Annotated in this window: 64 protein-coding genes and 1 pseudogene (1 of these 65 running past the window's edge); 29 read left to right on the top strand and 36 right to left on the bottom strand. The window is 32.6% G+C overall.

From position 1 onward, the window contains the following. The 3 genes in view from C6990_RS02185 to C6990_RS02175 are tightly spaced (at most 36 nt apart) and all read right to left on the bottom strand, a layout consistent with a single transcriptional unit that may run on beyond the window. Positions 1-455 carry the beginning of a PINc/VapC family ATPase gene (locus C6990_RS02185; protein WP_182128123.1) on the bottom strand. 1,366 nt of this gene lie to the left of the window's left edge, so the window shows 455 of its 1,821 coding nt (coding positions 1-455); it begins with the start codon at positions 453-455; its stop codon lies beyond the left edge, outside the window. Positions 456-465: 10 nt separating this feature from the next. Then, the gene (locus C6990_RS02180; protein ID WP_182128122.1) at positions 466-852 is read right to left on the bottom strand and encodes a response regulator; all 387 of its coding nucleotides are present in this window, start codon (positions 850-852) and stop codon (positions 466-468) included. Between the two features lie 36 nt (positions 853-888). Beyond that, positions 889-1,248, bottom strand: a complete 360-nt coding sequence (locus tag C6990_RS02175; protein ID WP_182128121.1) for an Hpt domain-containing protein — start codon at positions 1,246-1,248, stop codon at positions 889-891. 55 nt (positions 1,249-1,303) lie between these two features. On the opposite strand from C6990_RS02175, the gene C6990_RS02170 reads away from it, so the two are divergent. From C6990_RS02170 to C6990_RS02155, 4 genes are all read left to right on the top strand, one after another. After that, positions 1,304-3,187, top strand: a complete 1,884-nt coding sequence (locus C6990_RS02170; protein ID WP_255465119.1) for a sensor histidine kinase — start codon at positions 1,304-1,306, stop codon at positions 3,185-3,187. A 243-nt stretch (positions 3,188-3,430) separates the two neighbouring features. Continuing rightward, the gene (locus C6990_RS02165) at positions 3,431-4,849 is read left to right on the top strand and encodes a TldD/PmbA family protein (RefSeq protein WP_182128120.1); all 1,419 of its coding nucleotides are present in this window, start codon (positions 3,431-3,433) and stop codon (positions 4,847-4,849) included. A 1-nt stretch (position 4,850) separates the two neighbouring features. Beyond that, the gene (locus tag C6990_RS02160) at positions 4,851-5,444 is read left to right on the top strand and encodes a uracil-DNA glycosylase (protein WP_182128119.1); all 594 of its coding nucleotides are present in this window, start codon (positions 4,851-4,853) and stop codon (positions 5,442-5,444) included. Then, complete coding sequence (locus C6990_RS02155) at positions 5,434-5,985, top strand: DNA-3-methyladenine glycosylase (RefSeq protein ID WP_182128118.1); 552 nt, start codon at positions 5,434-5,436, stop codon at positions 5,983-5,985. The genes C6990_RS02160 and C6990_RS02155 overlap by 11 nt, the downstream gene beginning before the upstream one ends. Before the next feature lie 5 nt (positions 5,986-5,990). Here C6990_RS02155 and C6990_RS02150 read toward each other — a convergent pair whose 3' ends face one another. Next, a complete protein-coding gene (locus tag C6990_RS02150) occupies positions 5,991-6,623 on the bottom strand; it encodes a VTT domain-containing protein (protein ID WP_182128117.1) in 633 nt (210 codons plus the stop codon). A 91-nt stretch (positions 6,624-6,714) separates the two neighbouring features. Between C6990_RS02150 and C6990_RS02145 the strand changes: the two genes are divergently transcribed. Both C6990_RS02145 and C6990_RS02140 read left to right on the top strand, forming a co-directional pair. Beyond that, complete coding sequence (locus tag C6990_RS02145) at positions 6,715-7,095, top strand: hypothetical protein (protein WP_182128116.1); 381 nt, start codon at positions 6,715-6,717, stop codon at positions 7,093-7,095. Positions 7,096-7,237: 142 nt separating this feature from the next. Further along, positions 7,238-7,522, top strand: a complete 285-nt coding sequence (locus C6990_RS02140) for a hypothetical protein (RefSeq protein ID WP_182128115.1) — start codon at positions 7,238-7,240, stop codon at positions 7,520-7,522. 4 nt (positions 7,523-7,526) lie between these two features. Here the strand turns inward: C6990_RS02140 and C6990_RS02135 are convergent, their stop codons facing one another. Further along, positions 7,527-8,462, bottom strand: coding sequence for an ABC transporter ATP-binding protein (locus C6990_RS02135; RefSeq protein ID WP_182128114.1), 936 nt, complete (start codon positions 8,460-8,462; stop codon positions 7,527-7,529). Between the two features lie 83 nt (positions 8,463-8,545). Here C6990_RS02135 and C6990_RS02130 point away from each other — a divergent pair, with 83 nt between their 5' ends. Genes C6990_RS02130 through C6990_RS02120 form a run of 3 tightly spaced genes read left to right on the top strand, consistent with a single transcriptional unit; the run spans position 8,546 to position 10,632 of the window. Beyond that, complete coding sequence (locus C6990_RS02130) at positions 8,546-9,058, top strand: transcription elongation factor NusA (protein WP_182128113.1); 513 nt, start codon at positions 8,546-8,548, stop codon at positions 9,056-9,058. Between the two features lie 2 nt (positions 9,059-9,060). Further along, entirely contained in the window at positions 9,061-10,347 is a 1,287-nt protein-coding gene (gene aspS, locus C6990_RS02125; RefSeq protein WP_182128112.1) for an aspartate--tRNA(Asn) ligase, read from the top strand. Positions 10,348-10,386: 39 nt separating this feature from the next. Then, positions 10,387-10,632, top strand: coding sequence for a hypothetical protein (locus C6990_RS02120; protein ID WP_182128111.1), 246 nt, complete (start codon positions 10,387-10,389; stop codon positions 10,630-10,632). Between the two features lies 1 nt (position 10,633). Here C6990_RS02120 and C6990_RS10935 read toward each other — a convergent pair whose 3' ends face one another. Further along, positions 10,634-10,765, bottom strand: a complete 132-nt coding sequence (locus C6990_RS10935) for a hypothetical protein (protein WP_255465116.1) — start codon at positions 10,763-10,765, stop codon at positions 10,634-10,636. A 163-nt stretch (positions 10,766-10,928) separates the two neighbouring features. Here C6990_RS10935 and C6990_RS02115 point away from each other — a divergent pair, with 163 nt between their 5' ends. Then, a complete protein-coding gene (locus C6990_RS02115) occupies positions 10,929-11,204 on the top strand; it encodes a hypothetical protein (RefSeq protein WP_182128110.1) in 276 nt (91 codons plus the stop codon). 10 nt (positions 11,205-11,214) lie between these two features. Here the strand turns inward: C6990_RS02115 and C6990_RS02110 are convergent, their stop codons facing one another. From C6990_RS02110 to ilvB, 4 genes are read right to left on the bottom strand one after another with little or no spacing between them, the layout of a single operon-like run. Continuing rightward, entirely contained in the window at positions 11,215-12,228 is a 1,014-nt protein-coding gene (locus tag C6990_RS02110; protein ID WP_182128109.1) for an isocitrate/isopropylmalate dehydrogenase family protein, read from the bottom strand. A 32-nt stretch (positions 12,229-12,260) separates the two neighbouring features. Next, entirely contained in the window at positions 12,261-13,775 is a 1,515-nt protein-coding gene (locus tag C6990_RS02105) for a 2-isopropylmalate synthase (RefSeq protein ID WP_182128108.1), read from the bottom strand. Next, positions 13,772-14,254, bottom strand: a complete 483-nt coding sequence (gene ilvN / locus C6990_RS02100; RefSeq protein ID WP_182128107.1) for an acetolactate synthase small subunit — start codon at positions 14,252-14,254, stop codon at positions 13,772-13,774. Before ilvN ends, C6990_RS02105 begins: the two co-directional genes overlap by 4 nt. Positions 14,255-14,263: 9 nt before the next feature. After that, complete coding sequence (gene ilvB / locus C6990_RS02095) at positions 14,264-15,961, bottom strand: biosynthetic-type acetolactate synthase large subunit (protein WP_255465114.1); 1,698 nt, start codon at positions 15,959-15,961, stop codon at positions 14,264-14,266. A 225-nt stretch (positions 15,962-16,186) separates the two neighbouring features. Between ilvB and C6990_RS02090 the strand changes: the two genes are divergently transcribed. Continuing rightward, on the top strand, positions 16,187-16,588 hold the full coding sequence (locus C6990_RS02090; RefSeq protein ID WP_182128105.1) for a YybH family protein: 402 nt from the start codon (positions 16,187-16,189) through the stop codon (positions 16,586-16,588). Between the two features lie 4 nt (positions 16,589-16,592). Here the strand turns inward: C6990_RS02090 and lsrF are convergent, their stop codons facing one another. From lsrF to C6990_RS02075, 3 genes are read right to left on the bottom strand one after another with little or no spacing between them, the layout of a single operon-like run. Continuing rightward, complete coding sequence (gene lsrF, locus C6990_RS02085) at positions 16,593-17,573, bottom strand: 3-hydroxy-5-phosphonooxypentane-2,4-dione thiolase (protein ID WP_255465227.1); 981 nt, start codon at positions 17,571-17,573, stop codon at positions 16,593-16,595. Between the two features lie 34 nt (positions 17,574-17,607). Continuing rightward, positions 17,608-18,636 (bottom strand): zinc-dependent dehydrogenase, encoded by a 1,029-nt coding sequence (locus C6990_RS02080; protein WP_182128103.1) that lies wholly within the window; start codon positions 18,634-18,636, stop codon positions 17,608-17,610. Positions 18,637-18,676: 40 nt separating this feature from the next. After that, positions 18,677-18,970: a V-type ATP synthase subunit F gene (locus C6990_RS02075; RefSeq protein ID WP_182128102.1), complete on the bottom strand. Its 294-nt coding sequence runs from the start codon at positions 18,968-18,970 to the stop codon at positions 18,677-18,679. An 89-nt stretch (positions 18,971-19,059) separates the two neighbouring features. Here C6990_RS02075 and C6990_RS02070 point away from each other — a divergent pair, with 89 nt between their 5' ends. Continuing rightward, positions 19,060-19,356, top strand: a complete 297-nt coding sequence (locus C6990_RS02070; protein ID WP_182128101.1) for a hypothetical protein — start codon at positions 19,060-19,062, stop codon at positions 19,354-19,356. A 3-nt stretch (positions 19,357-19,359) separates the two neighbouring features. Here the strand turns inward: C6990_RS02070 and C6990_RS02065 are convergent, their stop codons facing one another. Together C6990_RS02065 and C6990_RS02060 are read right to left on the bottom strand one after the other, a co-directional pair. Further along, positions 19,360-19,611: a hypothetical protein gene (locus C6990_RS02065; protein ID WP_182128100.1), complete on the bottom strand. Its 252-nt coding sequence runs from the start codon at positions 19,609-19,611 to the stop codon at positions 19,360-19,362. A 48-nt stretch (positions 19,612-19,659) separates the two neighbouring features. Continuing rightward, the gene (locus C6990_RS02060) at positions 19,660-19,962 is read right to left on the bottom strand and encodes a hypothetical protein (protein ID WP_182128099.1); all 303 of its coding nucleotides are present in this window, start codon (positions 19,960-19,962) and stop codon (positions 19,660-19,662) included. A gap of 34 nt (positions 19,963-19,996) precedes the next feature. Here C6990_RS02060 and C6990_RS02055 point away from each other — a divergent pair, with 34 nt between their 5' ends. Further along, positions 19,997-20,743, top strand: coding sequence for a metallophosphoesterase (locus C6990_RS02055; protein ID WP_182128098.1), 747 nt, complete (start codon positions 19,997-19,999; stop codon positions 20,741-20,743). Position 20,744: 1 nt separating this feature from the next. On the opposite strand, the pseudogene carB reads toward C6990_RS02055, so the two are convergent. The 5 genes and pseudogenes from carB to C6990_RS02030 all read right to left on the bottom strand — a co-directional run. Next, positions 20,745-23,903: pseudogene (gene carB, locus C6990_RS02050) on the bottom strand (carbamoyl-phosphate synthase (glutamine-hydrolyzing) large subunit); the annotation flags it as partial. Positions 23,904-23,994: 91 nt separating this feature from the next. Further along, a complete protein-coding gene (carA, locus tag C6990_RS02045) occupies positions 23,995-25,107 on the bottom strand; it encodes a glutamine-hydrolyzing carbamoyl-phosphate synthase small subunit (RefSeq protein WP_255465226.1) in 1,113 nt (370 codons plus the stop codon). 164 nt (positions 25,108-25,271) lie between these two features. Then, the gene (locus tag C6990_RS02040; RefSeq protein WP_182128097.1) at positions 25,272-26,465 is read right to left on the bottom strand and encodes an AAA family ATPase; all 1,194 of its coding nucleotides are present in this window, start codon (positions 26,463-26,465) and stop codon (positions 25,272-25,274) included. Positions 26,466-26,474: 9 nt separating this feature from the next. Further along, complete coding sequence (locus C6990_RS02035; protein ID WP_182128096.1) at positions 26,475-26,966, bottom strand: hypothetical protein; 492 nt, start codon at positions 26,964-26,966, stop codon at positions 26,475-26,477. Next, positions 26,963-27,520: a hypothetical protein gene (locus tag C6990_RS02030; RefSeq protein WP_182128095.1), complete on the bottom strand. Its 558-nt coding sequence runs from the start codon at positions 27,518-27,520 to the stop codon at positions 26,963-26,965. Before C6990_RS02030 ends, C6990_RS02035 begins: the two co-directional genes overlap by 4 nt. 159 nt (positions 27,521-27,679) lie before the next feature. On the opposite strand from C6990_RS02030, the gene C6990_RS02025 reads away from it, so the two are divergent. From C6990_RS02025 to C6990_RS02010, 4 genes are all read left to right on the top strand, one after another. After that, positions 27,680-28,840, top strand: coding sequence for a TrmB family transcriptional regulator (locus C6990_RS02025; RefSeq protein ID WP_182128094.1), 1,161 nt, complete (start codon positions 27,680-27,682; stop codon positions 28,838-28,840). Positions 28,841-28,956: 116 nt separating this feature from the next. Further along, positions 28,957-29,313: a response regulator transcription factor gene (locus tag C6990_RS02020; RefSeq protein ID WP_182128093.1), complete on the top strand. Its 357-nt coding sequence runs from the start codon at positions 28,957-28,959 to the stop codon at positions 29,311-29,313. 61 nt (positions 29,314-29,374) lie between these two features. Then, the gene (locus tag C6990_RS02015; RefSeq protein WP_182128092.1) at positions 29,375-29,830 is read left to right on the top strand and encodes a RidA family protein; all 456 of its coding nucleotides are present in this window, start codon (positions 29,375-29,377) and stop codon (positions 29,828-29,830) included. A gap of 246 nt (positions 29,831-30,076) precedes the next feature. Then, positions 30,077-30,895 (top strand): PEFG-CTERM sorting domain-containing protein, encoded by an 819-nt coding sequence (locus tag C6990_RS02010; protein WP_182128091.1) that lies wholly within the window; start codon positions 30,077-30,079, stop codon positions 30,893-30,895. A gap of 119 nt (positions 30,896-31,014) precedes the next feature. On the opposite strand, the gene C6990_RS02005 is transcribed toward C6990_RS02010, so the two are convergent. Together C6990_RS02005 and C6990_RS02000 are read right to left on the bottom strand one after the other, a co-directional pair. Then, a complete protein-coding gene (locus C6990_RS02005) occupies positions 31,015-32,133 on the bottom strand; it encodes a DHHA1 domain-containing protein (protein WP_182128090.1) in 1,119 nt (372 codons plus the stop codon). Positions 32,134-32,179: 46 nt separating this feature from the next. Continuing rightward, positions 32,180-32,371 (bottom strand): hypothetical protein, encoded by a 192-nt coding sequence (locus C6990_RS02000; RefSeq protein ID WP_182128089.1) that lies wholly within the window; start codon positions 32,369-32,371, stop codon positions 32,180-32,182. Between the two features lie 117 nt (positions 32,372-32,488). Here C6990_RS02000 and C6990_RS01995 point away from each other — a divergent pair, with 117 nt between their 5' ends. Beyond that, positions 32,489-33,652, top strand: coding sequence for a citrate synthase (locus C6990_RS01995; protein WP_182128088.1), 1,164 nt, complete (start codon positions 32,489-32,491; stop codon positions 33,650-33,652). 3 nt (positions 33,653-33,655) lie between these two features. On the opposite strand, the gene C6990_RS01990 is transcribed toward C6990_RS01995, so the two are convergent. Both C6990_RS01990 and C6990_RS01985 read right to left on the bottom strand, forming a co-directional pair. After that, positions 33,656-33,925, bottom strand: coding sequence for a hypothetical protein (locus C6990_RS01990; protein ID WP_255465111.1), 270 nt, complete (start codon positions 33,923-33,925; stop codon positions 33,656-33,658). 97 nt (positions 33,926-34,022) lie between these two features. Continuing rightward, positions 34,023-35,108: a sensor histidine kinase gene (locus C6990_RS01985; RefSeq protein WP_182128087.1), complete on the bottom strand. Its 1,086-nt coding sequence runs from the start codon at positions 35,106-35,108 to the stop codon at positions 34,023-34,025. A 642-nt stretch (positions 35,109-35,750) separates the two neighbouring features. On the opposite strand from C6990_RS01985, the gene C6990_RS01980 reads away from it, so the two are divergent. From C6990_RS01980 to C6990_RS01970, 3 genes are all read left to right on the top strand, one after another. Further along, the gene (locus C6990_RS01980) at positions 35,751-36,209 is read left to right on the top strand and encodes a hypothetical protein (RefSeq protein ID WP_182128086.1); all 459 of its coding nucleotides are present in this window, start codon (positions 35,751-35,753) and stop codon (positions 36,207-36,209) included. A 39-nt stretch (positions 36,210-36,248) separates the two neighbouring features. Next, positions 36,249-37,073 carry a signal peptidase I gene (locus C6990_RS01975; RefSeq protein ID WP_182128085.1) on the top strand — a complete coding sequence of 275 codons (825 nt, stop codon included), beginning with the start codon at positions 36,249-36,251 and terminating at the stop codon, positions 37,071-37,073. Between the two features lie 121 nt (positions 37,074-37,194). Further along, on the top strand, positions 37,195-37,704 hold the full coding sequence (locus tag C6990_RS01970) for a hypothetical protein (protein WP_182128084.1): 510 nt from the start codon (positions 37,195-37,197) through the stop codon (positions 37,702-37,704). Between the two features lie 67 nt (positions 37,705-37,771). Here C6990_RS01970 and C6990_RS01965 read toward each other — a convergent pair whose 3' ends face one another. From C6990_RS01965 to C6990_RS01940, 6 genes are all read right to left on the bottom strand, one after another. Beyond that, a complete protein-coding gene (locus C6990_RS01965; protein WP_182128083.1) occupies positions 37,772-38,185 on the bottom strand; it encodes a hypothetical protein in 414 nt (137 codons plus the stop codon). A 10-nt stretch (positions 38,186-38,195) separates the two neighbouring features. Further along, positions 38,196-38,582: a hypothetical protein gene (locus tag C6990_RS01960; RefSeq protein ID WP_182128082.1), complete on the bottom strand. Its 387-nt coding sequence runs from the start codon at positions 38,580-38,582 to the stop codon at positions 38,196-38,198. After that, on the bottom strand, positions 38,582-42,781 hold the full coding sequence (locus C6990_RS01955; RefSeq protein ID WP_182128081.1) for a coiled-coil domain-containing protein: 4,200 nt from the start codon (positions 42,779-42,781) through the stop codon (positions 38,582-38,584). The genes C6990_RS01960 and C6990_RS01955 overlap by 1 nt, the downstream gene beginning before the upstream one ends. Positions 42,782-43,035: 254 nt before the next feature. Beyond that, complete coding sequence (locus C6990_RS01950) at positions 43,036-43,461, bottom strand: response regulator transcription factor (protein WP_182128080.1); 426 nt, start codon at positions 43,459-43,461, stop codon at positions 43,036-43,038. Between the two features lie 60 nt (positions 43,462-43,521). Continuing rightward, positions 43,522-43,689, bottom strand: a complete 168-nt coding sequence (locus C6990_RS01945) for a hypothetical protein (protein ID WP_182128079.1) — start codon at positions 43,687-43,689, stop codon at positions 43,522-43,524. A 2-nt stretch (positions 43,690-43,691) separates the two neighbouring features. Further along, the gene (locus tag C6990_RS01940; RefSeq protein WP_255465109.1) at positions 43,692-44,750 is read right to left on the bottom strand and encodes an ATP-binding protein; all 1,059 of its coding nucleotides are present in this window, start codon (positions 44,748-44,750) and stop codon (positions 43,692-43,694) included. Between the two features lie 193 nt (positions 44,751-44,943). Between C6990_RS01940 and C6990_RS10930 the strand changes: the two genes are divergently transcribed. Further along, positions 44,944-45,066: a hypothetical protein gene (locus tag C6990_RS10930; protein WP_255465108.1), complete on the top strand. Its 123-nt coding sequence runs from the start codon at positions 44,944-44,946 to the stop codon at positions 45,064-45,066. A gap of 81 nt (positions 45,067-45,147) precedes the next feature. Here the strand turns inward: C6990_RS10930 and C6990_RS01935 are convergent, their stop codons facing one another. Both C6990_RS01935 and C6990_RS01930 read right to left on the bottom strand, forming a co-directional pair. Next, a complete protein-coding gene (locus C6990_RS01935) occupies positions 45,148-45,312 on the bottom strand; it encodes a DUF1059 domain-containing protein (RefSeq protein ID WP_182128077.1) in 165 nt (54 codons plus the stop codon). A gap of 247 nt (positions 45,313-45,559) precedes the next feature. After that, on the bottom strand, positions 45,560-45,802 hold the full coding sequence (locus tag C6990_RS01930) for a hypothetical protein (RefSeq protein WP_048118971.1): 243 nt from the start codon (positions 45,800-45,802) through the stop codon (positions 45,560-45,562). Between the two features lie 142 nt (positions 45,803-45,944). Between C6990_RS01930 and C6990_RS01925 the strand changes: the two genes are divergently transcribed. Continuing rightward, positions 45,945-46,328: a hypothetical protein gene (locus C6990_RS01925; protein ID WP_182128076.1), complete on the top strand. Its 384-nt coding sequence runs from the start codon at positions 45,945-45,947 to the stop codon at positions 46,326-46,328. Between the two features lie 91 nt (positions 46,329-46,419). Further along, positions 46,420-47,559 carry a two-component system sensor histidine kinase NtrB gene (locus C6990_RS01920; protein WP_182128075.1) on the top strand — a complete coding sequence of 380 codons (1,140 nt, stop codon included), beginning with the start codon at positions 46,420-46,422 and terminating at the stop codon, positions 47,557-47,559. Positions 47,560-47,592: 33 nt separating this feature from the next. Here the strand turns inward: C6990_RS01920 and C6990_RS01915 are convergent, their stop codons facing one another. Together C6990_RS01915 and C6990_RS01910 are read right to left on the bottom strand one after the other, a co-directional pair. Further along, positions 47,593-48,063: a response regulator gene (locus C6990_RS01915; protein WP_182128074.1), complete on the bottom strand. Its 471-nt coding sequence runs from the start codon at positions 48,061-48,063 to the stop codon at positions 47,593-47,595. Between the two features lie 51 nt (positions 48,064-48,114). Then, positions 48,115-48,954 carry a matrixin family metalloprotease gene (locus tag C6990_RS01910; protein ID WP_255465105.1) on the bottom strand — a complete coding sequence of 280 codons (840 nt, stop codon included), beginning with the start codon at positions 48,952-48,954 and terminating at the stop codon, positions 48,115-48,117. A gap of 257 nt (positions 48,955-49,211) precedes the next feature. On the opposite strand from C6990_RS01910, the gene C6990_RS01905 reads away from it, so the two are divergent. Continuing rightward, positions 49,212-49,841, top strand: coding sequence for a hypothetical protein (locus C6990_RS01905; RefSeq protein ID WP_255465104.1), 630 nt, complete (start codon positions 49,212-49,214; stop codon positions 49,839-49,841). A 21-nt stretch (positions 49,842-49,862) separates the two neighbouring features. On the opposite strand, the gene C6990_RS01900 is transcribed toward C6990_RS01905, so the two are convergent. After that, entirely contained in the window at positions 49,863-52,184 is a 2,322-nt protein-coding gene (locus tag C6990_RS01900; RefSeq protein WP_182128071.1) for an Ig-like domain-containing protein, read from the bottom strand. A gap of 135 nt (positions 52,185-52,319) precedes the next feature. On the opposite strand from C6990_RS01900, the gene C6990_RS01895 reads away from it, so the two are divergent. After that, positions 52,320-54,122 carry a tetratricopeptide repeat protein gene (locus tag C6990_RS01895; RefSeq protein ID WP_182128070.1) on the top strand — a complete coding sequence of 601 codons (1,803 nt, stop codon included), beginning with the start codon at positions 52,320-52,322 and terminating at the stop codon, positions 54,120-54,122. An 11-nt stretch (positions 54,123-54,133) separates the two neighbouring features. Here C6990_RS01895 and C6990_RS01890 read toward each other — a convergent pair whose 3' ends face one another. Next, positions 54,134-54,943: a TrmB family transcriptional regulator gene (locus C6990_RS01890; protein WP_182128069.1), complete on the bottom strand. Its 810-nt coding sequence runs from the start codon at positions 54,941-54,943 to the stop codon at positions 54,134-54,136. 214 nt (positions 54,944-55,157) lie between these two features. On the opposite strand from C6990_RS01890, the gene C6990_RS01885 reads away from it, so the two are divergent. The 3 genes from C6990_RS01885 to C6990_RS01875 all read left to right on the top strand — a co-directional run bounded on the left by C6990_RS01885 (position 55,158) and on the right by C6990_RS01875 (position 57,563). Then, positions 55,158-55,838, top strand: coding sequence for an archaellin/type IV pilin N-terminal domain-containing protein (locus C6990_RS01885; RefSeq protein ID WP_182128068.1), 681 nt, complete (start codon positions 55,158-55,160; stop codon positions 55,836-55,838). A gap of 89 nt (positions 55,839-55,927) precedes the next feature. Then, positions 55,928-56,794 carry a cupredoxin domain-containing protein gene (locus C6990_RS01880; protein WP_255465103.1) on the top strand — a complete coding sequence of 289 codons (867 nt, stop codon included), beginning with the start codon at positions 55,928-55,930 and terminating at the stop codon, positions 56,792-56,794. Between the two features lie 67 nt (positions 56,795-56,861). Next, a complete protein-coding gene (locus C6990_RS01875) occupies positions 56,862-57,563 on the top strand; it encodes an archaellin/type IV pilin N-terminal domain-containing protein (protein ID WP_182128067.1) in 702 nt (233 codons plus the stop codon). Positions 57,564-57,671 lie beyond the last annotated feature (108 nt).

Genomic DNA, 57,671 nt, shown 5'->3' with positions numbered 1-57,671 from the left:
AGATGAATGCTCATAGTTTCAGAATCAAAAAATTTTAAGAATTCTAATTTTTCATTTTTAATTTTTGTTTTCAAAAATACAGTTTCAATACCTTCAGCTTGTGCAACTAAATGTTGAACCTTATCAGAGGTGTATAGTACTGCATCATTTTGCTTTGCCATGTCAGCAATGAGTGCATCAATTCTACCACTAGCAGCAAACTTGATGTCATCTGTGGATGGATGAGGACCTTTCATAATTATCTCCAAGCCAAAACTTCCAGAAAGTTCATTGAGTTTTCTAATTTTTTCTAATCCGACAAATCCCTGTTCTTTTTTATTTGATGCCTGAGATTGTAATTCATCAAATACTGCCTGAGGAATTATAATTTGGGAATTTCTAAGAGAGCCAGTTTCTATTTGAGTAATTAGTTCGCCATTAATTATTACGCTAGTATCAGCTACTATTTTTGACAAGTTTTCTAAATTATGTTTCCGGTTTATTCCCTAAATTACTTTCTAAAATTCCTTTAATGTTTTCTAAAACAGAATTAAAATCAAATGGTTTTGAAACATAAGATGATGCGCCCTCATCCAAACAATTCTGAATCACTTTTTGATCATCACTAGCAGTAATCAATACAATTTTTGCATTTGGATCATATGCAATTATTTCTTTGGTTACTGTAAGACCATCTTTCTGAGGCATTGCCAAATCAAGTAAAATTAAATCAGGGTTGAGTTTTTTGTAAAATTCAACAGCTTCTGCACCGTCTGTAGATTCCCCAATCACATCATGTTCTCCAATTGACAAAATATCTTGCAAAACCAAACGGATTGCGTCAGAGTCATCAGCAATTAGGATTTTTGCCATACAATGCTGTGATGGATTGAGTATAAAAAATATCCATCATTTCAAGGAGGAGGAGAAATTTGTAATTTTTTCAGAAATCCCGCGCATGTCATAATCGGGGGAACTCATAGTGTTTTCCATATGAGGAAGTGTTTCATTAAGAATATCAAAAATTTCTGCTATTTTTTTACCATCATTGATTTGCTTTAGTATTGCATCAAGAGTAGAGCATATTGAACCCAATTCTTCCTGACCCATCATGGGTGCTAAGCCCTTAATTTTATGAGTATGACTCTGCAGATCTTTAGAGTTTCCATAAACATCATCATCACCCTTACAAGATTTTAAGACAGAAGAAATTGCAGATATCTCCTCATTAATTTCTGAAGTGGCAATTTTGATGAATTCATCAGACATGATGTAAAATTATGTATCTGGATGTTTTTATACTCTTTGTAAGAAAAACAGGATTGTGAAAATAGTTAGCAAAGCGTATCTTTTGATAATTATTTTGATCGTCGCAGCTGTTTTTAATCTATTTCTATTGTATCAGGACGAGAAATCTGGAATAACACAATCATATTCTATTATTAGCATAGGAGATATCAAAGTAAAAGCTGAATCAATTTCATCACTTGCAACATCAGTAGCAAATGGAAATTTAGAAGATAGAGATGAATTAGAAAAAGAGGTCGAAGAAGTGCAATCAATGTTAATGAAGATCAAAGATGGTGGAACTGTAAAAGGGAAAGACATTGCAAAGATTCCTGAAGGATTGTACTTAGAGTATAACAAAATTTTATCATCTTGGGAAAATTTCAAATCAAATTCCTTTGATGTAGAAAATACTTCGGTTTTTGATCCAGAAGCAACAAATGCAATGAATTATGTATTACAAAAAAATCAAGATCTAGTATTACTTACAGCAGAACTAGAAAGGGATTTAGAAAGTTTGGATAGAAACTTCAACATACATAAAGAAATTGCAAAAGACTTGGCAGAATGTGCCAAAGTGATAGGGCAACAAAGTTTGTTAATTTCAATAGGAGAGGGAGAGAATTCCCAGGAGGAACTCAAAGAGAAAAACCTAAGATTTGAAATTGGAATTAGAAAATTATTACAAATTTCAACAGAGGATTTGGATGTAGAAAGTGTAGAACAAACTCATGAAGAAATTGAACCAATTCCAAGAGAAAACTCGGAATCATTAAGAAAAATAGATCCTCTTTGGGAAGCAATCCAGCTACGAATAAACATACTTGAAGAAAGGGCACTTTTATCTCCTGAATTTAATCTAGCGAAAAACAAAATGAATGAACAGAAGTTTATTTTGTTTGATGATATTGATCAATTAATTAATTCTTGGAACAATGAAATAACAAAAGAAGGTTCAGAAGGGCAAATCATCATTCAGATTTTATTAATTGTAGATATTGCAGTATTCATTTTAGTTCTAGCAGTTATTAGGAAATCACTTTTACCACTTGAAGTAATCAGCAAGGCATTATCCAAAGTCAAAGAAGGAGTGTATGGTGAAAAAATTGCGTATTCAGGTACAGATGAAGTAGGACAGTTAGTGAATAATTTCAACATAATGTCCAATACGATTAAAGAAAAAGAAGAGCAAGCAAAAAAAACAGACATTGCAAAAGACGAATTTTTAGCAATGATTACACATGAACTCAAAACACCATTAGTTCCAATTCAAGGGTACTCTGACATTTTACTTGGAGAACATTTGGGAAAATTAACAGACAAACAAAAAGAACGAATAGAGATTATCAAATCAAGTTCAGAAACGCTGTTAGGAATTATTTCAGATTTACTTGATGCACAAAAATTAGATTTAGGTCAGTTAAGAATGAAAAAAGAGATCAAGAACATTAAAGACACAGTCAACAAAGCTATCACATCATTATTGCCTGAATCACAAAAAAGCAATGTTGAGTTAACTTCGAATTTATTTGATTTAGAAATTGAGCATGACTCAGAAAGAATTGCTCAGGTTGTTACAAATTTAATCAAAAATAGTTTGACTGCAGTAGAACCGAAAATAGGAAAAATACATGTAAGCATGGAAGACCTTCCAAGGGAAATAAAAATAACTGTTAAAGACAACGGAGTTGGAATTCCAAAAAATCATCAAAAAGAACTTTTTAAAAAGTTCTACCAAGTGGATGCAACACTCACAAGAGAAAGGGGAGGCAGTGGATTAGGATTGGCTATATGTAAGGGAATTATTGATAACCACTTTGGTAAGATCTCAGTCCAAAGTGAGATAAACAAGGGTGCTGAATTTTCATTTACACTTCCAAAATCCAATAATCAAAAAAAATCAGCAATCAATAACACTTAAAGAAAATAAACGGTATGAGTTAAAATTTCTCACTCTCTTTAAAAAAAGTACATTTAGAAAAACTAATCATGCATCACAACCAAAATGATGAATTTTATAAAAATTGTACCGAATATTTTGAATTTTTACGCAAAAAAGGTGAAGTAGACTATGAATTTGAAGACGAGTATTATTTTACCATGCCTGCAATTTCAAATCACTGATTAGCACAAGATTTACGAGGCATTCAAAATCCAAGTAATTATGGATACAGCACTCCAAGAGTTAGCAGATAGAGGAATAAAGCATGCGATGGATTCGGGGGCACAATATTGCGATATCAGGGCTGAAGAGCAAGAAAAGAAATCAGCCCATATTGAAAATAAAGAGATTGAAAATGTTAGAACTTTGTCTGACTCAGGTTTAGGGATAAGATTAATCAAAGAAGGAGTATGGGGTTTTTGCTCAATAACAAATCCAAAGTCATTTGATCAAATTAAGGAAAAAATCAACGGTGCTATAAAAAACTCATCACATACCACACAAAATAAAAAGACAGTTGATCAATATTCTTGTGAAACAAAAAATATCAAAATCAATTATCCAGTAATAAAAAAACCATCAATTGATGAATTGATTTCAGTTGGATTAGAATGCAGTAAAATTATTTTAGAAACACCACGAATCATCAAGTCAGTAATCAGTCCATGGTATACAACTAACTCAAAATATTTTGCAAATAGCGAAGGAAGTAAAATTGAACAGAATTTTACAGATGTTGTTACAGATATGATTGCAATAGCACACGAAGCAGGAATTACACAAGCAATAAACGTCACAGAAGGAGGAAGAGGTGGTTTAGAACAAATTACAAATGAAGATAAAATTCAGCTAAAATCAAAAGAGATTGCTCAAAAAGCATCAGAATTAATTTTTGCCAAATCTGCAAAAGAAGAAATGGGAACAGTGGTTATGAATCCAGATTTTGTATCTCTGCTCACACATGAAATACTAGGTCATCCCTCAGAAGCAGATAGAGTACTAGGAAAAGAGATGGCATGGGCTGGGGGTTCGTGGTGGAAAGGAGAAATTGGAAAGAAGATAGGCTCTGATAATCTAAATGTTTTTGATGATCCAACCATCAAAGAGAGTCTAGGATGGTATTATTTTGATGATGAAGGAGTTGAAACAAAGAAAACCAAATTGGTAGAAAATGGAATTCTAATTAATCATATGCAAAATAGAGAGACTGCAAAAATTTTCAACACAGTACCCACTGGAAATATGAGAGCTACCAATTATAGATTCATGCCGTTGATACGCATGGCTTGCACATGTATAGGGAACGGGGACAGAAAACCAGATGAGATTATTAAAGAAGTCAAAAACGGATATCTAATTTCAAATATGAAGATCCCATCAATAGATATGAAACGATATAATTGGAGTATTTCATGTCAGTACGCACAAAAAATTGAAGATGGTGAAATTACAGATTTGCTAAGAGATGTCATTGTAATGGGTACAGCACCAGAATTTTTTGAGTCAATTGATGCATGTGGAAATGACTTTACAGTTAGACCAATAACTAATTGCGGTAAGGGAGATCCAATGCAATCGATGATTATGGGAAATGGCGGACCAACAATTCGTGGAAATGCCACGGTAAAGAGTGTAAACTAGAATGAAGCAAAAATTAGAAGAAATAAAACAAAATGTCATAAATTGCACAAAGTGTGATCTATGTAAAACTAGAACCAATTCAGTTCCAGGTAAAGGGAATTTTCAATCAGATGTAATTTTTGTAGGAGAAGCACCAGGAAGAAATGAAGATAAAAACGGAGAGCCATTTGTAGGAGTAGCAGGAAAAAAATTATCAATTGCACTTGACGAAGCAGGGATTTCAAGAGAATCAATATACATTACAAACGTTGTAAAGTGCAGACCCCCTAAAAACAGAGTTCCAAATACAGATGAAAGGAGTACTTGCCAAGAATATTTGAAACAAGAAATTTCAATTATCAAACCAAAAATAATTTGTATCTTAGGAAATACAGCTTTTAATTCCATTTTAGGAGGATCTGAAATAACAAAATTCAGAGGAAAGATTGTAAGAAAAGACAACCAACTATATTTTCTTACCATTCATCCTGCAGCAACAATCTACAATCAACAACTAATTGATGTTTTAAAAAAAGACATTTCAAAATTGTTTGATAACATAAGAGAGTTAAAAAATGGAAAAAATATTACAGTAGATATAGAATATGCTCCCTAGAGATTTTTATAACAAAGACACGGTAACTGTTGCAAGAAATATTTTAGGAAAAAGAATAGTTAGAAAAACTAAAGGCTCAATCATATCAGGAATCATTACTGAAACAGAGGCATACAGACATTCAGACGATCCTGCCAGTCATGCATTTAACAAGAAGACAGAGAGAAACAAAGTAATGTTTGAAGAAGTAGGACATGCATATGTGTATTTTACATATGGAATGCATTATTGCTTTAATGTAGTTGCAAAACAGGCAAAGATAAAGGCTGGTGCGGTTTTAATTCGTGCAATTGAGCCTGAAAAAGGAATAAAAAAAATGCAAAAAAACAGAGGCATTGCAGACTTGAAGAACCTAACAAATGGACCAGCAAAATTAACGCAAGCTTTAGGGATAACAAAAGAACATTATGGTATAGACTTGACTAACGATTCAAAACTTTACATTGAAGATGGGATTAAAATAGAAAAAATTTTTGAATCACCAAGAATAGGAATTAAAAAAGCAACAGACAAGTTATGGAATTTTAAAATAGTTTTTTAAAAATTTTAATCTTTATTATTTTCATCTAATGTCCACGGAGCAAATTTTCCTAGAATTCTTGCCCAATCTAATCTTAAAAGCAAAACAATTACGGCAGTCATCATGGCACCAAAAATGATAATCCCTATGTAAATGGGAGTTGCATCATCTATATTCTCAAGGAATGGCTCCACCAAGGACAAACCAAGATAATGTGAAATAAAAACAATAGAATAGCTAAGAACGATTTTTCCAGTAAGCGTTGCAACAAAGAATCGCTTTGGATTATACTTTGCCAACCCCAATGGCACATACACTAGATCATCAGGAATAGGAGTTGCTGCAGCAAAAAATGCAGCTCCTGCACCATACCGCTTTACTAATCTTTCAAAGGGGCGCATTCTTTTTCTAGTCTTTTCATTGATAATTTTTCGTCCGCCATAACTGACATAGAAGATTATTTGTTTTGCAATAGTTGCTGTAACTGCAGAAAGTATTGCTAGAATGTGTAAATCAAATTGATCACCTACTGCCATAGTAGCCAATAGTAAAAATCCAGGTAGAGGAACAAATGGAACAAGCGAACCGAAGAAATTAACAAGAGATAAACTCAGATAACCTACTTCCGGAGCAAATGGAAATAGATCAACAAAATCCACAAATCAATCTGTTTTTGGGCTTTATTTAATTAAAACTAGAAGAATCACTCACAACAATCATTAAAATAACATCTTTTCAAAGTTCAATAAAATGTTAAAAAAAGACTGTGAGTCAATTAGTGACGTTATTGCCACAATAAGCCCATACATCAGATTTGTAGGCGTAATTGGCGAGAGTGGTGAATTATTGGCTTACAAAAGAAGACAGGATTTGATTCCGTTGTTGGATGAAAAAAATACAAAATATCAGTTCTCACATATTGCCATGAAAACAGATCTTGAAGGATTTTTTGATAAAAACTTGGGAGAGATTGAATTTTCATGGGAAGAAAGAAAAAAGGTTCAGACAATTTCATTTGCAATTAAAAAAATCAGAGTTTGGATATCAATTGATAAAAAAGTAATCAGATCCGAAGTTTTACGAATTATTGACTCTTGTCTACCTATTGTTAAAAAATATTCAGACGCTTGAAATATTTTGAAATGTCCATATTGCGATATTGATTTGGATTCTCTTAGTATGACTGATGGTTTAAAACATGTCTTAGAGCACAAAAAAGAAAATCAGAAATAAAATTTAAAAACAATCTCAAAATATTAAAAAATGTCTCAGCATGGATGAAATTGAAAAAATAATTGACGAAATCAGTTTTAGAAAATCAAAATCCAAAAATTATGACAACATGAAAGCGTTAGAAATAAGCAAAGAGATTCAAAATATTTTAAAATTTGAACAAGAGTCATTAAAAAAAATTGAAGAGTTTGAAAAAATGCAAAAAGACCAAGACTTGATAAGTTATCTTAAAATGATTTCAAAAAATACAACACAGAGAGAAATTTCAGAAATTCAGGAAATTTATTTGAAAAAAATTGACAATGAATATCTAAATTCAAAATAAAATTTCATTCTTCTTGATATAACCAGCATCGAACATATCCAGTTTTTGTTTTAATTTTGGGTGGAAGTTCTTTACATTTTTCAATTGCAAGTGGGCATCTCTCTAAAAATCGGCACTCAGTTGGGGCATCAAGTAAACTTGGAGGGGTTCCCTTGATGTATTTCGGAGTAGTTCCATGTAATCTAGGAATTGATTCTAACAAACCTTTAGTGTAAGGGTGTTTTGGGTTTTTGTAGATTTCTTCAGAAGTACCAAATTCAACAATTTGTCCCCCATACATTATTCCAATCTTGTCTGCAATTTCAGACAATACTGCTAAATCATGAGTAATTAGTAAAAAGGACATTCCACCTTTTTTGAGAGTTTTCAGTAAATTGATGATTTGAGCCTGAATTAATACATCAAGTGCGGTTGTAGGCTCATCTGCAATGACAAATTTTGGTTTTAACAATAATGCCATAGCAATGACAACCCGCTGCTTCATTCCCCCGCTTAATTCATGAGGATATTTTTTCAAAACATTCTCATCCAAACTAACTGAATTCATTGCATCCAAAATCAATTGGTCATAATTTCCCTCAAAATCATGTTGATTTAAGATTTCAAGAAACTGATCCTTTATTGTAAAGACAGGATCTAAAGCATTCATTGCACCTTGAAAGATCATGGAGATTTTTTTCCACCTATAGTTTGAATTAAAATCAGATTCACTCAAATCCAAAAGAGAGTCACCTTCAAAGAGAATTTTACCCTGAACAATTCCTCCAGAAAGCATTCTAATGATTGATAAGCCCAGTGTACTTTTCCCACATGCACTCTCGCCTGCTATTCCTATAGATTGACCATCTTCTAGATCAATATCAACATCATCAACTGCATAAACTGGTCCTGATGATGAGGAATATTTTACAGATAGTCCAGTAATGTCTAAAAAAACCATACCTCTATTTGATCCAAACTAGAATTTCTGTTTTGCACTAAGGGATATAAACAACATTATTGAAATGAAAAAAGTCGATTCAAATGTTACTTCCAATTTGTGGTTTTGATGCAAAAAACGCAGTTCTCTGCCCAAAATGCGAGAGTAAAGTAGAATCAGGCGAGATAACAAAAGCAGATGTAGATGCATCAATCATCCTTGCAAAAACTGCAAAAACAAACAAGATGATTGAGAATTTTACGCTTTATTCATGCAAGGAATTTGATGGAAATTTTGTCTTGTCACTAGCAAAAAATGACATCATGATAATTAGACAAAGTAGGACACTTTACAGATTACTTCAGGAGCAATTCAAAGGAAAAATTTGGCTAGTAGAAGCAGATGAAAACGATAATAGATTCATAGAAGATTTGTTTTTTCCAACCAAAATCCTATCAATTAATGCAGTGTGGGCTCCAGGAGGAGTTCAAAAAACCAAGGCTGTTGTATCAGGCAAATGGACTCCAAAATTTCCAATAGATACTGAAAAAGTTGTACAGATTGTAAGAAATGCCCGAAACCTTGACATTGAGATAGAATTTGAGGATAAAAGATAGGCATGGTTTTTGTTAAAACGCACGATATTGATGAGTTAACTGAGCAGTTAATCGGATCACAAGTGGTTCTTGGGGGATGGGTTGAAGATTTTAGAAAACTAGGCAAAATGTCATTTATTACTTTACGCGATGTTACAGGAATATCTCAAGTAATTGTAAAAGGGGAATTAAATGAAAATCTAGGAGAGATTAATCGTCAGAGTGTTGTTTCTGTAAAAGGTACTGTACAAGAAACTAAAGCTAGGGACTTTGCATTTGAAATTAAAGCTGATGAGATTGAGGTATTAGGCAAGGCAATCCATCCATTACCAGTAGATCCTATTGGGAGAGTAGAAAGTAACATCGATACAAGATTGAACCACAGAGCACTAGATATGAGAAATCAGAAAACAGCTTCAATTTTCAAGCTTCGACATCATGTGTTACAATCACTGCGAAAAACATTAACTGAAAAGAGATTCATAGAGATTACAACTCCAAAAATTATTGGTAGTGCAAGTGAGGGAGGAGCCAATTTATTTTCCTTGGAGTATTTTGGGAAGACTGCCTATTTGGCTCAGAGTCCACAATTATACAAAGAGCAAATGACACTTGGACTAGAGCGAGTCTTTGAAATATCAAATTTTTATCGTGCAGAAAACTCCCATACTGGAAGACATCTCTCAGAATTCACCAGTATCGACATTGAAGCAGCATTTATGGACTATAATGATGTAATGGATGTATTAGAATCCCTGGTAATGGAAGTCTACAAGTACACATCAGAGAATTGTAAAAAAGAGCAAGAAACAATTGGGCATACAATTGAGATTCCAAAATCACCATTTGAAAGAATTACATATTCTCAATGTGTTGAGGAATTACAAAAAGCAGGTGAAAAAATAGAATTTGGTGATGACTTGCTTGATTCACACCTTAGAATAATTGGAGATAATCATCCAGGTTTTTTCTTCTTGACTGACTGGCCAATGAAACTAAAACCATTTTACATTAGAGAAAAAGACGAAGATGCAACATTATCACGCTCATTTGACTTGCAATTCGGATATCTAGAATTGTCTTCTGGAGGAACTAGATTACATAATCCAGAGATGTTAAAGGCAAGACTCAAAGAACAAGATTTGGATCCTTCACAATTCCAAGATCATCTAAAAACATTTGATTGGGGAATGCCACCACATTCTGGTTGGGGTATGGGGCTAGATAGATTGATGACCACATTGATTGGAATTGATAATGTGCGTGAAGTTGTTTTGTATCCCAGGGATCCAGACAGACTAAGCCCATAATTTATTCAGATTTTTATTGTATTGAAACCATGAGAATCCATGATTGAGTCTCAAGATGCGAAAAAAGTAGTCGAAGTGATTGGAAATAATTTGATAGGAGTCTCACATGATTCAAACAATTTTGCCAAGCTTCCTGATTCTTTTTGGGGATATTTTGCAAGAGGGCATGACACAAAAGGAACATTTGGAGTAATTGTGACATATTCTGAAGAAGGTAAAGATGTTGATGAGTTGATATCAATGTATGAGAAATGGGCTGAGAAAAATAAACCTAAATCAGAATAGACTATTTGGTTTCTTTTAGAAGTTTTCTGTAACCTTGGCATTCCTTGCAGATTGGTTTTCCCTTGTATTTTGGATTACCATCAGTAATTTTTAGAGTTCCGTCAACTAATTTACAGATACAGCACTTTGCCATTTATGATATAGAAAAAAATCGGACTAATAAAAATTGGTAATTTTTGAAAAAGAGATAAATTCAAAGGAATGGATCCTAATTAGTGCACAAGTGTGATTATTGTGGATCAGTGTTTGGGGATAGAATATGTTATTTTTGTGAGAAAACTTGTTGCACATCATGTATGGTAGATGATAGAACACGTTGCAAGGACTGCTACATTCAGAAACGCCGTCTTGGATGGAAAGAAGTAATCAAAAAAAATAAAATTGTTTTAGTATTTATTGGAATTTTGTGGTTGTACGCAGTGTTTCCAGGACCATTAATACCAGGATTGGATCCAACATTTTATACAATTTCACTTGTTGCAGCTTTACTAATTATGATTCCAATAGGATTTGCATTATTTTTCTGGTCTTTAAATCCACCAAAGTCAGATGTGAAGAAGCGAAAAGATTGATTATACATAATCATAATTTATGAATTATTGCACTAGTAAATTCTGAAGTTGACATTTCGCCACCAATATCTTTAGTTTTCACACCAGATTTTACTAAATCAAAAATTGTTGATTCTAATTTTTCTCCAACTTGAATACATTTGGAATCATTGTGTTTGTTACCTAACCAATCAAACATCATCTTAATGGATAACAGAAAAGATGAAGGATTTGCGATATTTTTTCCTGCAATGTCAAATGCAGCTCCGTGAACAGGTTCAAACAAAGCAAAATTATCACCAATGTTTGCAGTTGGGGCCATCCCCAATCCCCCTACTACCTGAGAGGATTCATCAGATAAAATATCTCCAAATAGATTGGTAGTAACTATCACATCAAATTTTTCGGGTTGACGAATCAAATTCATAGCGCATGCATCGACATACATTTCTTCAAATAAAATTTCAGGGTAATCTTTAGATATTTCTGTGCATGCTTTTGCAAATAATCCATCAGTTACTCTCATGACATTGGATTTATGAACACAGGTTACTTTTTTCATAGAGTCGCGTTGTGTTGCAGTTTCAAAAGCATATTTTGCAATTCGTTTTGATGCATCCTCTGAAATTATTCTCAATGCAACTGCAGAATTTCCTACACTGAATTCTTTACCAGTATAAAGATCCTCAGTGTTTTCCCGAACTATCACCATATCAATATCATCACGTAATGCAGGCATGTGTGGATATGATTTTGCAGGGCGTATATTTGCATAAAGATCAAGCATTCGTCTTAATACCACAATAACATCAGCTGCACTTTCACCAACAGGCGCTTTGAGGCATACATCTGATTGTTTAATGGCATTAATTGTTTCATCAGGTAATGCTTTGCCAGTTTCAGAAAGTGCCTTGTCCCCTGCAGATAATTTAGTAATTTCAAATTTTAAATCAAATTTATCATTAATTGTATTTAATACAGATACTGCAGATTCAGATAACTCAGGACCAATACCATCGCCAGTAATTAATGAAATTTTATACATAATTTTTCATGAAAAGAAGGGAATTTTAGGATTTAGTTGACTTGCTTTTCTTGAAGCATCTTTTTGAGCATTATTCTATTAATAGCATCAATAACTGCCTTAACAGAAGTAGTAACAATATCCTCACCTACTGATTTTGCAGATACTTTGTTCCCGAGGGCATCTTCAACTTTTACTGTTACCTCACATAACGCAGAAGAACCGCCAGAAATAGAAGCTAAACCATAATCTTTGATTCTAATCTCCGAAATCTTTCCAGTAATCTTTTGAATAGCATTAAGGGCAGCATCTACTGGGCCCACCCCATAATCAGTTCCAATATGATCCTGACCATCAATGTTTAATTTTACAAATGCATAAGGCATTGTCCCAATACCTGTAGATACTGAAAATCCACTTAATTGAACAATTCGTTTGAGATCTTTTTCACCTAAAACCTCACTTGCCATAGATAGCAATTCAACATCAGTAATTTGTTTTCCTTGATCACCTAAGATTTTGACTTTATCTAAGATTTGTTTGGATTGTTCTTCGGTTGGTTTAACGCCATACTCTGCAAGCATGGCATTCATTCCATGAACTCCTGCATGTTTCCCAACTTGAAGCCATCTTTTTCGTCCAACTAATTCAGGACTAATAGGCTCGTATGTGAGAGGATTACTCAAAACACCATGGGTATGAATTCCTGATTCATGACCAAATGCATTTGCCCCAACAATTGCCTTATTTGGCTGAACTATGATTCCCACAGTCTTTGAGATAAATCTCGATGTTTCATAAATTAATTCAGATTTAATATTAGTTTCATATTTTTGATCATAGGGCAAACATTTCAATGCCATGGAAAGTTCTTCTAAAGATGCATTTCCGGCACGTTCACCAATTCCATTAATTGTAACATGTGCACATGAAGCTCCTGCATGAATTCCAGCCAAGGAGTTTGCAACAGCTAATCCAAAATCATTATGACAATGAACACTTACTGGAAGTTTTGTGGCCTCTACTGCATCCCTAGTAATTTCTGCCATGTATTCAGGTGTAGAGTACCCTACAGTATCAGGTATGTTAACTCTGTCTGCACCTGCCCTTGCTACTTCACCAAATACTTTTTTTAAAAACTCTCTTTCTGTTCTAGATGCATCTTCAGCTGAAAACTCTACTTGAAGACCACGAGACTTTCCATACTCTACAGATTCAATTGCTTTTTCAAGTGCCTGGTCTCGTGTCATTTTGAGTTTATGTTCTAAATGAATGTCAGATGTTGCAATGAATGTGTGAATGTAATTCAATCCAGCATCAACGGCAGCATCAATATCTTTTTTAATTGTTCTTGTCAATCCTGCAATTTCACAAGATAGCCCTTCACTAGTAATCATCTTGACTGCTTTTAATTCACCTTCTGAAATAACTGGAAAGCCAGCTTCGATTGCATCAACACCTAATTCATCAAGTTTTTTTGCTATTGCTAATTTTTGATCTGGCGATAATGATACACCAATGGTTTGTTCTCCATCTCTTAAAGTGGTATCAAAAATTCTTACGTTCAAGCTCCGCTCCTTTGCAAAGCAGCAACTCCAGTTCGAGCTACATCAATAATGCCAAATGGTTTTGCTAATTCCTCAAATGCCTGAATTTGATCAGGAGTGGCAGTTAATTCTACCATAATTGATTCCTTTTTCACATCATGAACTTTACCGCCATATGCATTTGCTAGTTTGTTAATTTCCATACTATCATTAGCATTACTCAGTTTAATCTTAAAAAGACTAAGTTCTCGATATACTGTTTTGTGCTCATCCAAATGTTCAACTTTAACTGTGTCAATCATTTTGTCCAATTGCTTTACAATTTGCTCTACTTGCTTTTCATCACCATAAGTGGTTATAGTCATCTTTGAGTAATCAGGATTCTCAGTAACACCTACAGAGATACTATCAATATTGAAATTCCTAGATCGGAAAAGATGAGTTATCTTAAACAAGATTCCAGGTTTGTTTTCAACTAAAATAGAAAGAATTGCCCACATGATAAATCACTATGAAGGTAAAATCATATCCGAAAGCGAAGTTCCAGGAGCAACAAATGGCAATACGTCTTCTTCAGGATCAATTGGAATGTCAATTACTGTTGCAACATCACTGCTAAGTGCAGTTTTGATTGCTTTGTCAAGTTCATCTATTGATTGTGCACGTATTCCTTGAGCACCATAAGATTCTGCTAATTTAACATAATCTGGACAATGATTCTGCTCAACACCATTCATTCTTCTACCATAGAATGTTCTTTGCCATTGGGCAACCATTCCCAATGAGGAATTGTTTAAGAGAAATACAATCACAGGTATATCTTCTAACACTGCAGTTGCAAGAGAGTTTTCAGTCATACTGAAACTACCATCACCTGCAATGTCAACTACAGGAACATCAGGTTTTGCAACTTTTGCTCCAATTGCTGCAGGGAATCCCCAACCCATAGTACCAAGTCCAGTAGAACTAAAAAAAGTTCCAGGTTGAATTACGTCATAAAATAATGATGCCCACATTTGATGTTGTCCAACTTCAGTGGTTACAACGGATTCTTTAGGCAACAGTTCCCTTAGTTTTCGTAAAAGTTTAGCTGCACCCATTTCACCTGGATGAAGTTTCAAATTTTCTTTCCAGTAATCTTTTGTTTCTTTAACGTGTTTTATCCAAGTATTTTCTTCAGTTTTTTTAATTTGTTTTTGTAAAAGTAATTTCACCATAATTCTAAGAGATGCACGAACATCTCCCACTACTGCAACTTGAGTTGTTTGGTTCTTTCCAATTTCTGCAGGGTCGACATCCATATGAATAATTTTTAATCTCTTTTCAAACGCTTCAAAGGTTCCAACGGATCTATCGGAAAATCTAGTCCCAATTGCCAATACACAATCAGCTTCTGCCATCATTTTATTGGCCTCAGCATGACCATGCATTCCAATTGGTCCTAATGATAACGGATGATTTTCAGGAAATGCCCCTTTACCTTTGAATGTTGTAACTACAGGTAACATAAGAGCTTCTGCAATAGCTTGCAATTCAGCAAACGCAGATGAGATTATTGTTCCACCACCAGCTAAGATGATTGGTTTTTCTGAATGGAGTAACATGTCAATTGCTTTTTCAACATTTACAATATCAGGATCAGCCCAAGGATGGTATCCTTGAATTTTAAATTCATCAGGGAATATCATCTCAGACTCATTAGTTTGAACATCCTTTGGAATATCAATAAGTACAGGTCCAGGTCTTCCAGTTTCTGCAATGAAAAATCCTTTTTTTACAGTCTCAGGAATTTCTGCAGCAGTTCTTGGTTGAAATGCATATTTTACAACAGGATTTGCCATTCCAATAATATCACTTTCTTGAAATGCATCACGTCCAATCATGGCTACTGGTACTTGACCAGTTACGGCAACCATTGGTGCAGAATCTGCCTGAGCTGTTGCAATTCCAGTTAGAATATTAGTTGCTCCAGGTCCAGATGTTGCAAAACAGACCCCAGGCTTTCTACTAACTCGACCAAAACCATCAGCCATGTGAGCTGCTGATTGTTCATGTCTTACCAAAATATGTCTAATATCACATCTTGAAAATTCATCATACATTGGAAGATTAGCACCTCCAGGCAATCCAAAGACTTGTTTGACGCCTTCTTTTTCCATAGCCTTCATCAAGGCTTTTGCACCACTCATGCTTTCCATTTTATTCATTAAATCACTCGCCATAATTTTAACCTAGTAAATTTTGAGTACGATTTACAATAGAAAAACAACAGACAGTTTTTTGTCAAATGTTCCTGTTAATTTTGTACTCATTGAAATCATAAAATCAATCAATTGATAATTAATAAAGATTCTCTGAAAAATAATCAGATTTTCATGTGTAATTGCACAGAAGACTTAAACTGATATTTCATACATTCAAGATTGGTTGTTTTGTCAGATAATGAAGATATAATAAAAATTATTGAGACATTATTTCAAGCAGGGATTTCAAAAGATCTGGCAATTTTAAAAGATATCCATCTAAATGATGCAAAATTTTCTAGTTTCAGCGATTTACCGCCCTATGATCTTAAAGACTATCAAACTACAATTGAGCTTGAGGAATTAAGATTTGTTAGTATTTCAGATTACTCTTATGAGATAAAAAATCCAAAAATCAGCATCTTTGGAGATACGGCTGTTGTAGCAATGGAATTGATTCAAAAAGGAATGCTAGTAGATAACAAAGCATTCACAGGTGAACACATGACAATTAATGGACGTGCAACGTTTGTGCTAGTGAAGCAACCCACATGGAAAATTGCACACATTCATCTCTCAAAAATTGACTAATAGATTATTTTTTAGAAGAGTTAGAATTATTTGATTTTTTTTGATTTGGGTTGAATGGTTTCTTTGGTGAGTTGGATTTCTTTTGATTTGGGTTGAATGGTTTCTTTGGTGAGTTGGATTTCTTTTGATTTGGGTTGAATGGTTTCTTTGGTGAGTTGGATTTCTTTTGATTAGTTTTCTTTTTAGGTTCTTCACTTACTAATTTTTTATAGAGTTTAAAAGCTTGATCAACATTTTGATTTCCATGTACTATTGCTCTAACTGCTTTAATCATTGATACTGGATGTTCTGATTGCCAGATGTTTCTGCCCATATCAACACCAACGGCACCACCTTTAATGGCATTGTATGTTAGTTGCAATGCATCACGTTCAGGGATTTTTTTCCCACCTGCTACAATAATTGGTACAGGACATGATTGAACAACTTTTTCAAAATTATCACAATAGTAAGTTTTTACAATATGTGCTCCTTGTTCAGCTGCAACCCTACATGCCAATGAAAGGTATCTAGCATCTTTACCAAGTTCTTTTCCAACAGCAGTTACTGCTAAAACGGGTAAACCATATTTTTGAGCCTCCCCAACTAATTTTCCAAGATTAGCAATGGTTTGATATTCATATTTTGAACCAACAAAAATAGACATTGCAAGAGCACTTGCATTTAATCGAATTGCATCTTCAATGGATACAGTAATGTCTTCTTGAGAAAGGTCTTCTCCAATTATGCTTGAACCACCAGATACTCTCAGTACCATAGGAGTATCAGTTGTTGCAGATACACATGCCCTTTGAACTCCTCTTGTAACCATTAAAGAGTCACAATGTTTCAAAAGGGGTGCAATTACCTTTGTTGGATTCTCTAATTTTTCAGTAGGACCAAGAAAGTACCCATGATCTACTGCCAACATCAATGCACGATTATTTTGTGGTTTAATAATACTAGAAATTCTGTTTTTTAATCCCCAATCCATCTCTCTTCGAATTTGAAATAATCGAAATGCCTTTCTTAAGCCTTTCTTATTTAGTAATAATTATTTTCATAGCATCATTACCGGAACGTGCATGATCAAATGCCTTTTGAGAATCATCAATAGAATAAGTATGTGTGATGAGTTGCTTAACATCAATTTTTGAGGATTCAATTAAATCAAGTGCTTCTTTGGTATCCTTATCTGAAGCAGCATAACTTGTTACTAGAGTTATTTCTTTGGAGTAAATTTTACTCATATCCAAATTTAACTGTGCACCTTTTGATGGAACTCCAAACATCATAACATATCCCCCTTTTCTAACCATATCTATTGCGTCTTCTAATGCCTTAAGACTACTAGTAGATACAATTGCCACATCTACACCTCTACCCTCAGTATCATCCAAAATTTTTTGCTTTCGATTTTTATCCATAGAATTTATTGAATTAGTAATATTGAATTTTTTGGCAAAGTTTAATCTAAAATCATTCACGTCAAAGCAGAAAATTTTGGAGGATTTTTTTTCATGTGCAAGCATTACATGCATCATACCAGTAGGCCCTATTCCAAAAATTGCTACAGAGTCGCCTTCATGAAAACGAAATTTTGTCCATGCCCTAACACAACATGCTAAGGGTTCAATCATTGCGGCTTCTTCAAAACTTAACGAATCAGAGATTTTCAAAATTCCACCATGAGACACATTCCATGCAGGTACCACATATTCTTCGGATAAACCACAGGGAGATAGATTTGTTTCATAGTATTTTGAACACATGGTTTCATTTCCATGATTGCATAAATGGCAATCATAGCAAGGAACATGATGATGGGTAAAAACACGATCTCCTTTTTTAAATTCAGAAACACCAGAGCCAACATCCAAAATGATTCCTGATGGCTCATGACCTAAACGCATAGAGGGTTGTCCATATTGTCCAAAAACTTTTTCTAAATCAGAACCACATATTCCACAAGCATTCATCTGAACTAAAACATCACCTTCACCAATTGATGGTTTGTCAGTTTCACTTACCGAAATAACAGAGGGTTCTTTAACAGATGCAGTTTTCATGGTAGATCATTAAAAGATTGAATATAAGTAGATTAAACAATCATACGCCAAGGATCTTTTTCAGCATAACTCTATAATCAACTTCTGTTTTTTCACTTCCAGTTGCAGGCAATGCAAAAACCAGAGTAGATTTTTCTGCTCTTAATGCGGTCAGTTCATCATTAATTGGTTCAGTGATATCATCACTTACCAATACCAAGCCAACATCAGAATCATCAGTAAGTCGCTTAATTTCATCCAGAGCTTTTTCAGGAGTTTCAGAAATAATTCCAGGTACTCCTGCTAATTGGAAACTAGTTACAAATGATTTGCTGCCAACAGTGAAGATTTTCACAGTTAAAATTTTTGTGCATTCTAATTTAACCCTTTTTGGTACTAGTTAGATCAAGAAAGATTGATTTAGTCAAAGAAATCACTGAATTCATGGCAGAAATTGATTCTCAAAAGGATGTGTACCTATTCTTACATGGTCGGATGGATCTTAAAGAAAAAGCAATGAATGCACTATCTACCAAGGGATTTTCAAGTGACAAAATCACTATGGCATTACCAAATAAAGTTGGAAATGTTGGTGATTATATGGCAATGTTATGGATGCCTCCAAGCCCAGATCATATCAAAATTCAACAAATTACCAAAATTGAAGAAGTTGAACCAGAAGGAATGATCGGTTTATGGAAAGGTGTTTCAAAAGATGATATTGATACTGTTCAGTTATAATAATTAACTAAATCCAGCACCGAAATCATTACCTTTTTCTAAAATATCTCCAGAATCAGAATTTTTTAATTTTCTGTAAAGTAATGTCTCATAAACTAGTTTCATTGAAGAGTCATCATCAAGATTGCAATCTTCCTTGATTATGTTTTTGTATTTTTCTAATTTTACATCATCCTGTTCATCAGGCGATACTCCATCATGAACCATTAAATTTGCAATTTTTTCAATTTCAGAATTTTGTTCTTCTTCATTCATAATTATTAATATAATTTCTAGTTATTAACACATTCGAATAAATAGTAATTACAAATCCGAAATTATTCCCGAAAGAAAATCTCTGAATTCAACATCAGAAAAAATAATTTCTTCAATTTTATTTTCTTTTTCTGCCAATCTTGCAGAATCTAGATGGTAGCAAGAATTTTTTCCATTTAACTGACCAAAATAAAATCCAGGACAAGAACAATAACTTCCAATAGGGTCTATCCAATGTTCCTCACCCTTTCCAACTACAGACCAAATTTTTCTCCTACTAGGTTCAAAAATATGTAGTTTAACACGTTTTTCAGAAACTAGTACTTCAACTCTATCAGAGTCTTTATTCATAAGGATTTAATCATCTATGTGCAGTATAACTTTGATGTTACAAACTAGACTCATTCAATCAAAACCAGCATTAATTTTAGAAGGTAAAAAAAAGAATCTCATAGTTACAGATCTTCATTTAGGGTTTGAGAATACTCTAAAATCAAACGAGATCTTCATTGGAAAAAATTCATCAGTAAATGAAACAATTAATGAATTATCAGAAATTATAGACTCAGAGAAACCAGATGCAGTAATTCTATTAGGAGACATAAAATCAAGTATCAAAACAATATCAAGAAATGAATGGGATGAAGTCCCATTATTTTTTAAAGAAATTAGAAAAAAATGTAATGTAATATTAATTCCAGGCAATCATGATGCAAATATTCAGAAACTAGTTCCAGAAAATATTACCATGATAAGTACAATAGGGATGGTTGAAGAAAATGTCTTGCTAACACATGGACATACAATGCCATCAGAGAATTTTTCCCATATTGATAAAATCATAATGGGTCACATACACCCTGTATTTTTTCAAGAAGATTCGATTATGAATGGACAAAGAGTGTGGGTTTCACTTAAGACAGAAAAACAAAAAATATTTCCATCAAGGTCAGGAGAATTAGAGATCATCATTGTTCCATCATTTAATAGATATTTTTATGCTACACACAAAAAATTTTATAAAAAATCAATTTCACCCATCATAGAAAGATTGGGAATTTTATCTGCAAAAATTGTCTCATTGGATGGAGTAATTTTAGGGGATGAATCGATAATCAAACAAGTTTTATGAGTCAATCGTATTTATCGTAGGGTTCAATGGGATCTTTAGTAGTTTTATTATTTTTAAGCCACTCTAAAGTTTTTACAAAAGAATCTGCCAACTCGATAGTTGTAAGAACTGGGATTCCAAGCTCTAAAGATTTTCTTCTAATTTGATATTCATCATCAAGCATTCCAACATATTTTTCCAATGTTGATGTACTTGGGATATTTATGATAAAGTCAATCTTTCGTTCGTATAGAAGATCTGCAATGTTTGGTTTTCTGTCAGGTTCAGAAATTTTATGAACAATTTCGACTTGACCAACTTTTTCTTCAAAAAATTCAGCAGTGTGCTCGGTTGCCAAAATTTTGAATCCCAAATGTTTTAGTTTTGCAATTGACGCTACAAGTTTTTCTTTATTTTGAGCACCACCAACCGTAACTAGCGCTGTCCCTTTATCTGGCAAATTATATCCAACAGATGTCAATCCTTTTGAGAGTGCATCATAGAAACTATTTCCAAAACAGGCAGCTTCTCCAGTTGATTGCATCTCAACACCTAATGCAATATCAGCACCATCAAGCTGCATAAATGAGAATTGAGGAACCTTAATTCCATAATTCTGAATCTTTTGCCATTTGTTTTCAGGAATTTTAGGTAAGGGTTTGTTCAGTATTGCCTTTGCTGCAAGAGAAATTAGATTTGTTTTGACTAGTTTGGATACAAAAGGCATGGAACGTGAGGCCCGGATATTTAATTCAATTACATATACATGATCATCATGAACCAAGAATTGGAGATTAAATGGACCTTTGACATTAAATGTCAAAGCAATCTTTTTGGTGTATTCATTTATGGTTTCAATGATTTTATTGCTTAATCTCCAAGGTGGGATACACATCATGGCATCTCCAGAATGAACGCCCGCACTATCAATATGCTCAACAATTGCACCAATAACAACTTCTTTTCCATTACTAATTCCATCTACATCCACTTCAAGGGAATTTAGCATGAATTTTGAAATTACAACTGGATGATCAGGAGAGACATCAGTAGCTTCTTTCACATATGTTTTTAATTCATCTTGAGACCAAACTACTTTCATTGCTGCACCAGAAAGAACATACGAAGGTCTTACAATTACTGGGAATTCTACTTGCTGTGCAAAGTTTTTTGCTTCATTAAGATTTGTAAATGCTTGCCACAATGGTTGTTGGATGTGAAGTTTATCAAGTTCAGCACTAAATTTTGAACGATTTTCTGCTCGGTCAACATCATGTGCACTTGTTCCCAAAATATTCACACCATGTTGCGCAAGACCAGGAGTAAGATTATTTGCAGTTTGTCCTCCAACACATGTGATAATTCCTTTTGGATGCTCAAATTCTGTGATATCCAAAATCCTTTCTTGAGTTAATTCTTCAAAGTATAATCTAGTACAAATATCATAATCAGTTGAGACTGTTTCAGGATTACAATTTACAACAGAAACACTTTTCTCACCATTTTCTTGTAGTCCCCAAACCATGTTTACAGTTCCCCAATCAAATTCAACACTACTCCCAATTCTATAAGGACCAGCTCCAAGAACGACTATCCCCTTTTCATCTGCAGGTATTGTGATATCATGAGAATGACCCCCATATGTTAGATAGAGATAATTGGTTACCGCAGGCCACTCTGCTGCTAGTGTGTCAATCTGTTTTACAGAGGGCAATACTCCCAATTTCTTTCGTAAATTACGTATATCATCAGTAATGAACCCCTTGGCACGAGCAATTTGTTTGTCTGAAAAGCCCGTTTTTTTGGCTTCCCAAAGGAGGGATGCATCAAGTTCAGAAGTTTTAAGTTTTGATTCAACATTTACAATATTTTTAATTTTTTCAATAAACCAAGGATCAATGGTGGAAAGTTTGTATATTCTAGCTACAGAAATCCCCATCTTTAATGCAATTGCAACATTATACATTATGTGATCATCATGATGAGATAGTTTGTCTTCGATTTCTTCTTCAGTGTATGTTTTTCCATTTGTACGGTTTAGAACAACACCGTCATTTCCAATATCTAACATTCGAATAGCTTTCTGGAAAGATTCCTCAAATGTTCTACCAACGGCCATAACTTCACCAACAGATTTCATAGTGGGTCCAAGTTTTCTATTTACTAATTCGAATTTTTCAAAATCCCAACGAGGGTGTTTACATACAATGTAATCAAGTGAGGGTTCAAAACAAGCAGTAGTATTTTTTGTGATTCTGTTGACTAGTTCAGACAATTTGTAGCCCAGTCCAATTTTTGCAGACATGTAAGCAAGTGGATATCCAGTTGCCTTGCTAGCAAGAGCAGAAGAACGTGAAAGCCTAGGATTAATTTCAATAGCAACATATCTATCAGAACTTGGTTCAAGAGCATATTGGATGTTACATTCTCCAACAATCCCAACATGTTTTGTTGCACGTAATGCTGCAGAACGCAACATATGGTATTCATGATTATCAATTGTTTGGGAAGGTGCAACTACAATATTATCACCAGTGTGTGCTTTCATAGATAGAACATTTTCCATATTACAAACAATTACATTATTTCCATCATAATCCTGCATTACCTCATATTCAATTTGTTTCCAGTGTCCAATGTATTCTTCAATTAGAACTTGACCAACTATACTTGCCTTAAAACCTCTTTCAACAATTTCATGAAGTTCAATTTCATTATATGCAACTCCACCACCACGACCACCCAAAGTGTAGGCGACTCGCACTATTACAGGATATACTAATTCTTCTGCTGCCTTTTTTGCATCATCAAAATTGGTGACAGTCTTACTTTTCAAAACAGGAACGCTACATTCTTTCATGGAATCCTTGAAGAGTTGGCGATCCTCAGTTCTTTGAATGCCTTTAATTTGAGTTCCAAGTACTTTGACACCATATTTTTGGAGAATTCCAGATTCCTCTAAGCTAACCCCGCAGTTAAGAGCGGTTTGTCCACCATATGCCAGCATAATTCCATCTGGCCTTTCTTTTTCGATAATAGATTTCACGTACTCTTGGTTTACAGGAAGAAGATACACTTGATCTGCAAATCTTGTATCAGTCTGAATTGTTGCAATGTTTGGATTGATTAAAACACTGTTCAGACCATCTTCATGTATGGCTTTGAGGCATTGGCTTCCGGAGTAGTCAAATTGACGGTCGTTTTAGCGACTCTCGCCGGCTTCTCCGATTTTTATTGCCCCACTTCCAAGTACAAGAATTTTCTTTAACGACTCATTCTTTGGCAGATGTTCCTTCCTCCATAAGGTGCTGTAGTTCTTCAAAGACGAATTTACAATCATAAGGACCTGGTGCAGCTTCGGGATGAAATTGTACTGCAATACACTTTTGTTTTTTGTGTTTTATTCCTTCTACTGTTTTGTCGTCTGCATTTGTAAACCATAAATTAAATTCAGATTTTTCAAGAGATTCTGGAGTAATCCCATAGCCATGGTTCTGACTAGTCACATAAACTTGATTATTTTCTAAATTGACACAGGGTTTGTTTTGTCCACGATGTCCATACTTTAGTTTGTAAGTATCAGTATTTCCTGCAATGCCGATAATTTGAGCACCCAAACAAATTCCTAATGTTGGAATATTATTTTCAATTAATTTTTTAGCAGTATCAATAGTGTTAGGACATTTTTGTGGATCACCGGGACCACTACTCAGTACAACACCTTTTGGATTATAAGACATTATTTTTTCATATGACGTGTCCCATGGAAGACGTATTACTTTGTAACCAATCTCCCGGATATTTCGGATAATTGCATTTTTGGCACCCGTATCTATAACTACAACAGATTGGTTTTCATCGCCATAGATTTTTTCTTGTTTTGTAGAGACATCATCCATAAATTGCTCAGAATCATAACGAGGTGCAGATACAAGTTGTTTTTTAATTTCTTCTACATCAATTTCTGAATCAGATACAACCAAAGCTGCCATCATTACTCCACCTGTTCTAATCTTTTTTGTCAATTCACGAGTATCAATTCCAGATATTCCAGGAATCTTCTCCCGGTATAACCATTCATCAAGAGTCATAGAAAGATTCCAATGACTTGCAGTCAGAGACAATTCATGGACAACTAGACCCCTAACCTGAATTTTGTCAGATTCAAAGAATTTAGGGATTCCATCTTGGTCTTTAATTGAGGAATCAGGAACACCGTAATTTCCAACTAGTGGGTATGTAAGAGTAAGAATTTGACCCCTATACGAGGGATCTGTTAGTGCTTCAGTATAGCCCACCATTCCAGTATTAAAGACAATTTCTCCAAAAACGGTAGTCGAATACCCAAAGCCTTCCCCATCAAGAACAGATCCATCATCAAAAATTAGCTTTCCAAACTTTTTTGCGTGGTTTGATTTCTTTGTAGTAATTGTGACCCTCGATAAGTCCGCTAGAAAGCGAATTTAAGTTTTATGAGGAAATTACAAGAAATGAAATGATCGCTAAATCAAAGCATACGAATGATTTGCAAAATGTTTGAGTAAAAGTTCTAAAGTGCCTGGAACTCTTCGCTCCACTTGTGATATGCACGAATCATTTCAAGTGAAACACTTGGTTTTCTTCTGGACATAATATCTTTGAAATCAGATGTGGTGAGTTCTCTTGGCTTTACTGGCTCTTCTCCTTCAATGGGTTCATGATAGTCAGGAGCATTGAAAATTTCATGGACCGTTTTAATTTGAGCTGCTTGGCAGACGTCTTTAATATCACTTGCACTATAACCGTCAAACAATTTAGCCAATTCAGAATTATTTACTTTATAGTTTTTACTAAGAGGTGCAGTGTATTGTTCAAATAGATTTTCTCTTGCTTTTTGAGTAGGAAGAGAAACATAAATTCTTTTTTGGAATCGTCTAAGGAAAGGCCAATCAAGACTCCAAGGTTTGTTTGTCGCTCCAATTACATATAACATCAGTTGCTTGCCTTTGCCATTTACACCATCCATCTCAGTTAAGAATTGGTTTTTAGTTCTTACCTCTCCTCCTACTTCACTATTTCTAGAGCCAAGTAAAGAGTCAACTTCATCTACAAATAAAATTACAGGTTTCCCTTCTTTTTCAGCATATTGTCTTGCCATAGAAAATAATTTTGAGACATTTTTTTCTGCTTCACCCAACCATTTACTCATCATTGAAGATGCATCTACATTGATAAAGTAACCATCCATTTCGTTTGCAGTTGCTGCTGCAAGCATTGTTTTACCAGTACCTGGTGGACCGTAAAGCAACATTCCTTTTGGCCAACCTAATGGGAATAAATCTGGTCTCTTTGTAGGGTAAACAATTGATTCACGTAAAGCACTTTTTGCATCATCTAAGCCAATTACTTGGTCCCAAGTAACATCAGGCTTTTCTTTCATTAAAAGATCTTCAAAGTCATTTTCATTTTCTTGTCTCTGAACAGATTTCTTTTGTTCATCTTCAGATGCCTTAGGGTCTACTGCAGGCTCTACTCCATGGGCCTGTTGTAATGCATTAATCCTATTATGATAAGAGTTACATCGTTCTTTGTAAATTTGATTCAGTTTGCTTGTTGGGTATAATTGTAGTAGTTTTACCAAAGAGTCAATGGCATGTTGATAATGTGTAATTGCCATTCCTCGTGCACCTTGGGAATCAAATTTGATAGCCTCTGAAGCATATTTGCTTGCAGTGTTTTCTAATTCTTGGGGGGCTAAACTCATCTCATTTACCTACGCAGTTTGTCTTTGAGAATTTTGTTGGTATTCTACTGTGTTAATCTCTGTCACAAAATTGGTTAAATTAATTCCACTTGTTTCGGCCTCATTATAGTCAGGACCATTCTGATAATTCTTCTTAAAATCAGATTTATCTGAGATGGTTGTATGTACGTCTTTTACCTTGTTAATAGAATCCTCTGCTGATAAAATTAATTCAGATATTTCATCATCAAGATCTTCAATTGATGAAGCAGTTTCAGAAACTATAGAGGCAAATTGTCTCAGGGTAGAACATATCTCTTTTTTGTCAGCGTATTTGCACAACATAAAATCCGCAATTTTAACAATTTTATCTAAATCCTGAAGTTCCTCCAAACTTAGTTTATCAATTTTGATATCTTCAGAAGATTTTACTTCAGATAGTTTTTTATCAATTTTTTTGGAAATGTTTTTAATTCGCTGAATATCTTTTGTTAAATCTCGTTTTGAGGGCAGAGTTATCAAGTATTACACAATTTAGAAAAATCAACATTAGGATACTGCTTACTTATTTTAGAGTCCACCATCAATTTTACTTTATCAAGAAATATCGACGATTCACGATTTGATTGGCTAAAATCAAATCTTGCTTTAGTAAGAGATGCTGAATCTAAAACAATACTTCCCAAATGAACAGATAATTCAGATAGTTTTTGACTACATATAGGAATAATATTAAAAAACTTAGCACTTATTGTTCTAATCATTGGGACTAATGAGGGAAGTACCTCAGGAATGTTGTAAACACCAGAAATGGAAGTAATTCTATTCCTGATTGTTACAAGAACTTCCAAAGAAAAAGTCAGATTTCGCTCAAGTTCTATTGCAGTGTGATGATTTTTGTCAGTGTCATCAAAAAATAATTCAAAATCACAGTTAGATTTTTTTAAATCATATAGTTTTTCTGAAAAAATATCCATAATTTCTGATAAAAGATTAGACGAATACTCCAATCTTGGAGCAAGGGTTACTGAATGAGAGATATTTTCAAGAACTGTTTCATTGTATTTTACCAACATACCATTATTTTCCCTTAGATTTTGTATTTGAGGACGATGTCACAATAATTTTAGTAACTACAGTTACACCTGGCTACGGGTACAATTTTGATTTTTTTTGAGTATTTGTATAAAGGAATTTAGCTCTCAATTTTACCTAATAACAATTGGAGGGAAGTTATGGTAAATGAACATGTGTTAACAGTAAGTTTAGAAGAATTTGGATTAAGTAAATACGAAGCACAGGCATATGTGGCCCTTATTTCAAAAGGTACAATTTCAGCTAGTGAATTGGCATATTATTCAGAGATTCCCAGGACAAAAATTTATCCAACATTATTGAAATTAGAAAATAAAAAACTAGCAATAATTTCAAAGAGTAAACCAATAATGTGTACGGCAATTGCTCCTGAAGATGCTTTTGATGGAATAATTCATGAGCAAATCAACAAAGTAAATGCAATGAATTCATTGGTATCAAACTTGAAAAAAGCAAGTGAAGAAAGTAGAAAAACTAGAGGATCAGAAGAAAAAAGATATTTTCATGTCAGTGCCAACAATGTTTTGTCACAACTTCAAACAATGATTGAAGGGTCTAAATCATCAATCAGAATCATGACAGACCAATGGGGTTTTGGATTGCTAGCTGAGTGTAAAGAACAATTAGTTTCAGTTACACGTAGGAATCTAGATATTAAAATTTTGGTGTCACCATCTCAAATTTGTTCAGAAGCATACAGAAAAATTCCCGATGGAGTTGAAATTAGGTCATCAGAAATAACACAAAATTGTTTTATGTTTGATGAAACAGAATTACTTTTAGTAAATAATGACAATGGTAAAGGAGCAATTTTTTCATCTACAGAAATTCTAGCTTCAAATCAGGAAAAAATATTTGCGAGTATTTGGAAAAATTCTATAAAAACAAAAGCAATGGCAGATATGTCAAAAGGGGAAGCCCAAGAAATTTATAAAATAATTAAAACAGTAAATGAAATTGGATTAACCTATATTCTAAATTCCACAATGGTGTCAAAAAAACCAGAATCAGACATATTCAAATTATTAGAAAAAAATGGGATTTCATTCAAATCAAAATCATTAGATGACATAATTGAGATTATGGATGCAATAGTCCAAATAACATGTTCAGGACATGTGAATTTTGAAGCAAATACAAAAAATATTACTGTCGAATCAAAATTGAACAGCGGACATTCATTACCGTGGGTATCAATTTTAGATGGATGCCTTCAAAAGCTAGGATACAAAACTAGAACAATATACCAAAATAATTCAAACAAAGGCGAAAAGGTACATATCAAAATTATCAAAAACTAATTTTTAAATTATTGATTTTTCTTATTAGCAATATCAAATTAGTAGTCAGTCACACTAAAAAAAGTGTAATTTTCAAACAAACAATATTTAATGTATTGTGATGTTCATAACATTTTATGGGATTAAACGTACTGGTTGTAGACGATTCACCATTCATGAGACAAAGTATCAAAGAAGTATTTCGGTACATGAAGATAGATTCGGTAATTGAGGCAAAAAATGGAATGGACGCAGTTAGAGCAGTTAGGAAGCATAAACCTGCACTAGTAACAATTGATTATGAGATGCCAGGATTAAATGGAATAGAAACAGCTTCAAAAATTAGAGAAATTGATAAAAATGTAAAGATGTTAATTGTCACATCTATCAAATCAAATATGATTGCAGTCAAGAGTGGAAAAATTCCACAGTTGGGATACATTACAAAGCCAATTGATCCAATCATGGTAAAAAATGAATTAGCCAAACTGTAAAAGTTTTAAAAGTTCAAAACATAGGTAAAAATAAATTCTGATAAAAGATTGTAATTGCACTATGATTGAAGAAAAATTAGAATTGCTGAGGATTAAACTCCCAACACCTCCAACACCTGCTGGATCATATGTTCCAGTAATCAGAACTGGGAATTTATTATTCATTTCAGGACAAATTCCAATGACAGATGGCAAGGTTGTATTTACAGGAAAAGTTTCAGATGACAACTTAGAGACGGCACAAAAATCAGCTAAAATGTGTGCAATTAACATCATAGCTCAAATAAAAAGAGAGTTAGGAAATTTGGATAAAGTATCAAAAATAGTCAGATTATCAGGCTTTGTAAATTCTATTCCAGAATTTTCACAGCAACCTAAAGTAATCAATCATGCATCAGATTTGTTTTTTGAGATATTTGGTGAAAAAGGAAAACATTCTAGAATCGCAGTAGGAGTATCTAGTTTACCATTAAATTCAATGACTGAAATTGACGCAATAGTTGAATTTACAGATTAGTTAATTTGGAAATTTTCTTAAATAGATTTTTTGAGTAAACTCAATAATGGTTCAGATGTGTAGAGGGGTGTGTGAGATTAAAATCAACTTCATTTTCTAACAATCTACGATATAAAATTGGTCATAAATAGGCAAATTAAAAAAATTTTAAGAAAAAGAAAAAACGTCGAAAAATAAATTCAAGAATAATAACATTGCTACACACTTTAAGAAATAATTCATATGGGTTAAAAATTTAGTAGTAAAATGCTAAAAATTTCATTGTTTGTAGTATTGACAATATCATTGGCATCAACTTTAGCTTTTGCAGAGCCAACGATACAAGTCCAAACATCAATGGATGAAATTAAAGCGCTTGAATCAATTTGGATTACAGGTAAAATTACTGATGTCTCTCAATACAAACCAGTAAAATTAAGAATTATTGGACCAGATGGTGCAATAGTCTTTGCACCACAAATCACATTTAATGACAATTGGGAGTTTAGAAAATTACTAAATCCACCAGTGCCAAGCTTTGATGCTGGAAAATACATTGTAACTGCAAGTCATGAGGATACTAACATGGTTGCTCAAACTGAATTCACAGTAATTGCCCAAGAGATTCCAAAAAACCCAGTTCCAGAATCAAGTGAACCAGTAAAAATAGAAGAGAGAGAATTAAAAATTTCAACAGGAATATCTATGTTTGCTGAGGCAGAAAATGGTTCAGATATTATCAAAATTAATGGAAATACAACCTATAGAGGGGCAGACATCACAATAGTTGTCAAATCACCAGTAGGGAACTTAATTACAATTGACCAAGTTACACCTGGAATTAATGGAGACTTTGAAGTTGAAATCAAAGTAGGAGGTTCTATGTGGAAAGAAGATGGAGATTATTCCATTACAGCAAACCAAGGAGCATCATCAGAATATAAAAAATTAGTAACAGTTGAAATCAAAGACGGAGTAGTAGTTCCAGAATTCGGAGTTTTGGTATCATTGGTTTTAGCAATATCAATAATTTCAATCATTGCTATATCTGCAAAATCAAAACTCATTATTCCATCAAAATATTAATTCTAAAAATCTAAAACAACATCTTTCATGAACATATTAAATAATAAACATAAAATAATCACTAACTTTTTTGAAGATTCAGATAAAAATTCAATATTTATGAATAAACTAAAAATGAACTATTTGATTTTTTTATTCAATTCTGTGAGGAATTTTTTTATTTTGGGTTTTGGAATTACAGCACCGCATGCTTTATCATGGCCTCCACCAGACCCTCCAAGACTAGTTGCAAGATTATTGACAATTTTACCCAAATGTACTTTACAATCTTTAGAACCACGAACAGATACTGCGTAAATTCCATGATCTATACGTTCTTTGTATGCAACACCTACATCTTTTCCAGACAAACCCATAACAAAATTAACAGCGCCGCTAGCACCTGCATCAAGTATTTCCATATGACCTAGATTTTTCATGGTCTTCATTCCTTGTTTTACTTTGGTAATCATTTGGGATAGTTTTTCAACTTGAATTTGTGCAAATTCAAATGTGTTAGGGATAGCATGAGGAAATTTAGAGTCTGCCAATTCTTCTACCAAGTACAAAAGATAATCAGGTTCTTTTTGATGTCCTACTATATTGTATGTCAGAACAGTTGCACTAATCAACGCAAATTGTCTGTCATAGATTTGCAATAATTTGGAACCAATTGGTCTAGATTCCATGTAATCAGTAATCGCAGCACAAGCTGCAACAAATGATGCATGATCATTTAATTTTGATTTGAAAGCAGTGTAAGCTAAAACTGCAGTGCATTCATTAGTATCATGAATTACTTTAACTTTGATTTTATCTAGTGCTTTGACAACATTAGGATCAATGTCATGATGATCTATGTAAGTAACAGAGACTTTATTTTTTCTCAATGTCGTCATAATATCAATAAATTCATCTTGAGTTTTCTTACTTAGACCCAAATCACAGATAAATAATGATTTCAATTTTTCATCTAAGACCACTTGGTTTAATGCTTCCATTTGTCCGGGATAGTCAACCAGTATTGCATCTCCACCAAACGCTTGTCGAATTATTGCAGCAGAACTAATTCCATCACAGTCTTCTTTATGAGAAATACAAATTACTTTATTTCGTTTTGGTTTTGCAGATTTTTTTACTTTAGTTTTGGTAGATTTTTTTGCAGTAGGTTTTTTAGCAATTTTTTTTGCCACTGTTTTTTTAACTATCTTTTTTACTGCTTTTTTGGTTGTAGGTTTTTTAGTTTTAGGTACTGCCAATTCAAATTAAAAAACCACTAGCCCTCATTTAAATTAAGAATGAAATTTAAGATTCGCTAAAAGGTTTTTTGATACTTTGATGGATTAATGAACTAGAGTCTAAATATACATCATAAAATGACAAACCTTCCATCTGAGTTTGGTGGTCAATTTCTTGAATCTTTTCAAGTTCACTAGATGATGCATTTAGTACTAAATCATCTAATTTTTCAAGACGTTTACGCTCTATCGGACTCATTAATTTTTGATTAAAAATAATCATTTATGACCAAAAGTTGGCATTTTAGACTAATTACTAAACATCATAGACATGATTTTGGCGAAAATATAATAGAAGATTTCTGATAGGCTCAATATGGAAACTAAAAACATTGGATTACGAGGAATTGAAGTTGCAGATACCAGAATATCTAATATTGACGGAGAAAAAGGCAAGCTGATTTATCGTGGATTTGATATTTTAGATCTTACAGAAAATTCTACATTTGAGGAAACAGCATATTTACTACTTTATGATAATTTACCAACCAAGACTCAACTCGAAGAATTTAATGCAAAATTAGTAGAGGCAAGATACATCCCAAAGCAAATGCAGAAAAACATGGGAAACTGGAGGAAAGACGCAGATCCTATGGATATGTTGCAAGCATTTGTGGCAGCACTTGCAGGATATTATGATGAGGAGTTTGCAAATAAAGAAGCAAGTTATGAAAAGGCAATAAATCTGATTGCTAAAGTACCTACAATTGTTGCCAGTTGGCACAGAATTAGAAATGGGTTAGATCCGGTAGAACCAGATTCATCGCTTGGTCATGCTGCAAATTTTTTGTACATGATGTTTGGGGAAAAGCCAGACTCTGAAGTTGAAAAAATATTTGACGTGTGTCTAATTCTTCATGCAGACCATACTTTCAATGCATCAACATTTACTGCCAGGCAAGTTGCATCTACTAGAGCACATATGTATTCAGCATCTAGTGCTGCAATTGGAGCTTTAAGTGGGGAGTTACATGGAGGAGCCAATACCGAAGTCATGAAGATGTTGTTAGAAATTGGGGAGATAGGAAAAGTAGAAGAATGGATTAAAGATAAGATGAAAAACAACGAAAGAATAATGGGGATGGGTCATGCAGTATACAAGACATATGACCCAAGAGCACAAGTACTAAAAGAACTATCAAGAAAACTTGCAGCAAAAACTAAAGACCCATGGTTTGACATTACAGAAAAAGTAGAAACTGTAACTATTTCTGAAATGAAGTCTCAAAAAGATAGAGACATCTATCCGAATGTAGACTTGTATAGTGCATCATTATATTATATGTTGAAAATTCCAATGGATCTCAATACTCCAATCTTTGCAATTTCAAGAGTTGTGGGTTGGGCAGCTCATATTATTGAAGAAAAGTTTGCAGAGGCAGCTCCAAAACCTGCATTGTACAGACCAAAGGCCACATACGTTGGGAAATATTGCGGTCCTGAGGGCTGTGAATACAAAACATTAGATTTGAGAAAATAATTTTTAATTTCTTGTGCTAAGCCACTCTTTTGCTTTAGAGTTTACATCATGCTTGTATAATACTTCAAAGACCATATCATAAAATGTAATGCCTTTTTTTTGTGCCTGATCATCTAGCCATTTAATTCCATCAGCTAATTCAGGATCATATTCTGAGAATTCTACTAACTCGTCAACCATTTTTGAGAAGAAGGCGTGAGATTCAAGCATATGTACACCTTTGAATCTTTGATCATAAGTGGGGGATTCAAAATATATAGACAAAAGAGTCACTTTATTTTTAAATACATTCTACAATTTTTATAAAATAATTTTTATTCCCAAGAAGAGTTAATTTTTGACAAAATACAAAAAACAAATTAAATTTAGATCATTTTGGAAAAATAATAGTAAATGTAGTGGGATTATTTTTGAAATTAATCACTCCACCGTGTTGCTCTACAATATTTTTAACACTGGACAGTCCCAATCCAGTTCCATCCATTTTAGAGGAAATTAAAGGATCAAATATTTTATCGCTTAGTTCTTCAGAGATTCCTTTTCCTGAGTCTTGAATAGTGATCTTAATTGAATCAGGTGACTCGGTAATTTCAATTATTATCTGTCCAATTTCTTTTTCAATTGCCTGAACTGCATTTAATAAAATGTTACCTATAACCACCTCCATTTTAATTGGATCACAATTGAATAGGATGTCATTTTTTGGAGTTAGAATTGTAATGTTTGAGTTTTTTCTAAGTAAAGATACAGATTTCTGAATTAATTCTCTTAGGGATACCTCTTTTTTATTCAGAGGATATTTTTGAACAAAATTTAAAACTTTTTCAACTTGATTATTCATTCTATAAACAGACTCCTCCATCAATTCTAATTTTTGAATTATTGCGTCATCTATCACATCTCCTTTTTTATGCTTCATAACTCCTACAGAGCCTTTAATCACAGTTAACGGAGTACGCAATTCATGAGCTAGTTTACCAGACAATTTTCCAATTGCAGCAAATCTTTCAGAATCGATTAATTTTTTTGTTTTTTCATCAAGATCTTTTTCTAATTGGTTTTTTTTCTTTATTAGTTCTAACTCTGCAGATGCTATTTTTGATAAATTTTTGTGTAGTTTTTGATTAAGTTCTTTTGAAATTTTTTTTTCTGTTGACAATTGATTGTAAATGTTATCTAGTCTTTTTTTATCATATTGTTCCATTGCAGATATAGATTCGTCAAATATTTTTCTGGCTTCAGTGTTAAGAAGTTCTTCCTCAAAATTTGTTTTTATTTCATTCTTATCTATAGATGGGTTTAATGAATTAGTTTGTATTTCATTATTTGATTTTATGTCTTCGGCAGAGAATGGTTCATTCTTTTTCTTTTTTTCAAAGAAAACGGTTCTGTTGGGAGCATTTAGTTCATCTAGATTATTTTGATTAAAATTCTTCCTAACAATATATTTACGCATAGGTTATTTTGAAACATTATTCCTTTATGCATATGATTGTTAATTCTAAACAGACAAATTTGATATTCATGAATTCAACTTATCCAGATTATTTGTCTTCTTTTTACACCAACATTCTGCAGAGCATTGGTATAAGTCAATATCTTCAGCCATAGTTCATCTAGAAGAATGTCAAAAACTATCAGATAACAACCGATGTTTAATCAAATAGAACACACATCAAAATACATACGGAATAAATCATTTGTAATATGACTGTCACCAACACACATCTCGTGGTTGGTCTTAAGTTTAGAAAAGAATTGGACTCATGTCAAAGTCATTGAGAGGAATTGATTACGAGTCTAATTCTTTAGATAATTTTATACAAACATTTCATGAAAAAGTCTTTGACAATTTTAATTTTGAAAAATTTCTCAAATGACAAAATCAGATTTTGAATCCTAGGAATTTAGATTTGACAATAATTTGGACTGTAGAATCCCATAATTAAAAAATCATTATCATGCATACTATTTTAAAAAGTCAAACAGAAGATATTACACCATTTCAAAATCTGGTAAATAAACATTATTTGAAAGAAATCAGCTCGTTTATTATGAAAAAACTAGTTGATAATAATCAGATTTTGATTTAACTAGTATGAACAGTTTACCCATAATTGCACTAGTAGGAATCGCAATTCTAATGGTATCAACTGTTGGATTCGGAGCAAGTATTAACAGTTCAGATATTAATTTCAATTTAATCGGAGCAAGTGATAACAATGCGGTTACCGTAGCACCAGCCAATATTACAGCATTGGTATGGACTGAAGAAGTATCAAATGGCGGAACAATTGAAACTGACCTAATTACATTTGCAGTGGGAAATGAAGATGGTACAGAAGCACATGATTTCCAAATTTGTGCAGTAATTGAAGGCCCAGCAGATACATTTACTCCTGCAGCCGGTTCAGCCCCATCATGTACAACTACAGGTATTATTGCAGCACATGGAAATGGTACGAGTAATACAATATCATTTTCACCAGCAGTTAATGTAACTGACATAGTTGACATTAGTTTCACAATTGAACAGCTTGACCAGCAGAACAATTGATAGTTCTTTTTTTATTTTTTAATTTTCAGGAGAAAGACTTTGAATCATAAAAAACTCAAAGTAATTCTTTTGCTTTTATTATTACCTTTAGTGATATATTTTTGGCCAGTTCAACTTTATGGAGACACAACCTATATCTTGCTAGTAGGAAACAGCATGTATCCAGTCATTGAAAGTGGTACATTTGTAGTGTTAAAGCAAGAACAGGAGTATTTTCTAGGAGATATTATTGGGTTTGTTAATGAGGACGACAAAAATGTGGTACACAGAATTGTAGAGCAAACAGATCAAGGATTCATCACAAAAGGCGACAATAATAGAAGAAATGATCCAGGCGTGATTCCAGTCAACGAAGTAATAGGAAGAACAGTTTTTGTAATTCCATATGTGGGTTTTACTACACTATTTTTACAGACTCCAATAGGAATTTCAATTTTTGGGATATGGGCACTGGCAATGTTTTCTAAAAAGAAAAACAAAACAAACAAGAAAAGACAAACTGAGAACTTTGTAATTTATAAAACTGGAATTATTTCAGCATTAATAAATTATGTATTAACTCAAGTAGTGTTAGGATTCGATATCAGATTAGCTAAAACAATGAACATACCATTTTCAAATTATCTTGAGCCATCAATTGCAAATTCTATTTCTTTTGGTTTGCTAGTTATGGCATTTATAATGCTCTATTTATTTTCAAGAAAAATTCAAAATAACAAAAGCGATGATATAAAACCGTTAAAGTTAATTTTTGCTTTAGGAGGAATTATGTTACTAGTACTTCAAGTAATAAGTGCAATAAACACCATTCCAATTTTAATGAATATTATAAATGAAAATCAATTGATTCCACTCAGTTTTTAACCAAAGTCAAGGCCCGTTTTCAAATGTAGGATTACCAATTACTTCCATAATGGAAGTTATTATGCAGATTATTTTCCATGCCCAATAATACTCATTATCTCATAATAAATTGAGAACAAAGATGACCAATTATTTCATAGATAAAAATCTCTTCCAGAGTATAAGACATAAAAAACTAAGAAATTTAGATTTTCAAAAATATATTATGTATGGCGTTCTTGCCATCATTCTAATCATTGCTACAATATCAATGGCTATAGCAGATGAATCAATTCTGACTCAATCATTTTCAAATTCAGAATTGGAGGAAAAATCATTACTAACTCCACGTGGACATATTGAAGATTTTTCATGGATAAAAAGAGTTTCATCAGATGGTGTTATTGAAATTAGCGGTATTGGTTTTTCGGTTGTAAATGATGGCAATATAGCACAATCTTTTGAAATTTGTACTATCGTCCAAGGACCATTAGAAAAATTCACACCATCATTAGATAGTCCTCTTGCATGCGCAAGTACTGAAATAATAGATACCAATAAAAAATCAGTCAATCATTTTATTGATTTTGATACAGGTGTAAAAGTTAGTGAACTTGTAGACATATCCATAGCAATTCAAGAATTAGGATAAATATTTGAATAGAAGAATTTTTCTGACTTATAGAATTTATTTTTTAAGTTTAAAGAAAAATTATATTCTAAGTAATTTCTTGTATGGAGATTTCAGCAAAATCCACACTGGTTTTACTTAGAGGGTTTGTAAAAGTAATAACAGCTGAACCTGTACCACTTGAAGATATAGTAGTTGTAGTGCAATCAGAACTAGTACCCACAGTGTCACTAATTGAAGCTCCAGCTTTTGTAATTACACAGATTTGATAGGAATGGGAAACACTATCAGTATTTCTCACAGTGATTGTTGAAGAGTCAATATCTGAACCGCTTGTAGAATGCACTATATTTGTAATATCTGCAGTAGACAATCCAATTGAGACATTATCATCACTGCCAATTTTGTTAAATGTACTTGAGGTATCCAAGTTTGCACCCAAACCAATTGCCGATATAGCAATAATCAAAACGCCTACAAAGAAAATTATTTTTAGACTCAATCAAATTACCTCAAGATGTTGTAATATTTGCAGTTTGTAAAATACTTCTTTCAGCATCAGTCACACTGTCACTAAGGTTAATCACTACAGTTTTAGTTGGACTCCCGGTTACAGTAGAGCCAGTTCCAATTTCCACTCCATCTTTATCTTTTAATGAAATAGTTACAGTGGTACTACCTGAAATATCTGAATTGAATGTAAGGGTTACAGAAGTAATATTATCTGAGGTTCCCAAATTCAATCCAAGAAGGGTACTCCCAGATGAATCAAAAATTTGCAATGCATTCATTTTATTTACATCAGATGATGTGTCAAGGGGATTAGCAAGGCCAGTAGTACTCAACATTACAACTCCAAATGCTGAGAATATTATCATGCCGAATAATATTGATCCCATTACTTATCACCAGAATATAATGAAGTTTCTTCATCATCAATTGGTTGTTTTAAATACAATTCACCCTCTAAAACACTGGACCATTCTCTGAACTTTTCATATGAATTATGATAGTCAGCCGAATAGGAATAATCTAAAACTTTTTTTGTCAAATCAGTATTCTTATTAGCTTTTCCAATTTCTCGTGTTTGGTGCTCCAATTTTTTCTTTTCAAGTTGAATTTCAGATTCTATTCTTTCTATTTGAACAGAAGAGATTTTTCGCTCAACTTCCAAACCTGAAATTCTTTTTTCAAGCATCTCAGTTTGTTCATCCAGGTTTTTCTTTTCCAACATGATTACAGATTCTTTTCGCTCAAGTTCAACTGCTGAAATCTTTCTTGCAAGCTCAATTTCAGCAACAATATTTTCCAAATCTTTTGATTTTCGAGAATTATTCTTGTTTAGTTTAGAATTATTTTCTATGTGAATTTCAGAAGGTAAGACATCTTTTTCAATTTCAATTGCAGCAATACTCTTTTCAAGTTCTGCCTTTCTATGAGAAAGATGCTCTTTTTCAAGATCAATTAATGCCTCCTTCCTTTCTAATTCATCATTAATTTTCTTCTTTTCAAATTCAATTGAGGATATCTTTCGCTCAAGGGTGAAATTAGCAATTCGTTTTTCTAAATCCCAAATTTTTTGACCAAGGCGCTTCTCTTCAGTCTCAATAATCGATTCCTTTCGCTCAAGTTCAGATGAAAGTTTTTTCTTTTCCAGATCAATTTTTCCTAATTTGCTTTCAAGTTCAATTCTTTGTGAATCAAGATTTTTCTTTTGTAAGCTTACTTCAGCAAGACTGCTTTCAAGATGTTTATTTTTATTCTCTAAATCTTGTTTTGTATACTGCAATTCATTTTCTTTTCTTTGAATTTCTAGTAATTTACTTTTATTTTCTAATTCAAATGAGGCGGTCTTGCTTTCAAGTTTTGAGGCCATCTCTTTCTTTGCATGATCAACTTCTTCGAGACTTTTATTTAGATGGTTAGTTTTTTCATGTAATTGTTTTTTTTGCAAGTTAACTTCTTCGAGATGTGTATTTAATTGATTTATTTTTTCAGACAAACTCTTTTTTTGAAGATTAACTTCAGCTACCTCGTTTTCAAGTTTAATTATAGCTTTTCTTTTTTCTAGTTCAATATCCCCAATACTTTTTTCTAGTTCAACAGCACATTTCTTTTTCTCATACTCAATTTGATTCAAAGAATCTTCCAAATGTCTTTTTTCTAGTAAGACATTTTTCTTTTCATTTTCAACTTCTGAAATAGATTTTTCTAGTTTTTGGGTTTTTTCTGATAGATTTTTCTTTTGGAGAGTGATTGTTGCAAGATCTTGCTCCAGTTGCAAAGTTTTTTGTTTTAAATTATTTTTAATTGATTCAATCTCAGATTCTTTTCTTTCTAAATCAGTTGAAACCTTTTTCTTTTCAAGCTCTACTTCATGAATTCTTTTTTCTAGATCTTTTATTTTTTGTGATGCAGAAACTTTTTGAAATTCAATGGCAGCAAAATTCTTCTTAATTTCATCAGCATGGATTTGTTTTTGATTATTGATGTCTGAAAGACTTTTTTCCAATTCAATAGTTTTTTGGGCCAATGTTTTTCGCCCCATTTCCACTTCAGCAATATTTTTTTCCAATTGCTCCTTTTCAAATAATACTGCCCTCTTTTGAAGTTCTACATCTGATAGATTCTTGTCTAGCTGCTCAGTTTTTTGTGAAATCCTTTGTTTAGTTAGTTCTATTGCAGATAGATTTGTCTGAAGTTCAATTTCAGCCTTCTTTTTCTCTGACTCTGCTTTAGCAAGTTTGCTTTCTAATTCATTAATTCTTTTTAGTCGGGCTTTTCTCTCAAAATCAAAAAATTGCTCTTTATTCTCAAAATCTGTTGAGATTTTCTTCTTTTGTAGCACGATGTCAGTAATGCTGTCTTCCAAATTCTCTTTTTTTTGCGTTAAACTTAGTTTTTGGAGGTTGACCTCAGAAAGTCTTTTTTCAAGTTCCTCTGTTTTTTGCGATAATTTCTTTTTTTGAATGTCAACTTCAGCAGATTTCTTTTTAAGATCAATCTCTAATTCTTTTCTTTCTAGTTCTATCGAATACGTTTTCTGTTCTAGCTTATCTATAATACTGTTTTTTTGTTTTTCAACATCTTGTAGTTTTATCTCCAATTGGATTTTATCTTCTGCAATGTTTTTCTTTTCACGTTCTGCATCTGCAAGTGTTTGTTCAAGTTTTTCAGTTTTTTCCGATAAATTTTTCTTTTGGAGATTTACTTCAGCAATATCATTTTCAAGTTTCATCATGGTTTTGGTTTTTTCAAATTTTGTTTCAGTTAGGGTTTTTTCTAATTGTTCTTTCTCTCTAAGAATATTTTGTTTTTCTTCTTTTACCTCTGATAGATTTTTTTCAAGTACCTTTGTTTTTTCTTCTAATTTCTTTTTTTCAAGTTCTATTTGGGATTCTTTTTGTTCAAGTTCTATTTCAGATAATCTGTGATCTAATTGTTGAGATTTCTTTTGAATGTTTTTCTTTTCTTCTTCTATATTTTCTCGTAATTCTTGAGTTTTTTCAAGCATTATTTTTTTTTCTGATTCTGCATTTTCTAAAACTATCTCATAATCTTTATTTTCAATAGAAAAGACATCTTTTCCAATATTTAATTTACCTCCAAAGATTTTATTTAATACAGATTTTTTTTGTCTTTTTTCTTTTATTGATTCAACTAATTCTTCTGTTGAATGTTTTCTTTTATTCTCTCCTTGTTTAATTTTGTAAAATATGAATAACCCACCAATTGCAACACTAGTAATTATTCCAATGTTCAAATATGCAATGCTATAATCCACTACCCATTGAGCAGTTACAGTTTTAGGACCATTCATCAATATATTTCCGCTTAATGTTTTTCCTTCAACATCCCCACTCCATCCATCAAAACTTGTTTGCTGCCACATGCCTGCAGGGTCTCTTGGGATACTTGTACTAAATTTAGCAATAGCACCCTCATCATACCAATTTGCACCACTTCCTGCTCCATACTCAGAATTTACTGTTAACAGATACTGTTTTTTCCATATACCTTCTATCGATTTAGGTTCAGTCATGATGACTTGAACATTTTTACCATCAGAATTTACATCCCCGCCCCATCCCTCAAATACTAATCGCTCTCCAGGGATTCCAGAATCTTGTGTTGTTGCATCTATAGACACAACTACCACTTCATCTTTATCATAAAACCCACTTCCTTCTACATCTCCATATTTGCTTTTTGCATCAAGGTAGAATTGATCCTTCCAATCTATCGATATGGAGTAGGGATTTTCCATTTTTACACTAGTGATTGGTTTTGTAGGATCTGTAATTTCAGCAAAATTGGATCCACTGCTAACCCATTCATTAATTGTTCGTTTTACTTTTCCATTTGATGCAGAATCCACCACACTCATCACTAACGGAGCTGTAGAATTTACATTATGCCAGCTGGTGTTAATTACTTTATTATTTTGTGTAGAATCTAAAATTTCTAATCTATACTGTGTGTCCCAAGTTGTTGTAATTATTTTATCATCATCAAGTTTGATAAAATTTGTTTTCAAGTTTGGAGTAAATCCATCACTCCATTCTGAAAATGCATAACGTATTCCAGGATCAGATTGATCATAAACATGTTGTTCTTTAATACTAAAATCTACAATTTTATCAGCGGTGTAACTACCACTTCCTATTGTTTGTCCATATGGAGAAATTATTTTCAAATCATATGTTGTTCCATCAGATGAATCTTCTATAAAGTCAACACTATCTTGTTGTTTTGCAGGATGTAGTGCATATGTTGCAATTGCAGTAATATCTTGATCAAGTAAAACACGGATTGGATTTCCATCAACCCATTCACCATTAACAGTCCATCTTACAAATTCATATGCACCCCATTTTTCTTTTGCAGGTTCAATTACAACCCATGTTCCTTCTTTATGTATCGCAGAATCATCAATGTGTAACCCAGGAGGGGAAGATTTGATTGTTAATTGATACAGATCCTTGTGTAATACTTCATCTCCAATTTTATGATCTCCGGATACAAGATCAATTGACGAAACATACATAATTGTAAATATCATCATAGAAATACAGATTAATTTGATATTTGATTTCATTTATTCCACAATAATTTTAGTTCTAAGTGAGTAATGCGTAATGGTATGATCAAGATGATCAAACTAAATTCATGACAGCTTATTTTGAACAAAGTATCAAATGTTTATTTTAATCAAAAAGGGCAAAAAACATAGTAATCACGCATGAATTTCTTTAAACATGGAGTTATTCATGCCTAAATATCAAAAAATTTTATATCTGAGTAAAAAATACATTATTCTATTTTAATTTATGATAAAACTAAATCGTCATTTTAATTAGCAGAAATAGATTTAGTAAAATTTGTTCCAGGCATTTTCCCTTTTGCCAAAACATCAGTAATCACTTTCATCAAATTAATTCTATTCATTGGTTTTGGAACATAGCTGTCCGCACCCATTTTAATTAGATCATTAATTGATTCTTGATTACTGTTGTATGCAGAAGTTACAATAATTTTTGTTATTTTATCAGTTTTTCGAATTAGCTCTAAAACTTTATCACCTTCCAATTTAGGCATTTTTAAATCTAGCAAGATCATGTCTGGTTTTTGTAATTGATATTGTCTTAGCCCTTCTATTCCATCTTTGGCCTCAAGAATTTGAATGAATTTTATAGAAGATTTGATGGCATCTCTACAAAATAACCTAAATGCGTCAGAATCATCTACTAACAACACTACAGGGAATTTCCTTGCCATGTAAATCAGTAAGAATTTTAGAAGATATTGATTAGTGTGATTTTTTCATACAGACAAACCCTAGTCAGAAAATTTCTGTGGAGTCATTAGGGTTTTGGTGTTTTGCATGATATTTGTTGCAACAATTTGGGCATGAATTTTACAAAGGTAACCATCTAATGAGCATGAAGTACATTTGATAACTTGTTTTGCCAAATTATCAATGAATGGTTCAAGAGAAGATTGCAAAATTATTGTGCCACCATTTTAGAGTTATTGATTTTTGGCATATGTACTGAAAATGTAGAGGGCTTGTTTTTGTATGTTAGTTTGCCGCCATGTTGCTCTACGATCATTTTGCATATTGCCAATCCCAGTCCAGTTCCATGTTGTTTTGTTGTAAACATTGGCTCAAAAATTTTGGCCTGTAAACTAGGGATTATACCAGAACCAGAATCTTCAAAACATATTTCAACATCATCTTCATTTTCCATAATTTTTACAGTCACATGTCCTTTACCACGAATCGCTTCAACAGCATTGGTCAAGAGATTAACAAATACTGCTTCTAATTTTCTAGAGTCACATAGTGTAGCCTTGTCATCACCTTTAATTTCTAATTTTACAGATGATGGTACAGTTATGCCTTCAAGACTAGATTGAATAATTGTTTTTAGTGAAGTCTCTTTCATATCAAGTTCAGACATTCTTACAAATTCCAAAACATCTTCAATGATATGAGTCATGTTAGAAATTGCAGATTCTATTCTTTGTTGGTGTTTTACTTTGTCTAATACTGGCATATTTGGTGAATTACATAAAATGTCATGTGACATTTTTAATTTGGATAATGGATTTCTAATGTCATGAGCTAATCTTGATGTAAATGTTCCAATTATGGACATTTTTTCTCCTTTCAATAAATTCTCGGCTTGTTCTTTTACTTTCTTTTCTAGGAAAATTTGTTTTATCGAAAGCTCTTTTTCTTTTTTAATTACTTTTGTGAGATCTTCTTTTAACATTGCATTAAGTTTACCATAGTTAATTTTTTCAGTTTCGGTAATTTTCAATTCCTTTTGCAGATGCTCATTTTTTTCCTGTATGGATTTTGTCATATTTTCCACAAATGAGATTTTATCTTGCAGTTGTTGATTTACCCTAGACATTTCATTAACTCGTTCATTTGCTAATTTATTCATCTCTTGCATTTGAAGATCATTTTCTTTGAGTTCTTTTCTTGCTAGTTCTAAATCCTTTAAGGCATTGACTGAGATTTCTGTCAAATCACGTAAAACTGGATCTCTTTCCATAGGATTATCCACCAACATTACAAATGGTTATCAGATAGGACATATTACGAAGAGTTTGTTTAATTCAAACAGACCCTGACATTGTATGAGTATATGAATAATATAATAGAGATTTTTTAACAAAACATATTCATGTACTAGTCAATCATATTTCGTTCGTCATATTTTCATATATGAAATACCACATAATTGTATGAGTCAGAACACACTAGTCTCAAAAAACATCAAAAAATCACTTCAGCAAAATGCACCAATGGTTTTTGAGTCATACCTATACCATTTGGAATTATTAGAAGATATAGAGATTACAGAATAAAATATTGACTGTAACTCATCCCCATTTTATATTGAATCAGAATCCATTATTTCTTGCAAGAAACCCAAGCAGTTAAGAAGATTAATTCTTCATTCTAAGAAGCAATTGATCAAGTCCTTCCTCGCTGTACTCAATTCCATGTTCATCAAAAGAGTGTTTTTGATATTTTTTTATTACTTCATCAGTATTGCCGTTAATTTCAAAACTACAATCATATCCATAGTTATTGCATGATATTTTTACCATAGAATTGTTTAAAGTAGAATAGATAAATCATCTGGTTTGTTCAGATAAAACAAATCAGATTTCAGATCAATGTTACTGTTCAATTTTTAGATTATAATCCCCCTAAAGGGGGAGTCGCAAAGGACGCGACATCCCATTGAGAGTTATCGATGACAACATTATATCAGTACATTAGTTAATGGGCTGTTGTATGTACAAAGTATTCAACCTGTTCAGATTTCAGAAAATATGAAAAGTGTGAATTTATTTATGAAACATTGTTATTTTTAGCAGTCATTGCGATTTTTTCTTTTAAATTTTTAAGGAATTCACGAATTTCTTCATGTCGTTGAATAGTTTTATAGATCTCATAAAGTTCTTCATAAGACAAATTCAATTTTTGAAGATCAGTGTGAGTAATTCCATAGTGACTTAAAACTGTCCAATATGATGCAGGTTTATTTTGGCGTGTAACAATACAAGTGCCCAAATGCAAGGATATTTTGTACATACTAATATTATCACAAGAAAAGTTATAGATTCGGTGGAAAAATGGAGGAAAAATAGATTCCAAACTGGAATAAAACCAAATAATGGATTCAGCAGACATAATTATTGAAAAATCATATTAATACAATATAATCAGAAATTACATGAAAGATCAAGTTTATGGGGCCGAGAAAGGTAATGGTCAGAGAGTTGCAGAATGGTTAAATGAGCAAGCAATATCTACAGGTTTAAAATTAGAGGTAAAATTTGAGAACAATATTTTGTCCACAGAAAATTTTGGGGATTTTGATTTATTATCATTGTCAGATGATTCAATTAAAAGTAGAAAATTAATTTCTAAAGCTGGAAAGAGATTTGGCATCAAAATGATAGAAGGGGGGTATAAAGAAGTAGCAAGAATCATTCGTAGAAAGAAATCAGACTATGCAAAAGTTCTCAAAGGTGAAAAAGTCATAGGTCATTTGGAATTGGAAACATCCAGATTTGGGTCTAAGAAATGGGAAATCAAATCTGAAGAAAGAAGATAAAACAATCACCAAAAAACATTAAAAATTATAGAAATAAATTTCATAAGTTAATAACTAGATATATCATAGTGAATAAGAATTATTCTAAGATATGAAAAAAGAAATAATAAATGGTGAGGATAGAGAGAGAGATCTTTTAGAAATAAATCTAAGAAAAGCAATAGATGAATCATCAATTGTTACAGTAATGAGCAAAGACGGCATCATCACACATGTAAATGAAAAATTTTGTAGGGTTTCTGGTTATTCTGAAAAAGAAATTATTGGAACAAGTTTGTTAGCATTGCGAAGTGGAATACACACAATAGAATATTATGATGAATTATGGGCAACCATTTCAAAAGGTGAAGTATGGAGAGGAGAAATATGCAATCAAAGAAAAAATGGAGAAATGTTTTGGAATATTGCAACAATAGTACCAATCAAAAATAGTAATGATGAAATTTTTGAATATATTGCAATACGTTTTGATATAACAGATCAAAAAGTAGAGGAAAATAGAATGAAAGAAGCAATGGATAAATTACAAAAATCAAATGAGATTATTGAAGAGCAATCAAAGAAGTTAACCAAACAGGATAAATTAGTTACAATAGGAGAACTTGCAGCAAGACTATCCCACGATATAAGAAATCCACTTTCTATAATCAGAGTTTCACTTGAAAATCTCAAAATGATGTACGGTAAAAACGAATCCGAAACCAAACATTTTGACAGAGTGGAGAGAGCCATAGATAGAATTTCTCATCAGATAGATGATGTGTTAGGATTTATTAGAAAAGAGCCTTTCAGATTTGAAAAAGCACAGATGTCAGAAGTAATTTCTGATGCACTAGATTCAATCAATCTCCCAGATAGAATTTATTTTGAAATTTCAAAAAATGATTTTGAATTTACATGTGATAAAAAACGACTAGCAGTTGCAATTAGTAATTTAATTTTAAATGCGATTCAAGCAATTGAAGGAAAAGGTACCATTGAAATTAATTACGATGAGAGAATAGAAGAGATAATTATCAAGATAAAGGATTCAGGAAAAGGGATTCCAAGTGATTTAATCGAAGATATCTTTGAGCCGTTATTCACAACAAAACAACAAGGAACGGGATTGGGACTAGCAAGTGTTAAATCAATCATAACAGGTCATGATGGAAGATTATTTGTTACATCATCCCCAACAGTCTTTACAATAAAAATACCAAAAAAAGATACATTCAACTCTCAGCCTTAATTCACATACCAAATTTTACGTAATGTAGAAAATTTACCTGATTGTTTCCGGGCTTTGAGTAGCAGTTAACAAATTATTTTCTTGACTAGATCTTTTAATACTAGAAAATGATTTAGGAGTAATTTTGTTTAACAAGAATTCCAAAGAAAAAGGCTTTTGCATTATCTGAAGATATGAATCCTTTGTGCTTTCATTTGATTGCATGATGTTCTGACCATAAGCAGATAAGAAAATTATTCGTTGTCTCGGACATTGTTTATGGATCTTTTCAGAAACCTCTGAACCAGTCATTTTTGGCATATCCTGATCAAGCATTACATAATCATATGGGGGGGTTTTGTCTTTTAATACAATTTTCTTATATCTTAACTCATTTTCAAATTTTTGAAAACAAATAAGACCATTATTAAAAATGTCAACATCATAACCATTTGCTTCAAAGAATTTTTTATATTGCATTGCAGTAAACTTGTTATCTTCTGCAATTAATAATTTCTTGACCATTTCTATTTTACCGAGTTTTATGTTATCAAGACTTGTTTGTTGAAACTAAGCTCATTTTTCACAAATTGTTGTTCCATCGGAATCTTCATTATACAAATCAACAATAGCATCAATATTACATTCGGAAATATATGGGTAAGTCATATCAATAGTGGGAGCCATGAGATCTTCAGGGGCAGTAGAGTGACCCAATCCAATTGCATGACCAAATTCATGTCTCATTATTGTTCCAAGTTGTGTATTTGAAAGAGAGTCAACATCATAAATTGTAATGAATGCTTTGACAATTTCATCTCCTTCAAGAATTGTTTTTGTATAACCAGTATTTCCAGAACGATCTTTAATATTTGAAAGAATCACTACAATATCACCATTTGATTGTTGTGAGTTTAAAACTTCAAAATTTTTAGGAATAGGAATTTTTGTATCTCCAGTATTTTCAAGAGCTCCTGCCCAACCAACATAATAATTTGAAAACGAATTTTGCGGCCCTTTATGTAATAATGAATCTTCAATATCAATTTTTTCAGTAGACACGATTGATTCTTTAATAATTGAAATAGTTTCATCAGAAATTGAAACGGGGTTAAGTATATTGACGCTAAGAGTCGTCCCTTGAGGAAGTCTCCAATATTTTGAGAGACTTATTGAATCCCCTCTTAAATTTTCAACAATATGCTCAGAATTAAACAAACCAATAGAATTCAGTAATTCTTCATTTTCACCAGAAGATGTAGGTAGTCCTGTAAAATAACCTCCAAAAAAAATCAATATCCCAATTTGTAATACAAGTATAGATTTTTGATGTTTTATTTTAGATACTTTTTTTGAAGATTTTAGTTTTGAACGATTAAAGTGCATAAATTCTTTAAATTTTAAATAATTTCCCACTCTTAACATTGAAATTAGTTGGTTAGAATAAAGCGATATATCCGAGTCTGTTCATCGTGAACGAACTTTTGATATTGTTTAATATGAACAGATAGTTATTTTTCTATTAAATTTAGACATAACAAACATTGGTATTTAATAGAAAAATCATGATTTGTTCAATTTTAATTATGTTATCAGTACTGATTATTTTAAAAACAGGTTCTTCAGACGCCATAAATGCGAATAATGATTTTGAAGATTACAGGATATCACAAATGCCAGAAACACGATTTTTTGAGCAATATACAGAATTGAGTGCTCCTGAAAAAACTGCAGTAGTATATCCCATCCTTACCCAAACGGCATATTCATGGGGAGGAATACATGATTTCAACATGGGTCGTTGTGAAACATGTTTTAAAGTCGAGATTGAAGAGTATTACGATCCTATTTTTTCAGTGGGAGCAAAAAGCTTTAGAATTTTAGAATTTTTAGGATATAGTGTAATCGACGACATAGATATTGACAAAAATCCGGAAATTTTGAATAATTTTAATTCAGTGATTTTGTTGCATAACCAATTTGTAACAGAGAATGAATTTCTAGCAATCACATCACATCCAAATGTAATTTACCTATATCCAGGTTCCTTAGATTCCAAAGTTAGAATAAATTATGAAGAAAATACAATGATTCTTGAACGTGGACCAGCATTTCCTGATTCATATATTATTGATGGTTTTGATTGGGAATATAATAATTCAGAAATGACAGATAATACTATTTGTGGAGATTGGAAATTCTATCAAATAACTAACGGACATATGCTTAATTGTACACCTGAAGATACTATTCAATACAATGATGCAATATTAAAGAAATTAAAACAACTTGCAGAAGTTTAAATAAAAAAACTTAAAAAATATTTACTTTGATTTTTTCTTCATGTATAATACCATTCCAATAATTATTGCTGGAACTAGTATCAATATAGGATCAAAACCACCAACATCTGGTTTTTTAAATGTGTCATCTGATTCTTCAGTGATACTCATAGTTGTTGCATTAACTTTGACAATTTTGGAGGCAAATGCAGATTGAATAGGACCATTAATACTTGCTAAAATCTTAACAGACTCACCAGATGTAGAAATGATTGATGCCATAGCCTCCCCAGTCGGACCTGTAGAACCATCACTGATAGTTGCAAATCCACCTTCAAATTCCCATATGACAGGGGCATTTTGTAGAGGAAGTCCATTTTGTTTTGCGATTATAGATACAAGAAAAGAATCTCCCGCTTCAACAATATCAGCACTTGTAATTTCTAGCGTAGGAGTGATTTCTTCAATTTCGATCTCCTCTGTAAGTATTGGTAATCCTTCAGAAATGAAAGTAACTTCAACGGTTCCAGATGATTTTGGTGTTAAATCTAACTGTATGAAACTAGATTGATGAGACAGAGTCACATTTTTTGGGAAATCAAGTATGGAACGATCTGAGGAAAATATTTTGACATCAACACCATAATCTATTTTCACAGGTAATGATTGGGAATCTAAAATTTGTAAAACAAATGTATCTTTTACTCCGTTGAATAGTTTTTCTGGGTAATCAAGGATCAAGGAATCAGGTTTTGATGAAATACTTGAAAGAGAAATGCTAGTTTCAAAGTTGTCAATATTAATTACCAAATCTTCATCCCCTGAATCAATTGCTGTGATAGGAATTAGAGTAAAGTAGGGATAAGTTTGAATATTTTCTGTATCCACTATAAAGATGTCAGAGTTGGAAATTTCTATTTGTTGTTCTAAGGGTATTTGGAATAACCCATCAGAAGATTCCATATAAACAAGAATCCAATGTTGTTCACCTTTTAGAAAATGATCCGTAGACACAAAAGTCTTCAGCGATACAGAATCTTCTTCATATCCATGAATATCCAATGTAACAACTTCCGCATTAGGAATATTTGGGGCAATGTCAGAATCAGTAGGGACAAAATATCCCATATTTCCATACACCAAAGAAGATTCAAATCCTTTTTTTATTATTGAGTTTTCAATTGATATTGATTTATCAGATGTGGTAAATGGTACCACAATGTCTCTATCAGCAGTTACAGGATGACCATTTTCATCTTCCAGATAAATAACTCCAATTAATTGTCTTGAACCATCGGAAAGAACAGCTAAGGGTTCAAATTTTACATTTTTGTTTCCATATAGTTCAACATCAATTGTATCAAAAGTATCTTCAACTATAATTAACGGGTTTTGCGAAGTCACTGTAATTGTATAGGAATCAGTCTCACCTTTTTGAATTGAGAATAATTCGTGCCCATAGGTCTGTCCTTTTTTAATTTGAAAATATCCTTTAGGATTTATTGAATTTGCATCTGTACTTGTGTTAATGGTTTCAGAGTCAGTTGAACTCTCAATTTCAAAGTAAAGGGTAATATCCTCTGTTGCCTTAATCAGAGATCCTTCTGAAAATAACTGTGCAATTAAATGGCCACTTGAAGTATTTGAAGAACTGATATCTTTAGGAATCACATATATTTGAATTTCTTTTTCAGTTGATTCTTCAACTGTCAATAATTCAGAAGACTCAAGATCACCTGACTTTGCAGATATGGTAATAACCCCTTCTTTATCTACTCTAAAAGTTTGTTTAGTTTCAAATTCACCTTGAGGGATGAATATGTTTGATTCAGAAAAGGAAACAACTCCAGGTTTTGAAGTACTCAGTTTTATCAGATAGTCTTTATCTGCTCTTGTCGGAATTCCACTATCATCAGTTAGTAAAACAGATAAAATACCTTGATTATTTTCACCTATTTCAAATACATCTGGAAATAAATTTAGAGAAAGTTTATTCGGAATATTGTTCCCATATACCTCAATAGGGATTTCCAATGATTTGGAGCCTTCAGTAAAAACATAGAGGATTGTTTCACCTTCTCCATAAGCCTTTAATTTCACTATAGTTTTGTACGAATGTTTTTTTTCTAAATCAATTACATCAATTACGGATTTATCAAGAGATTCTACTTTTAGATTTTGGATTTTCTCTAATGAAACTTGTTCACCATGAGAATTATAAACTTCCAAAGTAACTACATCATTTTCATGAATTTTTTTTGGCAGTAAATCATATTCTAAATCATAATCATTTACAATGGCAAACGAATTATCTATAATTGTGATAGACAACAAAAATAGTATTCCAAATAGTATAGATTTCAATATATAAACAACCCAAATGAACATTATAATCATCAGTTCACCCAAATTGAACGCACAAATAATTTCAAAAAAATACTCAGTTTAAACAAATTGAACGTACAGAATGCTATTACAACAAAAATCTCATCTTAAGGAATGTCTGCAAATTCTGCATTGGTTAAATTTAAGATGGTAAATGGACTAATTGGCAGTATTTTGGAGGAAAATAAGGTCTCATATAGAACATTATTTCCAAAATTACCTCAAATTGATACAGAGGTAAGATCAAAAGTTGAGAAGTTGTTAGAATCAAGAGAGAGGATCAAAGACGATATTGATGGAGATGATGATTTTGAAGATTTTACAGATGACCTAAATCTTGCTAATTATTTTCTTGCATGCAGGAAATTTTCAGATGCATTAAGGTATTATGAAAGTGCATTAGTAAAAAACCCCCAGTCATATTCAGCATTATGTAATAAGGGCCTTTGTCTCTTTAAACTGTCAAAATTAGATGATGCGATTACATGTTATAATGAGGCTTTATCTACTTACAAAAATATTCCAGAGGCATTTTTTATGAAAGGCAAAATAATGTATGCAAAACAAGATTTTGCCGAGGCAGTAAAACATTTTCAGAGGGCATTAGATTTAGAATCAGAAAATATAGATACGAAATTCTATCTAGCAAAATCACTTGTGAAAATGGGAAATATTCAAAATGGTGTTGAAGTATTAGAGGGAATTCTTGAAGATCATGATCATGTAGATTCATTATTATTATTGGGTCAAACTTTCTTAAATCAAAATGAGCATCAAAAAGCAATAGTATATTTGAATAAACTTGAAGAAATTTCACCAAATCATATAGAGGCACATCTACTTTTAGGCAAGGCACATGTTTCAGTAGAAAATTATAATGAAGCAATCATACATTTTGAAAAAATATTGAATAAAACACCAAATCATATAGAGGCACATCTACTTTTAGGCAAAACTAACATGGAGATTAGTAATCCTAATGAAGCAATGTCAAATTTTGAAAAAATTTTAGAGATTTCTCCAAACCATAAGGATGCATTGAATTACAAAATTCAATTATTAGAAAAAAGTGGAAAATTAGATGACGCAATAGAGTGTTGTGACCAACTGGTAGAATCAACATCAGAACCAAGAGATCAATTGTTGAAGAAAGGAATTTTATTATTTAACAATAATAAATCTTCCAATGCACTAAGTATTTTTAATGAGATTTTAGGAAAAACTAAAACCAACAATGTTGCGCTAATTTACAAAGCTAAAATCTTTGAGCAAAAACAGGAATTTCAGGAGGCTCTTCTATGTATAGAGAACATATTAAAATCAGATCCTGAAAACACAGAAGCTCTAGAGAAGGCTGCGGAAATTTCATTAAAAGTTGGGAATTATGAGAAGGGATTAGCATATACAAATCAGTTATTAACAAAATCATCATCTGATGTAATTTTAGAAAGAAAATCACATCTTTTATCAATTCTAGGTCGTCATGAAGAGGCAGGGCAAATTTGCATGGAATTAATTAAAAACAACAAAACAAATGCTCAAACATTATACGAATTAGGCAAAATTCACCTTATTTTAAATAATTTTGAGAAAGCAGTGGATTTTTTTGATAGAGCAATAAGCATTTGTCCCATGAATTCTAAAATAATTTTAAAGAAATCAATGGCATGTTTTTCCCAACAAAAATATGATGATGCTATTCTTTGTTTAGAGCAAATTCCAGAAACAGATACTCTTTACAATTACGCACAATTTGAAAAATCAAAAATTCAAATGCTCCAAGGAAATACAAAACAGGCAATTGAAATTTTATCTAAGGTAGTTAAAACCAATGATGTATTCAAACTAATAGCATCAAATGAAGTAATTTTTGAAAGTATATCTAATATGTTTGAGTTTAAAGAATTATTAAAATAAAAAAGAAAAAATTAATTGGAAGATAAGATTTCCATTGGTTTTGATTTTTTCCATAGATGAGTGCACAAACTAAACATGTTTTCAACCATCTCTTCAGAATTAGTGTACATAATAGAGTCAACATCATCATTAAGATCCATTGATTCTTTCATAGCTCCTGACATTATTAGTTGATTCTTTGATTCTACTATCATTCTACTTTTTGAAGGTAGTTTTCCAATTTTAACATCAGTTGTACCTAATTGTTCAATAATTTCCATGGTTTTTGTATCACAGTCATTAGTGATTATTCTCACTTCACCACCTGAAGATACTTTTGCATGAATTTTATCTGGGATAGACGTATGATACATCCTCATCAAATCATCAGAAGTTGTAACAAGAAAGATTTTCTCGTTAGATTCTTGGATTAGTTTTCCAATTCTAGTGTATATGTTGGATCTTCCTTGAACAATTGAAAAAGAGGACATGTCAGTTGCGGCCACATTATTTTCATAATTATGGAGACTTTCAATTACAGTTCTTGCCAATTTTTGTAGCATTACAATTTCATCTTCCTTCTTTTGAATTACACTGGTTAATGCTTCAGATGGTTCTACAGCATTTACGATTGTAGGGTTTGAGAAGGTAGTCGAAATAACACCCATGTTTCTGAGCTTATTCAAGGATCTGTATGCCTTTCCTCTATCCACATTTAGTTTTTGTGCCATCGTACCAACAGTTACAGAACCCATCTGAAGAAGGCCAACATAGATTTTGGCATCAATTTCTTCTAAACCAAAATGAACTAGAGAATTGTAAATTTCTTCTTTACTTAACATATGACTTTCTCCTCTGAGTATTCATGGTATTTATCTGATCTATTATTTTGGGCTCTATAACATAGAAGTCGTTGATTTTTCATTAATATCACAATAAATTTTGACATAATTAGATACTGTGTGTTTTTTACAAACGAACACTGTAATTCTATAAAGTTGTATGATCACTCCAAACACACGCGATGATATACTAACATCATACCAAATCCTATCAATGAAATTACAGCGAAAGGGAACGCGACATTCTCATCGTGGAGTCATCGGTGTAGAGTCTGCAATAGTCATGATTGCATTTGTAATCGTAGCAGCAGCCTTAGCATTTGTTGTACTTAACATGGGATTCTCAACTACGCAAAAAACAAAAAACGCCATAGTCTCAAGTGCAGATGAAGCAAGTAGTGCATTAGAGATTGCAGGGAAGATTATTGGTTCAGGCCACATCACTGCAGGAAAACTTAATGCAACAGCAATTCCACTAAAGATTGTCTCAGGAGGATCATCAATTAACCTAAATCCCGCAAATGCTGCTATACGTTATCTTAGTAACAGTGTGGAGCATGGAAATATCTATGCAGGTGCAATCTCAACAGGGACATATGACACATTAGCAGAGGCAATGCGTCAATCAGTTATTGCAGGATATATTGATTCAAACCCTGTAAATGCTACCAGTCCAAATTCCACAAAAGCGATATTCTATTTCAATGTGAATAGAAATGACAACTTCATCTTGGATCAAGGAGAACACGGTATGTTAGCAATTGCATTCTCAGAATCAGAGAGACCACAATCACTTGATGTAATCAGGGCAGAAGTCATTCTTCCAACTGGTGCACCACTGTCAATTGAGCGTACAGTTCCAAACATATCATCATCGGTAGTAGATCTTGGTTAATCCTAAAAGATAACCAGGTTTTTTACTTTTTTATTTTGTTTATTTTGATCAAACAATACTACAAATTACAAACATTTTATGATTAAATGATGATTCAAAAATTGATTATCGGAGCATTAGGATTATTCATGATTACACCAGTTATCATATTCTCAGCATATGCAGAAAATTCATGGACTGTATTCATAAATCCTTACGAGGATCTTGAAAAAAAAGAATTGTTTCAGCCTAGAGAACTACCGATATTTTCAGGAGACAATATAACTTGGCAAAATAATGATATCACTACTCATAAAATTGTTAGTGGTGTACCCAATCATCCCGATTATTCGGGAGAATACTTTGCAACAGAAACAATTTCTCCCGGAAAGGATTATACCATTTCTTTAGATTTTAATGGTTTTGCAGGATATTATTATTTTTGTGAAATACATCCTTGGTTTACAGGGAAAATCTTTTTCGAAGATAGACCAGATATATTTTATTCCACACTAGATATATCATATAAGATTCTTGAAAATGAAATATTATCTATTGGAGGACTAGTAGATACAGATTTTGGTAAAACAGAATATGAGATTTTAATATATGATAGTGAGGGTAACCTCGTTTATCAAAAAGGCCATTCATTTGAGCCTGATGCATCTTTTAACACATCCATAGATATTTCAGAACCCATATGGAAAAAAGATGAAAATTATATGATGAAATTAGTTTATGGTGTTCCTAGTGAATCTACTAGTATGCCATTAAAAATTCCAAAAGATGCGTCATATGAAAAATCAAAGTATTTAGAATTTTGTCAAGATTTCAAATCAGAGGATAATTTTATGTTTGAAAAAATGCAATTACCAAATTGGTACAAAAAAGCATTATGCTGGTATGGGGATGAAGTAATAACAGAAAAAGAATTTTCTGATTCGTTAAATTTCTTCAAAAATATTCATTTAGAATAATTGTTTAAAGTGTTTGATCATGGCAAACACACGCCATGATATACTCCCATACCACTAAATCCTATCAATGAAATTACAACGAAAGGGAACGCGACATTCTCATCGTGGAGTCATCGGTGTAGAGTCTGCAATAGTCATGATTGCATTTGTAATCGTAGCAGCAGCCTTAGCATTTGTTGTACTTAACATGGGATTTACTACATCACAGAAAGCAAAGACTACAATCATTGCAGGATTAGAAGAATCAGGTAGCAGCATGCAAGTTGCAGGTAAAGTTACTGCAGTTGGATGTACTACCTCTGCAGGAGGCTGTGCCACTACACCAGTTCTAAATGCAACTGCATTTCCAATTAAGATCACCTCAGGTGGCGAAGCAGTTGATTTAGGGGCTTCCACTACTGCTGTAAAATACCTCAGCAATACTGTAGAGTATGATGATATTTACTCTGGTCCAATCAATGCAGCAGAAAAGAGATCATTGTCACTTGCACTCACAGAGGCAATTAATTCTGGATACATTGCTAGTCATCCAACAACTGGAAACTCTCCAAATGCAACTTCAGCATTCATCTATTGGTCAGTACAAACCAACACCAATGCAATTTTGGATCAAGGAGAACACGCAGTATTGACAATAGCATACAAAGCTGCTGACAGACCTGCTGCTCTAGATACAATTAGAGCTGAAATCATTCCAGCAACTGGAGCTTCACTATCTGTAGAAAGACAAGTTCCAACAATTACCACATCGGTAGTAGACTTGGGTTAAACCACTAATACTGGTTTACCGATTTTTTCTTTTTCATTTTTGAATCATGTTTGATCATGGCAAACACACGCCATGATATACTCCCATACCACTAAATCCTATCAATGA

The organism is Nitrosopumilus sp. b3 (assembly GCF_014078525.1).
GTDB lineage: Archaea > Thermoproteota > Nitrososphaeria > Nitrososphaerales > Nitrosopumilaceae > Nitrosopumilus.
This window is presented reverse-complemented; position numbering and strand designations above follow the sequence as displayed.

Coding starts and splice junctions, on each gene's coding strand:
- C6990_RS02180 (WP_182128122.1), bottom strand. CDS start 852: ATGGCAAAAATCCTAATTGCTGATGACTCTGACGCAATCCGTTTGGTT.
- C6990_RS02175 (WP_182128121.1), bottom strand. CDS start 1,248: ATGTCTGATGAATTCATCAAAATTGCCACTTCAGAAATTAATGAGGAG.
- C6990_RS02165 (WP_182128120.1), top strand. CDS start 3,431: ATGGATACAGCACTCCAAGAGTTAGCAGATAGAGGAATAAAGCATGCG.
- C6990_RS02160 (WP_182128119.1), top strand. CDS start 4,851: ATGAAGCAAAAATTAGAAGAAATAAAACAAAATGTCATAAATTGCACA.
- C6990_RS02155 (WP_182128118.1), top strand. CDS start 5,434: ATGCTCCCTAGAGATTTTTATAACAAAGACACGGTAACTGTTGCAAGA.
- C6990_RS02145 (WP_182128116.1), top strand. CDS start 6,715: ATGTTAAAAAAAGACTGTGAGTCAATTAGTGACGTTATTGCCACAATA.
- C6990_RS02140 (WP_182128115.1), top strand. CDS start 7,238: ATGGATGAAATTGAAAAAATAATTGACGAAATCAGTTTTAGAAAATCA.
- C6990_RS02135 (WP_182128114.1), bottom strand. CDS start 8,462: ATGGTTTTTTTAGACATTACTGGACTATCTGTAAAATATTCCTCATCA.
- C6990_RS02130 (WP_182128113.1), top strand. CDS start 8,546: ATGTTACTTCCAATTTGTGGTTTTGATGCAAAAAACGCAGTTCTCTGC.
- aspS (WP_182128112.1), top strand. CDS start 9,061: ATGGTTTTTGTTAAAACGCACGATATTGATGAGTTAACTGAGCAGTTA.
- C6990_RS02120 (WP_182128111.1), top strand. CDS start 10,387: ATGATTGAGTCTCAAGATGCGAAAAAAGTAGTCGAAGTGATTGGAAAT.
- C6990_RS10935 (WP_255465116.1), bottom strand. CDS start 10,765: ATGGCAAAGTGCTGTATCTGTAAATTAGTTGACGGAACTCTAAAAATT.
- C6990_RS02115 (WP_182128110.1), top strand. CDS start 10,929: ATGGTAGATGATAGAACACGTTGCAAGGACTGCTACATTCAGAAACGC.
- C6990_RS02110 (WP_182128109.1), bottom strand. CDS start 12,228: ATGTATAAAATTTCATTAATTACTGGCGATGGTATTGGTCCTGAGTTA.
- ilvN (WP_182128107.1), bottom strand. CDS start 14,254: ATGTGGGCAATTCTTTCTATTTTAGTTGAAAACAAACCTGGAATCTTG.
- ilvB (WP_255465114.1), bottom strand. CDS start 15,961: ATGAATAAAATGGAAAGCATGAGTGGTGCAAAAGCCTTGATGAAGGCT.
- C6990_RS02080 (WP_182128103.1), bottom strand. CDS start 18,636: ATGAAAACTGCATCTGTTAAAGAACCCTCTGTTATTTCGGTAAGTGAA.
- C6990_RS02070 (WP_182128101.1), top strand. CDS start 19,060: ATGGCAGAAATTGATTCTCAAAAGGATGTGTACCTATTCTTACATGGT.
- C6990_RS02065 (WP_182128100.1), bottom strand. CDS start 19,611: ATGAATGAAGAAGAACAAAATTCTGAAATTGAAAAAATTGCAAATTTA.
- C6990_RS02060 (WP_182128099.1), bottom strand. CDS start 19,962: ATGAATAAAGACTCTGATAGAGTTGAAGTACTAGTTTCTGAAAAACGT.
- C6990_RS02055 (WP_182128098.1), top strand. CDS start 19,997: ATGTTACAAACTAGACTCATTCAATCAAAACCAGCATTAATTTTAGAA.
- C6990_RS02040 (WP_182128097.1), bottom strand. CDS start 26,465: ATGAGTTTAGCCCCCCAAGAATTAGAAAACACTGCAAGCAAATATGCT.
- C6990_RS02030 (WP_182128095.1), bottom strand. CDS start 27,520: ATGTTGGTAAAATACAATGAAACAGTTCTTGAAAATATCTCTCATTCA.
- C6990_RS02025 (WP_182128094.1), top strand. CDS start 27,680: ATGGTAAATGAACATGTGTTAACAGTAAGTTTAGAAGAATTTGGATTA.
- C6990_RS02020 (WP_182128093.1), top strand. CDS start 28,957: ATGGGATTAAACGTACTGGTTGTAGACGATTCACCATTCATGAGACAA.
- C6990_RS02015 (WP_182128092.1), top strand. CDS start 29,375: ATGATTGAAGAAAAATTAGAATTGCTGAGGATTAAACTCCCAACACCT.
- C6990_RS02010 (WP_182128091.1), top strand. CDS start 30,077: ATGCTAAAAATTTCATTGTTTGTAGTATTGACAATATCATTGGCATCA.
- C6990_RS02000 (WP_182128089.1), bottom strand. CDS start 32,371: ATGAGTCCGATAGAGCGTAAACGTCTTGAAAAATTAGATGATTTAGTA.
- C6990_RS01995 (WP_182128088.1), top strand. CDS start 32,489: ATGGAAACTAAAAACATTGGATTACGAGGAATTGAAGTTGCAGATACC.
- C6990_RS01985 (WP_182128087.1), bottom strand. CDS start 35,108: ATGCGTAAATATATTGTTAGGAAGAATTTTAATCAAAATAATCTAGAT.
- C6990_RS01980 (WP_182128086.1), top strand. CDS start 35,751: ATGAACAGTTTACCCATAATTGCACTAGTAGGAATCGCAATTCTAATG.
- C6990_RS01970 (WP_182128084.1), top strand. CDS start 37,195: ATGACCAATTATTTCATAGATAAAAATCTCTTCCAGAGTATAAGACAT.
- C6990_RS01960 (WP_182128082.1), bottom strand. CDS start 38,582: ATGGGATCAATATTATTCGGCATGATAATATTCTCAGCATTTGGAGTT.
- C6990_RS01955 (WP_182128081.1), bottom strand. CDS start 42,781: ATGAAATCAAATATCAAATTAATCTGTATTTCTATGATGATATTTACA.
- C6990_RS01950 (WP_182128080.1), bottom strand. CDS start 43,461: ATGGCAAGGAAATTCCCTGTAGTGTTGTTAGTAGATGATTCTGACGCA.
- C6990_RS01940 (WP_255465109.1), bottom strand. CDS start 44,750: ATGGAAAGAGATCCAGTTTTACGTGATTTGACAGAAATCTCAGTCAAT.
- C6990_RS10930 (WP_255465108.1), top strand. CDS start 44,944: ATGAGTCAGAACACACTAGTCTCAAAAAACATCAAAAAATCACTTCAG.
- C6990_RS01935 (WP_182128077.1), bottom strand. CDS start 45,312: ATGGTAAAAATATCATGCAATAACTATGGATATGATTGTAGTTTTGAA.
- C6990_RS01930 (WP_048118971.1), bottom strand. CDS start 45,802: ATGTACAAAATATCCTTGCATTTGGGCACTTGTATTGTTACACGCCAA.
- C6990_RS01925 (WP_182128076.1), top strand. CDS start 45,945: ATGAAAGATCAAGTTTATGGGGCCGAGAAAGGTAATGGTCAGAGAGTT.
- C6990_RS01920 (WP_182128075.1), top strand. CDS start 46,420: ATGAAAAAAGAAATAATAAATGGTGAGGATAGAGAGAGAGATCTTTTA.
- C6990_RS01915 (WP_182128074.1), bottom strand. CDS start 48,063: ATGGTCAAGAAATTATTAATTGCAGAAGATAACAAGTTTACTGCAATG.
- C6990_RS01905 (WP_255465104.1), top strand. CDS start 49,212: ATGCCAGAAACACGATTTTTTGAGCAATATACAGAATTGAGTGCTCCT.
- C6990_RS01895 (WP_182128070.1), top strand. CDS start 52,320: ATGTCTGCAAATTCTGCATTGGTTAAATTTAAGATGGTAAATGGACTA.
- C6990_RS01890 (WP_182128069.1), bottom strand. CDS start 54,943: ATGTTAAGTAAAGAAGAAATTTACAATTCTCTAGTTCATTTTGGTTTA.
- C6990_RS01885 (WP_182128068.1), top strand. CDS start 55,158: ATGAAATTACAGCGAAAGGGAACGCGACATTCTCATCGTGGAGTCATC.
- C6990_RS01880 (WP_255465103.1), top strand. CDS start 55,928: ATGATTCAAAAATTGATTATCGGAGCATTAGGATTATTCATGATTACA.
- C6990_RS01875 (WP_182128067.1), top strand. CDS start 56,862: ATGAAATTACAACGAAAGGGAACGCGACATTCTCATCGTGGAGTCATC.